Annotated in this window: 57 protein-coding genes and 1 riboswitch (2 of these 58 only partly in view); of the genes, 15 read left to right on the top strand and 42 right to left on the bottom strand. The window is 64.5% G+C overall.

Annotation, left to right across the window (positions count from 1 at the left end; genetic code table 11):
• Positions 1 to 647, top strand: partial view of a DUF6498-containing protein gene (locus RHO23_RS08675; RefSeq protein WP_070941166.1) — the 3' portion only. 100 nt of this gene lie to the left of the window's left edge; the window shows 647 of its 747 coding nt (coding positions 101-747); the start codon falls outside the window, past its left edge; it ends in the stop codon at positions 645 to 647.
• Positions 648 to 654: 7 nt separating this feature from the next.
• Here the strand turns inward: RHO23_RS08675 and RHO23_RS08680 are convergent, their stop codons facing one another.
• Positions 655 to 1071, bottom strand: coding sequence for a DUF5313 domain-containing protein (locus RHO23_RS08680; protein ID WP_030093419.1), 417 nt, complete (start codon positions 1069 to 1071; stop codon positions 655 to 657).
• Between the two features lie 171 nt (positions 1072 to 1242).
• Between RHO23_RS08680 and RHO23_RS08685 the strand changes: the two genes are divergently transcribed.
• The gene (locus RHO23_RS08685) at positions 1243 to 1620 is read left to right on the top strand and encodes an ArsR/SmtB family transcription factor (RefSeq protein WP_057965887.1); all 378 of its coding nucleotides are present in this window, start codon (positions 1243 to 1245) and stop codon (positions 1618 to 1620) included.
• On the opposite strand, the gene dnaE is transcribed toward RHO23_RS08685, so the two are convergent.
• The 4 genes from dnaE to lspA form a co-directional block, all read right to left on the bottom strand.
• Positions 1617 to 5174: a DNA polymerase III subunit alpha gene (gene dnaE / locus RHO23_RS08690; protein ID WP_030093421.1), complete on the bottom strand. Its 3558-nt coding sequence runs from the start codon at positions 5172 to 5174 to the stop codon at positions 1617 to 1619. The two genes, RHO23_RS08685 and dnaE, sit on opposite strands and share 4 nt — an antisense overlap.
• A 387-nt stretch (positions 5175 to 5561) precedes the next feature.
• Positions 5562 to 6476, bottom strand: coding sequence for an EamA family transporter RarD (gene rarD, locus RHO23_RS08695; protein WP_423488939.1), 915 nt, complete (start codon positions 6474 to 6476; stop codon positions 5562 to 5564).
• The gene (locus tag RHO23_RS08700) at positions 6473 to 7390 is read right to left on the bottom strand and encodes an RluA family pseudouridine synthase (protein WP_046253815.1); all 918 of its coding nucleotides are present in this window, start codon (positions 7388 to 7390) and stop codon (positions 6473 to 6475) included. Before RHO23_RS08700 ends, rarD begins: the two co-directional genes overlap by 4 nt.
• Positions 7387 to 7989, bottom strand: a complete 603-nt coding sequence (gene lspA / locus RHO23_RS08705; RefSeq protein ID WP_423488940.1) for a signal peptidase II — start codon at positions 7987 to 7989, stop codon at positions 7387 to 7389. Before lspA ends, RHO23_RS08700 begins: the two co-directional genes overlap by 4 nt.
• A 98-nt stretch (positions 7990 to 8087) precedes the next feature.
• Between lspA and RHO23_RS08710 the strand changes: the two genes are divergently transcribed.
• Positions 8088 to 9005, top strand: a complete 918-nt coding sequence (locus RHO23_RS08710; RefSeq protein WP_070941167.1) for an asparaginase — start codon at positions 8088 to 8090, stop codon at positions 9003 to 9005.
• Here RHO23_RS08710 and RHO23_RS08715 read toward each other — a convergent pair.
• Positions 8970 to 10340, bottom strand: a complete 1371-nt coding sequence (locus RHO23_RS08715) for a DNA polymerase IV (protein ID WP_081349341.1) — start codon at positions 10338 to 10340, stop codon at positions 8970 to 8972. The genes RHO23_RS08710 and RHO23_RS08715 overlap by 36 nt on opposite strands.
• Positions 10341 to 10487: 147 nt before the next feature.
• Here RHO23_RS08715 and RHO23_RS08720 point away from each other — a divergent pair, with 147 nt between their 5' ends.
• Positions 10488 to 11057, top strand: coding sequence for a class I SAM-dependent methyltransferase (locus RHO23_RS08720; RefSeq protein WP_206193546.1), 570 nt, complete (start codon positions 10488 to 10490; stop codon positions 11055 to 11057).
• Between the two features lie 10 nt (positions 11058 to 11067).
• Here the strand turns inward: RHO23_RS08720 and ileS are convergent, their stop codons facing one another.
• Entirely contained in the window at positions 11068 to 14277 is a 3210-nt protein-coding gene (ileS, locus tag RHO23_RS08725; protein WP_070941052.1) for an isoleucine--tRNA ligase, read from the bottom strand.
• A gap of 250 nt (positions 14278 to 14527) precedes the next feature.
• Between ileS and RHO23_RS08730 the strand changes: the two genes are divergently transcribed.
• Both RHO23_RS08730 and RHO23_RS08735 read left to right on the top strand, forming a co-directional pair.
• On the top strand, positions 14528 to 14668 hold the full coding sequence (locus RHO23_RS08730; RefSeq protein ID WP_423488941.1) for a hypothetical protein: 141 nt from the start codon (positions 14528 to 14530) through the stop codon (positions 14666 to 14668).
• A gap of 22 nt (positions 14669 to 14690) precedes the next feature.
• Positions 14691 to 15452, top strand: a complete 762-nt coding sequence (locus tag RHO23_RS08735; RefSeq protein WP_423488942.1) for a tyrosine-protein phosphatase — start codon at positions 14691 to 14693, stop codon at positions 15450 to 15452.
• A gap of 87 nt (positions 15453 to 15539) precedes the next feature.
• Here RHO23_RS08735 and RHO23_RS08740 read toward each other — a convergent pair whose 3' ends face one another.
• On the bottom strand, positions 15540 to 16778 hold the full coding sequence (locus tag RHO23_RS08740; RefSeq protein ID WP_423488943.1) for an MFS transporter: 1239 nt from the start codon (positions 16776 to 16778) through the stop codon (positions 15540 to 15542).
• A 91-nt stretch (positions 16779 to 16869) separates the two neighbouring features.
• Here RHO23_RS08740 and RHO23_RS08745 point away from each other — a divergent pair, with 91 nt between their 5' ends.
• Both RHO23_RS08745 and RHO23_RS08750 read left to right on the top strand, forming a co-directional pair.
• Positions 16870 to 17742 (top strand): LysR family transcriptional regulator, encoded by an 873-nt coding sequence (locus RHO23_RS08745; RefSeq protein WP_070920008.1) that lies wholly within the window; start codon positions 16870 to 16872, stop codon positions 17740 to 17742.
• 15 nt (positions 17743 to 17757) lie between these two features.
• Positions 17758 to 18810, top strand: a complete 1053-nt coding sequence (locus RHO23_RS08750; RefSeq protein ID WP_064408932.1) for a putative nucleotidyltransferase substrate binding domain-containing protein — start codon at positions 17758 to 17760, stop codon at positions 18808 to 18810.
• On the opposite strand, the gene RHO23_RS08755 is transcribed toward RHO23_RS08750, so the two are convergent.
• The 4 genes from RHO23_RS08755 to mutA are packed head-to-tail and all read right to left on the bottom strand — an operon-like array spanning position 18799 to position 24436.
• Positions 18799 to 19347: an exonuclease domain-containing protein gene (locus RHO23_RS08755; RefSeq protein ID WP_070920010.1), complete on the bottom strand. Its 549-nt coding sequence runs from the start codon at positions 19345 to 19347 to the stop codon at positions 18799 to 18801. The genes RHO23_RS08750 and RHO23_RS08755 overlap by 12 nt on opposite strands.
• Before the next feature lie 21 nt (positions 19348 to 19368).
• Positions 19369 to 20328, bottom strand: a complete 960-nt coding sequence (gene meaB / locus RHO23_RS08760; protein ID WP_064408934.1) for a methylmalonyl Co-A mutase-associated GTPase MeaB — start codon at positions 20326 to 20328, stop codon at positions 19369 to 19371.
• A complete protein-coding gene (scpA, locus tag RHO23_RS08765) occupies positions 20329 to 22608 on the bottom strand; it encodes a methylmalonyl-CoA mutase (protein ID WP_057965895.1) in 2280 nt (759 codons plus the stop codon).
• A gap of 1 nt (position 22609) precedes the next feature.
• Entirely contained in the window at positions 22610 to 24436 is a 1827-nt protein-coding gene (gene mutA / locus RHO23_RS08770; protein WP_070941054.1) for a methylmalonyl-CoA mutase small subunit, read from the bottom strand.
• A 180-nt stretch (positions 24437 to 24616) separates the two neighbouring features.
• Here mutA and RHO23_RS08775 point away from each other — a divergent pair, with 180 nt between their 5' ends.
• Positions 24617 to 25348 carry a TVP38/TMEM64 family protein gene (locus RHO23_RS08775; RefSeq protein ID WP_070941055.1) on the top strand — a complete coding sequence of 244 codons (732 nt, stop codon included), beginning with the start codon at positions 24617 to 24619 and terminating at the stop codon, positions 25346 to 25348.
• On the opposite strand, the gene RHO23_RS08780 is transcribed toward RHO23_RS08775, so the two are convergent.
• From RHO23_RS08780 to RHO23_RS08815, 8 genes are all read right to left on the bottom strand, one after another.
• Positions 25345 to 25719: a DoxX family protein gene (locus tag RHO23_RS08780; protein WP_070941056.1), complete on the bottom strand. Its 375-nt coding sequence runs from the start codon at positions 25717 to 25719 to the stop codon at positions 25345 to 25347. The genes RHO23_RS08775 and RHO23_RS08780 overlap by 4 nt on opposite strands.
• Positions 25716 to 26084, bottom strand: coding sequence for a DoxX family protein (locus tag RHO23_RS08785; RefSeq protein ID WP_070917581.1), 369 nt, complete (start codon positions 26082 to 26084; stop codon positions 25716 to 25718). The genes RHO23_RS08780 and RHO23_RS08785 overlap by 4 nt, the downstream gene beginning before the upstream one ends.
• 52 nt (positions 26085 to 26136) lie before the next feature.
• Complete coding sequence (locus RHO23_RS08790; RefSeq protein ID WP_256364546.1) at positions 26137 to 26268, bottom strand: hypothetical protein; 132 nt, start codon at positions 26266 to 26268, stop codon at positions 26137 to 26139.
• A gap of 86 nt (positions 26269 to 26354) precedes the next feature.
• A complete protein-coding gene (locus RHO23_RS08795; RefSeq protein WP_070941057.1) occupies positions 26355 to 28076 on the bottom strand; it encodes an Nramp family divalent metal transporter in 1722 nt (573 codons plus the stop codon).
• Complete coding sequence (locus RHO23_RS08800; protein WP_030093440.1) at positions 28073 to 29377, bottom strand: magnesium transporter MgtE N-terminal domain-containing protein; 1305 nt, start codon at positions 29375 to 29377, stop codon at positions 28073 to 28075. The genes RHO23_RS08795 and RHO23_RS08800 overlap by 4 nt, the downstream gene beginning before the upstream one ends.
• 137 nt (positions 29378 to 29514) lie before the next feature.
• A complete protein-coding gene (locus RHO23_RS08805; RefSeq protein WP_164687555.1) occupies positions 29515 to 29652 on the bottom strand; it encodes a hypothetical protein in 138 nt (45 codons plus the stop codon).
• A gap of 232 nt (positions 29653 to 29884) precedes the next feature.
• Positions 29885 to 30053, bottom strand: a riboswitch (M-box (ykoK) riboswitch).
• A 61-nt stretch (positions 30054 to 30114) separates the two neighbouring features.
• Positions 30115 to 31269 (bottom strand): SPFH domain-containing protein, encoded by a 1155-nt coding sequence (locus RHO23_RS08810; protein ID WP_030093441.1) that lies wholly within the window; start codon positions 31267 to 31269, stop codon positions 30115 to 30117.
• A 30-nt stretch (positions 31270 to 31299) separates the two neighbouring features.
• Positions 31300 to 31725 (bottom strand): NfeD family protein, encoded by a 426-nt coding sequence (locus RHO23_RS08815; RefSeq protein WP_030093442.1) that lies wholly within the window; start codon positions 31723 to 31725, stop codon positions 31300 to 31302.
• A gap of 65 nt (positions 31726 to 31790) precedes the next feature.
• Here RHO23_RS08815 and RHO23_RS08820 point away from each other — a divergent pair, with 65 nt between their 5' ends.
• Positions 31791 to 32618: a hypothetical protein gene (locus RHO23_RS08820; RefSeq protein ID WP_057965901.1), complete on the top strand. Its 828-nt coding sequence runs from the start codon at positions 31791 to 31793 to the stop codon at positions 32616 to 32618.
• Here RHO23_RS08820 and RHO23_RS08825 read toward each other — a convergent pair.
• The 9 genes from RHO23_RS08825 to RHO23_RS08865 all read right to left on the bottom strand — a co-directional run bounded on the left by RHO23_RS08825 (position 32615) and on the right by RHO23_RS08865 (position 41734).
• A complete protein-coding gene (locus tag RHO23_RS08825) occupies positions 32615 to 33637 on the bottom strand; it encodes a ferrochelatase (protein WP_064408942.1) in 1023 nt (340 codons plus the stop codon). The genes RHO23_RS08820 and RHO23_RS08825 overlap by 4 nt on opposite strands.
• A gap of 8 nt (positions 33638 to 33645) precedes the next feature.
• Positions 33646 to 34455: an NADH-dependent enoyl-ACP reductase InhA gene (gene inhA / locus RHO23_RS08830; RefSeq protein ID WP_423488944.1), complete on the bottom strand. Its 810-nt coding sequence runs from the start codon at positions 34453 to 34455 to the stop codon at positions 33646 to 33648.
• Between the two features lie 71 nt (positions 34456 to 34526).
• A complete protein-coding gene (gene fabG1, locus RHO23_RS08835; RefSeq protein WP_057965903.1) occupies positions 34527 to 35273 on the bottom strand; it encodes a 3-oxoacyl-ACP reductase FabG1 in 747 nt (248 codons plus the stop codon).
• Between the two features lie 75 nt (positions 35274 to 35348).
• Positions 35349 to 36359, bottom strand: coding sequence for a VWA domain-containing protein (locus tag RHO23_RS08840; RefSeq protein WP_030093447.1), 1011 nt, complete (start codon positions 36357 to 36359; stop codon positions 35349 to 35351).
• On the bottom strand, positions 36356 to 37327 hold the full coding sequence (locus RHO23_RS08845) for a DUF58 domain-containing protein (RefSeq protein WP_030093448.1): 972 nt from the start codon (positions 37325 to 37327) through the stop codon (positions 36356 to 36358). The genes RHO23_RS08840 and RHO23_RS08845 overlap by 4 nt, the downstream gene beginning before the upstream one ends.
• Positions 37324 to 38469 (bottom strand): AAA family ATPase, encoded by a 1146-nt coding sequence (locus RHO23_RS08850; RefSeq protein WP_078284582.1) that lies wholly within the window; start codon positions 38467 to 38469, stop codon positions 37324 to 37326. The genes RHO23_RS08845 and RHO23_RS08850 overlap by 4 nt, the downstream gene beginning before the upstream one ends.
• Positions 38470 to 38653: 184 nt before the next feature.
• Positions 38654 to 39376: an NlpC/P60 family protein gene (locus RHO23_RS08855; RefSeq protein ID WP_057966028.1), complete on the bottom strand. Its 723-nt coding sequence runs from the start codon at positions 39374 to 39376 to the stop codon at positions 38654 to 38656.
• 38 nt (positions 39377 to 39414) lie between these two features.
• Entirely contained in the window at positions 39415 to 40860 is a 1446-nt protein-coding gene (locus tag RHO23_RS08860) for an NlpC/P60 family protein (protein ID WP_070941168.1), read from the bottom strand.
• 316 nt (positions 40861 to 41176) lie between these two features.
• The gene (locus tag RHO23_RS08865) at positions 41177 to 41734 is read right to left on the bottom strand and encodes a DUF6676 family protein (protein WP_064408943.1); all 558 of its coding nucleotides are present in this window, start codon (positions 41732 to 41734) and stop codon (positions 41177 to 41179) included.
• Positions 41735 to 42003: 269 nt separating this feature from the next.
• Between RHO23_RS08865 and acnA the strand changes: the two genes are divergently transcribed.
• Genes acnA through RHO23_RS08880 form a run of 3 tightly spaced genes read left to right on the top strand, consistent with a single transcriptional unit; the run spans position 42004 to position 45896 of the window.
• Entirely contained in the window at positions 42004 to 44793 is a 2790-nt protein-coding gene (gene acnA / locus RHO23_RS08870; RefSeq protein WP_064410324.1) for an aconitate hydratase AcnA, read from the top strand.
• 16 nt (positions 44794 to 44809) lie between these two features.
• Entirely contained in the window at positions 44810 to 45382 is a 573-nt protein-coding gene (locus tag RHO23_RS08875) for a TetR/AcrR family transcriptional regulator (protein ID WP_070941058.1), read from the top strand.
• Positions 45366 to 45896, top strand: a complete 531-nt coding sequence (locus RHO23_RS08880) for a DinB family protein (RefSeq protein WP_070941059.1) — start codon at positions 45366 to 45368, stop codon at positions 45894 to 45896. Before RHO23_RS08875 ends, RHO23_RS08880 begins: the two co-directional genes overlap by 17 nt.
• Here the strand turns inward: RHO23_RS08880 and RHO23_RS08885 are convergent.
• From RHO23_RS08885 to RHO23_RS08915, 7 genes are all read right to left on the bottom strand, one after another.
• Positions 45893 to 46462: a hypothetical protein gene (locus RHO23_RS08885; protein ID WP_064408945.1), complete on the bottom strand. Its 570-nt coding sequence runs from the start codon at positions 46460 to 46462 to the stop codon at positions 45893 to 45895. The two genes, RHO23_RS08880 and RHO23_RS08885, sit on opposite strands and share 4 nt — an antisense overlap.
• Positions 46463 to 46540: 78 nt before the next feature.
• Entirely contained in the window at positions 46541 to 47173 is a 633-nt protein-coding gene (locus tag RHO23_RS08890) for an AMIN-like domain-containing (lipo)protein (RefSeq protein ID WP_064408946.1), read from the bottom strand.
• 64 nt (positions 47174 to 47237) lie between these two features.
• Positions 47238 to 47420 (bottom strand): helix-turn-helix domain-containing protein, encoded by a 183-nt coding sequence (locus tag RHO23_RS08895; protein WP_423488945.1) that lies wholly within the window; start codon positions 47418 to 47420, stop codon positions 47238 to 47240.
• A gap of 118 nt (positions 47421 to 47538) precedes the next feature.
• Positions 47539 to 49167 (bottom strand): ABC-F family ATP-binding cassette domain-containing protein, encoded by a 1629-nt coding sequence (locus tag RHO23_RS08900; RefSeq protein ID WP_030093459.1) that lies wholly within the window; start codon positions 49165 to 49167, stop codon positions 47539 to 47541.
• Between the two features lie 37 nt (positions 49168 to 49204).
• Positions 49205 to 50014 carry an enoyl-CoA hydratase gene (locus RHO23_RS08905; protein ID WP_064408947.1) on the bottom strand — a complete coding sequence of 270 codons (810 nt, stop codon included), beginning with the start codon at positions 50012 to 50014 and terminating at the stop codon, positions 49205 to 49207.
• 66 nt (positions 50015 to 50080) lie between these two features.
• Entirely contained in the window at positions 50081 to 50434 is a 354-nt protein-coding gene (gene trxA / locus RHO23_RS08910; RefSeq protein WP_030093461.1) for a thioredoxin, read from the bottom strand.
• A 43-nt stretch (positions 50435 to 50477) separates the two neighbouring features.
• On the bottom strand, positions 50478 to 51605 hold the full coding sequence (locus tag RHO23_RS08915) for an NADH:flavin oxidoreductase (protein WP_064408948.1): 1128 nt from the start codon (positions 51603 to 51605) through the stop codon (positions 50478 to 50480).
• A gap of 52 nt (positions 51606 to 51657) precedes the next feature.
• Between RHO23_RS08915 and RHO23_RS08920 the strand changes: the two genes are divergently transcribed.
• Together RHO23_RS08920 and RHO23_RS08925 are read left to right on the top strand one after the other, a co-directional pair.
• Positions 51658 to 52419, top strand: coding sequence for a DUF5666 domain-containing protein (locus RHO23_RS08920; RefSeq protein ID WP_227457764.1), 762 nt, complete (start codon positions 51658 to 51660; stop codon positions 52417 to 52419).
• A gap of 110 nt (positions 52420 to 52529) precedes the next feature.
• Positions 52530 to 53297, top strand: coding sequence for a DUF5666 domain-containing protein (locus tag RHO23_RS08925; RefSeq protein WP_064408949.1), 768 nt, complete (start codon positions 52530 to 52532; stop codon positions 53295 to 53297).
• Here RHO23_RS08925 and RHO23_RS08930 read toward each other — a convergent pair.
• The 6 genes in view from RHO23_RS08930 to sufB are tightly spaced (at most 15 nt apart) and all read right to left on the bottom strand, a layout consistent with a single transcriptional unit that may run on beyond the window.
• The gene (locus tag RHO23_RS08930; RefSeq protein WP_030093465.1) at positions 53294 to 53638 is read right to left on the bottom strand and encodes a metal-sulfur cluster assembly factor; all 345 of its coding nucleotides are present in this window, start codon (positions 53636 to 53638) and stop codon (positions 53294 to 53296) included. The two genes, RHO23_RS08925 and RHO23_RS08930, sit on opposite strands and share 4 nt — an antisense overlap.
• Positions 53635 to 54102: a Fe-S cluster assembly sulfur transfer protein SufU gene (gene sufU / locus RHO23_RS08935; protein WP_044103925.1), complete on the bottom strand. Its 468-nt coding sequence runs from the start codon at positions 54100 to 54102 to the stop codon at positions 53635 to 53637. The genes RHO23_RS08930 and sufU overlap by 4 nt, the downstream gene beginning before the upstream one ends.
• Positions 54099 to 55382: a cysteine desulfurase gene (locus RHO23_RS08940; protein WP_064408950.1), complete on the bottom strand. Its 1284-nt coding sequence runs from the start codon at positions 55380 to 55382 to the stop codon at positions 54099 to 54101. Before RHO23_RS08940 ends, sufU begins: the two co-directional genes overlap by 4 nt.
• 2 nt (positions 55383 to 55384) lie before the next feature.
• Complete coding sequence (sufC, locus tag RHO23_RS08945; protein WP_030093468.1) at positions 55385 to 56173, bottom strand: Fe-S cluster assembly ATPase SufC; 789 nt, start codon at positions 56171 to 56173, stop codon at positions 55385 to 55387.
• A gap of 15 nt (positions 56174 to 56188) precedes the next feature.
• Positions 56189 to 57355, bottom strand: a complete 1167-nt coding sequence (sufD, locus tag RHO23_RS08950) for a Fe-S cluster assembly protein SufD (protein WP_057969089.1) — start codon at positions 57353 to 57355, stop codon at positions 56189 to 56191.
• A gap of 3 nt (positions 57356 to 57358) precedes the next feature.
• On the bottom strand, positions 57359 to 57671 hold the final stretch of the coding sequence (sufB, locus tag RHO23_RS08955; RefSeq protein WP_030093470.1) for a Fe-S cluster assembly protein SufB. The gene runs 1115 nt beyond the window's last position; the window shows 313 of its 1428 coding nt (coding positions 1116-1428); the start codon falls outside the window, past its right edge — the gene reads right to left on this strand; the stop codon is at positions 57359 to 57361.

Below are 57671 nucleotides of genomic sequence, written 5' to 3' on the forward strand. Positions count from 1 at the left end.
CCCTGTTCGTCGCACTCCGGGCACTTCTTCACAAGCGGTGGAGTCCGCGCCACGGGCACTTCCGGTACGAGGCACCGGGACCGGATCAGCGCTACTCCCGAACTTCCTTCATCAAGGGATTCCTCTTCACGACTCTCATCTTTTCGGCGGCGCACGGGTTCTTCCTGGCCGTCATCGTGTTGCTACTCACCCACAACGGCAAGGCCGCACTGATTGGCATCGATTGGCACACTGTCGTATTCGGATGCTTGCAGGTTCTTGTCGCGCTGGCCGTCGACTTTCTGATCGATCTTCCATCACTGCGCCGCTGGTCTTTCTGGCAGCTGGAGGTGATGGCAAGCCGCGGCTTCATGCGCGTTGCCGTCGTGCACCTCACCTTGATTTTCGGGATGTTCGCGGTCGCGGTCACCGACGCGCCCTCCGCGCTGTTCGGCGTGTTCGTCGTTCTGAAGACCATGTATTCGCTCAGTGTCACGTTCCCGCAATGGGAGCCGGCCACCCCGCCGCGCTGGCTCAGCCGGGCGATGAACCGGATCCCCAGCGCACGGCCCGGACTGACCTTCGAGCAGCAATGGGCCAAGGACCGGAACGCCGAGGCGGCACGGCGGAAGAAGAATGAAGAGCCCTGGGCAGGGACGCGGCGTTGAACGCTTCTCAGATGGGGTCGCTGCTGGAGTAGGTGTCGGTCGACTCCGGGCGCGCGCCGTAGCGCTGGGCATAGGTCTGGTGCTTGCGCGCATGCTTTTCGCGGTTACCGATATCGGCGAGTTTCGGGTCCAGATCGTGCTGGGCCAACCGGTAGCGGCGCCAGATCTTGTTGAGAGCGTGGGTCATCAGGATCGCCCAGACGTAGATGGGCAGGGTGATCGCCACATGCAACAGCAGTCCACCCGGTAGGAGCCAGAACGGCGCCAGGATGAAATGCGGCGGAATCACGTACCGGATCATGTGCCGCCGCACCGCTCCGGGGCCGGACAGATCGTTGGTCACCCAATCCCGCATCGAGTCGGGCAAGCGCTTTCCGTAGGCGTAGGTGATGTACTGCCCCGCGGTGGGCCGATCCGTTGTCATACACACTCCTGGCGTCTTATGCGGCTCTCGCCGGAGTGAGCAGCAGACAGCCCTGCTGAGTACAGGTAAGGCCCCGACGAGAGCCGTCAGGAACTATAGACGGGCCCCTGTCCTGCGGTGTTGCCGGGTTGCTAATCTTTGCAAGTTGTTGTGTGGTGAGGTGGACTGGATATGGATGCGCGTCAACCGCTGTACCGAATGAAGGCGGACTTCTTCAAGACATTGGGCCATCCGGTGCGGATTCGGGTGCTGGAGCTGCTCAGCGAGCGCGATCAAGCCGTGTCGGAAATGCTGCCCGAAGTGGGTATCGAGGCGGCCAACCTGTCGCAGCAGCTGGCCGTATTAAGGCGTGCCGGCCTGGTGACCGCCCGCCGCGAAGGACTGTCCGTGCTGTACACACTGACCTCACCGCGCGTAGCCGAGTTACTGGCGACCGCACGCAAAATCTTGACCGGTGTAGTGGCCGATCAGGCCGAATGGCTCGACTCCGCCGATCCCGTCGTGCCCGAGCTCGCCGATGCCGCAGCGACCCGACACGCGCAGACTTAGCCGCCCAGGCAGCCCGGCCCGAGTAGCGCCTTGAGGTCACCCATCAGCGCCGATGATGGCGTCACCCGAAGCGACTGATCGAGTTCGAGGGTGGTGACACGCTCTCCGCTGATCAAACGCAGATGGACCTGGTTGGTCCCGGGATGCCGCGCCAACACCTGCTTGAGTGCGGTCACCTTGTCGATGGTGCACTGCCGCGTCGGCAGCGTGACCGCAACCGGACGATCGTCGGAAGCCTGCGAGAAGTCGGGCACCACAAGGTCATTGGCAATCAGTGAAATCCGGTCATCGCGGATCGCCACCTTCGCGTTCACCAGAACGACCGCGTCATCGGCGATCTCGGCACCGTACACCGAATACGCCTGCGGGAAGAAGAGCACCTCGATGCCACCGGTTAGGTCCTCGAGTTGTGCGGAAGCCCAGGGCATTCCGTTCTTGTTGACCCGACGGTTGACCGAGGCGAGGATTCCGCCCACCCGCACCTGAGTGTCATTGGCGATGTCGCCTTCGAGGATCGTGGGAATCTGAGTGTCGGTCTGACGGCCCAGCAGGTGCGCCACCCCGTTGAGTGGGTGCCCGGATACATACAGCCCCAGCATCTCTCGCTCGAGCGCGAGCTTGTGCTTCTCTTCCCATTCCTCGTCGGGCACCTTGATGGCGAACACGCTGGATGCGTCGGCATCGTCATCTCCCGCACCGCCGAAGAGGTCGAACTGCCCCATCGCTTCGGCCTTCTTGGTGCCCAGCACCGAGTCGACGGCATCGGACTGGACGAGAAAAAGGCCCTTGCGGGAATGCCCCAGCGAGTCAAAGGCCCCGGCCTTCACCAGCGATTCCGTAACCTTCTTGTTGCAGGCCGCGATGTCGATCTTGTGCAGATAGTCCGAGAAATCGGTGAAGGCGCCCTTTGACTCCCGGGTGGCGATCAGGGACTGCACCACGTTGGCACCGACATTTCGCACGCCGCCGAGCCCGTAACGGATGTCCTCCCCCACCGAGGCGAAGTTGTGGACCGACTCATTGACGTCCGGCGGCAGCACCGTGATGCCCAGACGACGGCAATCGGCGAGATAGACGGCCGCCTTGTCCTTGTCGTCACCCACGGAGGTGAGCAGCCCGGCCATGTACTCGCCGGGGTAGTTGGCTTTGAGGTAGGCGGTCCAGAACGACACCAATCCGTAGCCGGCGGCGTGCGACTTGTTGAACGCGTATCCGGCGAACGGAAGAATCGTGTCCCACAACGCCTTGACGGCCTTCTCGGAGAAGCCGTTATTGGTCATGCCCTCGTAGAAGCCCTTGTATTCGGCTTCCAGCACTTCAAGCTTCTTCTTGCCCATGGCCTTGCGGAGCGCATCGGCCTTACCCATGGAATACGAGGCGACCTTCTGGGCGATGAACATGATCTGCTCTTGGTAGACGATCAGACCGTAGGTCTCCGAGAGGATGTCCCTGAGGGGCTCCTCCAGCTCGGGGTGAATCGGCTTGATCGGCTGGCGACCGTTCTTGCGGTCGGCGTAGTCGTTGTGGGCGTTCATGCCCATCGGGCCGGGGCGGTACAGCGCCAGCACGGCCACGATGTCGTTGAATCCGGTGGGCTGCATGCGGCGCAGCAGATCCCGCATGGGCCCGCCGTCGAGCTGGAACACGCCGAGAGTGTCACCGCGGGAGAGCAATTCGTAGGTGGCCGGATCTTCCAGCGGCAGATGATCCAGGTCCAGATCGATGCCCCTGTTGGCCTTGATGTTGTCCAGCGCATCACCGATGACGGTCAGGTTGCGCAACCCCAGAAAGTCCATCTTCAGCAGGCCGATGGCCTCACACGACGGATAGTCCCAGCCGGTGATGATGGCGCCGTCCTGCGCGCGCCGCCACAGCGGGATGGCGTCGGTGAGTGGCTCCGAGCTCATGATGACGGCACAGGCGTGCACACCCGCGTTGCGGATCAGGCCTTCCAGCCCGCGGGCGGTCTGATAGATGGTCCGCACATCGGGATCGGTGTCGATCAGGGTGCGAACCTCGGCGGCCTCTTTGTACCGCTCGTGTTCGGGGTCGGTGATACCCGAAAGCGGAATGTCCTTGGCCATGATGGGCGGTGGCAGCGCCTTGGTGATCCGGTCGGCGATAGCGAATCCGGGCTGGCCGTAGTGGATACGCGCCGAGTCCTTCAGCGCCGCCTTGGTCTTAATGGTGCCGAAGGTGATGACCTGCGCGACCCGGTCGCTGCCCCACTTATCGGTGGCGTACCGAACCATCTCACCGCGGCGACGGTCGTCAAAGTCGATATCGATATCGGGTGCCGACGGTCGTTCCGGATTCAGGAAGCGCTCGAACAGCAGCCCGTGCGGGATGGGATCGATGTTGGTGATCCCGAGCGCGTAGGCGACGAGCGATCCGGCCGCCGATCCACGGCCCGGGCCCACCCTGATTCCGACTTCCTTGGCATGGGTGACCAAGTCCCCGACGACCAGGAAGTATGCGGGGAAACCCTTCTGCTTGATGACGTCCAGCTCGTAGTGCGCACGGGTGAAGTACTCCTCGGGTACACCGCCGGGGACGCCGTCGAAGCGACGCTCCAGTCCACGGTCCACCTCCTTGCGCAGCCAGGAGTCCTGGTCTTCACCCTCGGGCACCGGGAACACCGGCATGCGGTCCTTGAAGCTCCAGACGTCTTCGTACGACTGCACCCGCTCGGCGATGAGCAGGGTGTTGTCACACGCGCCGGGCACGGCGTCATCCCAGAGGTCGCGCATCTCGGACGCCGGCTTCAGGAAGTAGCCGTCACCGTCGAACTTGAAGCGCGTGGGGTCCGACATGGTCTTGCCGGTCTGCACACACAGCAGTGCTTCGTGGTTGTGCGAGTGGTCCTTAGTGACGTAGTGGCAGTCGTTGGTGGCCAGCGGAGGTATGCCGAGCTTCTTGCCCAACTCCAGCAGTCCCTCGCGCACCCGGCGTTCGATGGACAGCCCGTGGTCCATCAGCTCCAGGAAGAAGTTCTCTTTGCCGAAGATCTGCTGCCATTTGGCGGCGGCTTCGAGTGCCTCGGCCTCCTGACCGAGACGGAGCCGGGTCTGCACTTCGCCGGAAGGACATCCGGTGGTGGCGATGATGCCGCTGGCGTGCTCGGCGATGAGCTCGGCGTCCATGCGCGCCCATTTACCCAGCTGGCCCTCGAATGAGGCCAGTGAGGACAACTTGAACAGGTTGCGCAGTCCTGTCGCGTTCTCGGCGACCATCGTCATGTGGGTGTAGGAACCCGAACCGGACACGTCATCGGACTTCTGCCCCGGATCGCCCCAGAAGACACGCTTGGTGTCGAACCGAGAGGCCGGCGCGATGTAGGCCTCGATGCCGATGATGGGCTTGACCCCGGTCGCACTGGCGACGTTGTAAAACTCGCTGGCGCCGTACATGTTGCCGTGGTCGGTCATGCCGACCGCCGTCATGCCGAGGCGCTCAACCTCGGCAAGCATCGGCTTGATCTTCGCCGCACCATCGAGCATCGAGTACTCGGTGTGGTTGTGCAGGTGCACGAACGAAGAATTCGAGGAGCTCACACGTGCCTTTCGTACCGACCCACGATGGGGGCGTCAATCGCTAGAGGGGTCAGTTTATGGCGAGGGTCCGACAGTCCCGGGCGTGTCGGGGGTGTGTCGCCCCGCTCATCCAGCTACCCGAATCACAGCGGTCACAAAAGCCCCGTCAGCAACGATCAGGGCCCGTTTTCCCGACGAATCCTCGCACGGGTGGCGGCTGCCATTGCAGCACCCGATCCATCTGCCGTAGGGACATACCCCGTGTGGCCCGCAGCGCCGCATCGCGCAACAGCGTCAACCACGGGTTCGAGACGAGTCCCAGCGCACCCAGTCGGCGGGAATCGCGTGCGATCCGCTGTGTCCGGCGTCGGCGCAACGCAATGGCGCGGCGGCGGCGATGACTGTGTGTCAGGTCGTGGCGGGCCGCACCCGGCGCGCACTGAGCACCGCGTCGACCGTGAAGACGACCAGCGCCGCCCAGATCAGCGCAAAGCCGGCCCACCGCTCCGGGGGCATCGCCTCATGCTTGACCAGCACACCCCAGAGCATCTGCAGCGATGGTGTCAGGTACTGCAGCAACCCAAGGGTAACCAGTGGAATGCGTTGTGCCGCAATTCCGAACATCAGCAGCGGCAGCGCTGTCACCACACCGCTGAACACGATCAGCGCGGTGTGACCGTGGGTATAGCCAAGGAAGTGCTGCTGCCCGGCGAGACTGAGAAACGCCACATAGGCCAGCGCGAACGGTGCCGCGACGATTCCCTCGGCCGTCAGGCTCACCCGCGGATCGACAGTCACCGTCTTCTTGATGGCTCCGTACCCGGCGAACGAGACGGCCAGGACCAAGGTGATGACCGGCAGCTGCCCGTAGTTGATCGTGAGCACGATGACTGCCGTGACTGCCAGTACCAGGGCCAGCAACTGCCATCGGCTGAGCGGCTCCCGGAAGATCAGCACACCCAACAACACCGTCACCAACGGGTTGACGAAGTATCCGAGCGCGGCGTCCAGGACATGCCCCGAGTTGACGGCATAGATGTAGACACCCCAGTTGAGGGCGATGAGAGCCGAGGCACCCGCGAGGAGGAACCAGTTGCGCGGCCCCATCGCGATGAGATCGCGCAATCGCCCGGAAACGGCGACGACGATCACCATCAGCAGCAGCGTCCAGATCATCCGGTGCGCCAGGATCTCCAGCGCACTGGCCGGCTTCAGCAGCGGGAAGAACGCGGGAAACAATCCCCACATGAAATAGGCGGCCGCACCGAACAGGTATCCGGACTTCAGACGATTCTCTTCGGGAGCGGCGACGATCCCACTCATCGCAGGACGTCGAGCGCGTGCGCCAGATCGTCCGGATACTCGCTGGTGATTTCCATCCAGCGACCATCGCCCGGATGTGTGAAGGCCAGCGACTTGGCGTGCAGCCATTGCCGTTCCAGCCCGAGCTTGGCAGCCAGCGTCGGATCCGCGCCATAGGTCAGATCACCGCAGCAGGGATGTTTGATGGCCGAGAAATGCACCCGGATCTGGTGGGTGCGACCGGTTTCCAGATGTATGTCCAGCAGGCTGGCCGCCACGAACGCCTCAAGGGTGTCGTAGTGGGTGATCGAATGACGCCCGTCCTCGACCACGGCGAACTTCCAGTCGTGTCCCCGGTGCCGCCCGATGGGGGCATCGATGGTGCCACTGGACGGGTCCGGATGTCCTTGTACGAGAGCGTGATAGCGCTTCTCGACGCGCCGGTACTTGAAGGCGCGTTTGAGCTCGGTGTAAGCCTTCTCCGACAACGCGACAACCATGACGCCCGAGGTTCCGACGTCCAGGCGGTGCACGATTCCCTTGCGTTCGGGCACACCGGAGGTAGTCATCCGGAACCCGGCTGCGGCGAGCCCGCCGAGCACGGTGGGACCGCTCCAGCCGACAGAGGCATGGGCCGCGACGCCCGCTGGTTTGTCGACGGCGACCAGATCGTCATCGGCGTAGAGAATCTTCATGCCCTCGATGGCCTCGACCCGATTCTCCGGCGGGGCCTTGGGTTCGGGGAGGGTGACCTCTAGCCAGGTACCCGCGGTGAGTTTCTCGGACTTGGTGACCGCAACCCCATCGAGAAGCACCGCGCCCTCTTCGGCGAGAGTTGCCGCGGCCGTGCGCGATAGCCCGAGCAGGCGTGCCAGCCCGGCGTCGACCCGCATGCCGGACAGGCCGTCGGGCACCGGCAGGGAACGCGAGGTCATGTCGGCTTGATCTGGGAAGCCTGCGCGTCGGCGTCGTCCGGCGTCGTCTCGTCGTCTGTGCTCGATGCTCCTCGCGTCGAGCGCTCGTCGGAGTCGTAGTCGTAGCCGAACAGTGACAGCGCCACCAGCAGGATCGCCCCACCTACCACCGCCGGATCGGCCACATTGAAGACCGGCCACCACCCCACCGAGAGGAAGTCGACCACGTGACCGCGCAGTGGCCCGGGTCCCCGAAAGAACCTGTCGACAAGATTGCCCAGCGCACCGCCGAGAATCATGCCCAAACCGATCGCCCACCACGTGGAGACCAACCGGCGGCCGATGAGCAGGATTCCCACCACAACCGAGATGGCGATGAGGGTCAGCACCCAGGTGTATCCGGTGGCGAAGGAGAACGCGGCGCCCGAGTTACGCACCAGCGTCCAGCTGACGGTGTCGCCGATGATGGGCACCGGCTTACCGGGCTGCAGCAGTTTGACGGCGAGAACCTTGCTGACGACATCCACCGCGAGTACCACCGCCGCCACGATGAGCAGCAGTTTTATCCGCCGCTTGGGCTTCGGGGCGGTCTCGGGCTCGTCACTCACGCCACCCATCATCCCTTACTCGGTGAGGCGCTTTGCGCAGCGTGTCTGCGATGATCGCCGCTGTGCCCGATGCTCTTCGCCCCAAAGGCCCGTCACCGACCCTTGTGCTGCTGACCACCGGCGGAACCATCGCGACCGAGGTGGGCAGCGACGGCATCGCCCGGCACCGCAGTTCAGGTGATGACCTGCTCGCGGCGTCAGGGTACGGCGAGGTCGTGGTCGACGACCTGATGACGATCGACAGCTCGGAAATGACCCCGCAGCGCTGGCAGCAGATCGCCGCGTCCATCCGCGCCCATATCGCCGGCGGCGCCTCCGGAGTCGTCATCGCGCATGGCACGGACACCTTGGAGGAAACCGCGCTCTGGCTCGCACTGACCTGCGCGGTGCAGGTACCCGTCGTCCTCACCGGGGCGCAGCGCAGTGGCGACCACCCCGAATCCGACGGCCCGGGAAATCTTCGCGATGCGTTGACGGTGGCCGCAAGCGGCGAGACTCTGGGCGTGGTGGTGTGCTTCGCCGGGCAGGTGTATGCGGCGCCAGGCCTGCGCAAGATCGATCTGGCCGATCCCGCCGGATTCGCCGGTGCCACCACCGTCGGGCATGTGCGCGACGGCGTGTTCGTTCGCAGCGGCGATGCCCCCGCCCCATTCCTTGGCACCGTGACCCGCGCCGCGTTACCCCGCGTCGACATCGTGAGCCTGTACCCGGGCGCCGACGCGGTGGCGCTCGACTCCTACGTGCGAGCCGGCGCCCAGGGACTGGTGCTGGAATCGATGGGCGCAGGTAACGCCAATGACGTTGTCATCGAGACAGTTTCGCGTCTCGTCGAGAACGGGATACGCGTGCTGGTGACCACCCGGGTGCCGGGCGGGGCGCTGACGGCCGGATATGCGCCGGGCCAGAGATTGATCGACGCCGGTGCGGTGGTGGTGCCCCGGCTACGTTCCGCACAGGCGCGGGTGCTGTTGATGGCGGCACTGGCCACCGGATCAGATCTGCGCGCCGTCGTCGGTCGGCTCGGCTGACTCCTGCGGCCAGTCCAGACTGGCCACCGGATCAGCACGGGTGACATCCCGGTCATCGACGCCGAAGGTGCGCGCGATGCCGGGCCCGCTGCCACGTGTCTCGAATCTCACGGTCATGACGCCGTGCCCGGTGCCCTGGATCCAACCGTGCCCGAACTCGGGATGGCTGACGTCGTCGCCGACGCCCCAGCTCACCGCGTGTGGTTCCGGCGTGGCGACAGCCGATGCAGCCTCATCGGTCTCGGCAATCGATTCGGTCTGGTCCAGGTCGGGAAAAAGAGAGGCCTGCTGGGTGTCGGAAAATCCCGAGAATCCCACGCCAACAAGGCGAATGGGGCCGATCTCAACAGGGTCGAGTAGCAGCCGGCGCGCAGCCGACATCAGTACCGCGCGTTCAGTGGTGGCGTAGGGCAGAGTCGCCGATCTGGTCAGGATGCTCATGTCTGAGCGGCGAAGTTTGACGGTGACGGTACGCACCCCGCGACCATGCTTGATCAATCGCCGGTGGGCGTGGGCGCCGATGGGTTCGATGGCCTCGCGCAATTGATCGAGAGTCGTCAGATCATCGGCGAAGGTGGATTCGGCGCTGATCTGTTTGGTTTCGGCTCGTTCGGCGACCGGACGCTCATCGATCCCCCGTGCGAGTTGATGCAGCGCGGGGCCGATCGTGCCGCCCAGCACCGAGGCCACCTCACCGGTCTGCAGCGCCGCGAACTGGCCAATAGTGTTGATTCCCAGGCGGTTCAGCCGCTCTTCGGCAACGGGTCCGATTCCCCACAATTTGCGCACCGGCAGATCCTCGAGCAGTGCGCGTTCCTCCGCCGGAGCGATGATCCGCACCCCGTCGGGTTTGGCCAATCCCGATGCGATCTTGGCGAGCTGCTTCCCCGACCCCGCCCCGACCGATGCGGTGAGCCCGGTCTCGACCAGCACCCGGGAACGAAGTTCCTCGATGTACTGGCCTACCGTTTCGGTTGTGGCCCCGGCCAGTTCGGCGGGCTCTCCGAAAGCCTCGTCGAAGGAGAGCTGTTCCAGCACCGGAATCATCGATCGCACCGTCGCGAACACCCTTCGGCTCGCGACGCCGTACACCGCCCCGCGAGGCGGCAGCACAACGGCGGAGATGCCCACGAGGCGCCGCGCCTGGTGCATGGGCATAGCCGAGCGGGCACCGAAAACCCGGGCCTCATAGCTCGCGCCGGCCACCACGCCCCGACCTCCCGTGCCGCCGACAAGGACCGGTCGCTCACGCAGGGTTGGCCGGGTCAGCTGCTCGACCGAGGCGAAGAAGGCGTCCATGTCGAGGTGCAGAACCCATCGACCGGCAGCACACACGCGATCATCGTATTGCGCAGGTCGGACGTGCCCTGTCCGGCGATCCCGCGACGCTGAGCACCACAGTTGCCACCCGATGGCCGAACTCCGATAGGAAATGGCTGAATCACGCTACTCGGACAGCCGATACGTCCCTAGCCTGATGTCATGGCAATGAACTTGGTGCACCGGTGGTGTTGTAGCTCGGAGATGTGGGCACGTAAGACCGAGTCGCAGCTCCTGCCGTGGGCGCTGCAGGGCGTTGAGCTCGGTGCGGACACCTTGGAGATCGGGCCCGGTTATGGCGCGAATCTGCGCGTGCTGACCAAACGCACCCCGCAGCTGACCGCCGTCGAGATCGACGACACCATGGCCTCCCGGCTACAGCGGCTCTATAGCGATCAGGCGACCGTGATGCAGGGCGACGGCACCAAGCTCGGTTTCGACGACGACCGCTTCAGCTCCGTGGTGTGCTTCACCATGCTGCACCATGTCCCGACAGCTGATCTGCAGGACCAGCTGTTCGCACAGGCGCACAGGGTGCTGGCCCCCGGCGGTGTCTTCGCCGGCAGCGACGGAGTGCATTCCACCTTCTTCCGGCTGCTGCACATCGGTGACACCTACAACCCGGTGCCGACGACATCGCTGCCGGGTCGCTTGCGGGCTGCGGGTTTCACCGATATCGAGCATCACCTCGACGGCGGCAATCAGCGCTGGCGCGCGGTGAAGGCCGCCTAGAACCGGCGTACTAGCCCGCCGTCTTCTTCAGGGACACCCGGACCCCGTCACCGAGATCGGTGGCGGGTGTCCGCATATTCTGGCCGGCTTCGCCGATTTCCAGTGTCGTGGCCAGGATTTCACCGGCGATCAGATCGCGGTGACGTTCGGCCCAGGCACTGCGCTCGGCGGGAACCTCGAGGGTGACCTCGATACGGTCGGACACCTCCAGACCCGACGACTTGCGAAGGTCCTGAAGCTCCCGGATGAGATCGCGCGCCCACCCCTCGGCCTCCAGCTCCTCGGTGACGGTGTCATCGAGGATGACCAATCCCCCGCCCTCGGGAAGGGCCGCCGTGGAATCGGGCTCCGCGGCCACCAGCCGTGAGTCGAACTCACCCTCCTGCAGGGTGATTCCGGCCGCGACGACGGTTCCGTCGGCCTGCTGCGCCCAATCGCCGGCCTTGACCGCACGGATGACGGTTTGCACCTCTTTACCCAGCCGCGGGCCCGCGGCGCGCGCATTGACGGTCAACTCGAACTTGCCGTAGCCGGCGATATCGTCGGTGAGTTCGACGGATTTCACGTTGAGCTCATCGGCGATCAGTGCCCGGTAGGGCTCCAATCGCTCGGGGTTCGGCACCGCGACAGTCAATTTCAGCAGCGGCAGGCGCACCCGCAGCTTCTTGGCCTTGCGCAGTGAAGACCCAGTGGAAGCCACCTTTCGCACCTCGTCCATGGCGGCGACCAGATCGGGATCGGCGGGCAGTGCCGATTCGGGCACCCAGTCGGCCAGGTGCACGGAGCGCTCCCCCGTCAACCCCTTCCAGATCACCTCGGTGGTCAGGGGCAGCAGCGGTGCGGCCAGACGGCAGGTCGTCTCCAGGACGGTGTGCAGGGTGTCGATCGCATCCGCATCTTCGTCCCAGAACCGCGAACGTGACCGTCGGACATACCAATTGGTCAGCGCGTCGGTGAACTGCCGCAGGTGTTCACACGCCCCGGAGACATCGCAGGTATCCATGGCTGCCGTGAGGTCGTCACGCAGCTGCGCCAGTTTGGCCAGGATGTACCTGTCCAGTACCTGCGTCGAATCGGTGCGCCATGTGCCCGGCTTGGGCGCGTACAGCTGTAGGAAGCTCCACGCGTTCCACAGCGGCAGGAGCACCTGCCGCACACCCTCGCGGATGCCCTGCTCGGTGACGATCAGGTTGCCGCCGCGCAGGATCGGCGATGCCATCAGGAACCACCGCATCGCGTCGGATCCGTCGCGATCGAAGACCTCGTTGACATCGGGATAATTGCGCAGCGACTTACTCATCTTCTGGCCGTCGTTGCCCAGCACGATGCCATGCGACACACAGGTTCTGAACGCGGGCCGATCGAAGATCGCGGTCGCCAGCACATGCATGACGTAAAACCAGCCGCGCGTCTGGCCGATGTATTCGACAATGAAGTCGGCCGGGAAGTGATTGTCGAACCACTCGGCGTTCTCGAACGGATAGTGCACCTGCGCGTAAGGCATTGAGCCCGAATCGAACCAGACATCGAAGATGTCCGGGATGCGGCGCATGGTGGACTTGCCGGTCGGATCGTCCGGGTTGGGGCGGGTCAGCTCGTCGATGTACGGCCGATGCAGATTCGTCGGACGAACCCCGAAGTCGCGCTCCAGCTCATCGAGACTTCCGTACACATCGATGCGCGGATACGCCGGATCGTCCGACTTCCAGACCGGAATGGGACTGCCCCAGTATCGATTCCGGGAAACAGACCAGTCCCGCGCACCCTCCAGCCACTTGCCGAACTGGCCGTGCTTGACGTGTTCGGGATACCAGGTGATCTGTTCGTTGAGCTCCACCATTCGATCGCGGAACTCGGTCACCTTGATGAACCACGACGACACCGCGCGATAGATCAACGGGTTTCGGCAGCGCCAGCAATGCGGGTACGAGTGGTCGTAGGTCTCGTGACGCAGCAGGACGGCGTCGTTGATACCCGCGGAACCGGTGCCGTTCTTGAGGTCTTTGATGATCTGCGCGTTGGCATCGAAAACCTGCTGGCCCTGGTAATCGGGCACGGTGGCGTCGAATCGGCCCTTTGAATCGACCGGGGTGACGGGGGTAATCCCGGCCTTGTCGGTCACGTTCTTGTCTTCTTCACCGTAGGCGGGGGCCATATGCACGATGCCGGTGCCGTCGTCGGTGGTGACGTAATCAGCCGAGAGCACCGTGAAGGCATTCGGCGACGCATCCTGCTGGAAGTACGGGAACGGCGGAAGGTACCGCAGGCCCAGCAGTTCGGCCCCGGTGTACGTGTCCAGCACGGTCGGCTCTTCACCCAGCTCGCGCGCATAGGCTCCGATTCGCGCCTGCGCCAACAGGTAACGCTCCTCCGAGCCCTCGGGTTTCACCACCGCGTAGGTCACCTCTGGATTGACCGCGACGGCCAGATTCGAGGGCAGAGTCCAGGGGGTGGTGGTCCAGATCAGCAGGCGTGCACCGTCGAGCACCGCCCACCGGCTGTCCGCGTTGCCCGCGATGCGGTACCCCACGGTGACCGCGGGATCCTGGCGACTCTGGTAGACGTCGTCGTCCATCCGCAGCTCATGGTTGGACAACGGTGTCTCGTCACGCCAGCAGTACGGCAGTACCCGGTATCCCTCGTACGCCAGTCCCTTGTCCCACAATTGCTTGAACGCCCAGATGACCGACTCCATGAAGGTCGGGTCGAGCGTCTTGTAGTCGTTGTCGAAGTCCACCCAGCGCGCCTGCCGGGTGACGTAGTCCTGCCACTCTTTGGTGTAGCGCAGCACCGATTCGCGGCAGGCGTCGTTGAACTCGGCGATACCCATGTCGTCGATCTGCGATTTGTCGGTGATGCCGAGCTGGCGTTCGGCTTCCAGCTCAGCGGGCAAACCATGTGTATCCCAACCAAATCGGCGGTACACCTGATGTCCGCGCATGGTCTGATAACGCGGCACGATGTCCTTGACGTACCCGGTGAGTAGATGTCCGTAGTGAGGCAGCCCGTTGGCGAACGGCGGACCATCGTAGAAGACGTATTCCGGCGAGCCGTCCCGATTGGCGATGCTGGCGCGGAACGTGTCGTCCGCGTCCCAGTAGCGCAGCACCTGCTCCTCCAACGCGGGAAGATTCGGTGATCCGCTGCGCTGATCGGCGCCAAGATCGGTGCGTGGGTACGCGTCTGTGGATGAGCCGCTTGCGCGAAGACCATCAGGCATAGTCGGTACATCTCCCTGTGCTCGCCGGCACGGGGACGATGGGACGCCGTCGGCGTACCTCCGCGGTACCACCCCGCTTGCCCCTACTTACCCGGGGCCTCTCACACAGGCTGTGACGGGCCTACCCGTCCGGTTCTACTCGGTGATCCGTGCTGCGCACGGATCCTTTCTTCCGGAGACTCCCCGGTGATGGCCGGATCGATGTCTGTGGCGACAATTCTATTCGGCTGTGTTGATATGGCCAAACTGTTTGCCAGAGTGGCATAACAACACGGGGAGCCCACACGATGTCAGCGCGATGTTCATCGCCGACGTCACGTACTGCACGACCGTCACTAACGACGACTTGTCGGATAGCGGTCTGGAGCGCGCCGCGTCGTGGCTGACCTAGGCACGTTGGGGTATCAATAATCATGCGCCGATTCGTCCTGTTGTCTTTTGTTGTGCCGTTCCTGGCGCTGGCCGTCGTGCCAAGTTCGCTTGCTTGGGCCGAACCTGCAGGTGGAGCATCGTTGGGTCTGGCCGGTGCGCCGAACGCGCGCGATATCGGGGGGTACGCGACCGCCGACGGCCACCGCGTCAAAACAGGTGCGGTGTACCGAAGCAATGCCCTCAACGCGCTCACGCCAGAGGACATTCAGGCGCTTCAAGGCCGGAAACTTGCGCAGGTTGTGGACTTTCGCAGCGCAGCAGAGCGGGCCGCGGCACCAGATGTGATCATCCCCGGCGCTGCAGAAGTCTGGGCCCCGCTCATCGCGAATGTTCCAGCGGACTCGCCAGGGCCGACGACCCGCGAGGAAGGCGAAACCCTCTATAAGCAGCTGAGCTCAACGTCCGAGGCACGCCAGGAACTCGCAACGTTCTTGCGGGACATTCTTTGGGGCACAGGGCCGACGTTGTACCACTGCACGTCCGGCAAGGACCGAACCGGCTGGGCAACAGCCGTTCTCCTCACAATTCTAGGAGTTCCTCGCAACGTGATCGCAAGCGACTATCTCCTCAGCAATGCTCACATCAGCGGCGATGACGCTAACCACGTCGACATTAGATGGCTGGACGCAGCATTCGGGGAGGCAACAGCGGAGTACGGCAGCATGACTGACTATGTACAGCGGGGGCTCGGGCTGACAGTAGAAGAACTGGATGGACTGCGACACAATCTGCTTCAACGATGAGCACTACCGTCACATCACACCGAGCTGTGGAGCGGGACCGATCAGCTCGCTCTGGGTTGACGGACAACGGAATCCGACCGCAGGTCCTTAGCGGATACGGTTTCGGAGCATCATCACGGAGGCCAGGACCAGGGCAATCGCCAGGAGGGCGCTCACGAAGAGCACCGTCAGCGCCCACCCGCCGGCCTGATACGCCAATCCGCCCGCTGCGCCTGCCACCGAGCTGCCCAGGTAGTAACTGAACAGGTACAGCGCGGACGCCTCGGCCCGGTCACGCTGCGCTACGGCGCCAACCCAGCCGCTCGCGACGGTATGCGCGGCGAAGAATCCGGCGGTGAACACCCCCACGCCGATGATCACCGTGATGAGCGAGTCCGGGATGGTCAGTGCGAGCCCCACCGCCGTGATGGCCACCGCCGAGATCAGCACCAGGCCGCGGCCGCGACGGTCTGCCAGCCGCCCGGCCATCGCCGAGGACACCGTTCCCGCCAGGTACAGCAGAAACAACAGACCGGCAATGGCCGTCGGTAAACCGAACGGCGGGGCGACCAGCCGATAGCCCAGGTAGTTGTACACGGTGACGAACCCGCCCATCAGCACAAAAGCCAACCCGAACATGATGAGCAGGACCGGGTTTCGCAGGTGCACGCCCAGGACCCGCATCGTGGTGCCGACCCGCACCCGCTTGGGCACAAAGAACTGGGACTTCGGCAGCAGCACCGCGAACAACACTGTGCATACCAAAGTCATTGCGCCACTGCCCAGTAAGGCGATCCGCCAATTACTCACATCGAGCACCGAGGAGGCCACGAGCCGTCCGGAAAGTCCGCCGACCGTCGTGCCGGCAATGTATCTGCCCATCGCCGAACCCAGTGAGCCCGGATGTACCTCTTCGGCGAGGAACGCCATCGCGACAGCCGGAATCCCCGCCAGTGCTGCACCTTCGGCGGCGCGGCCGATCAACAGCACCGCGAAGGTGGGACTGGCCGGGAGCAGTAGCCCGATGATCGTCGTCGCGATTGCCGAGACCAGCATCACCCGGGTACGCCCGTACCGCTCCGAGAGCGCGCTTGCCGGAATGATCGACAGCGCGAGCATTCCGGTGGTCACCGAGACCGTCAGCGCGGCGGCGGCGGGACTGACACCGAAATCCGCGGAGAGCGCCGGGAGTACCGCCTGCGTGCCGTACAGAGCGGCGAACGTGGCAAGCCCGGCAGCGAAGAGGGCGCCCGTCAGACGCCGATATCCGGCGGTGCCCGTCTCGTGGGGTATGGGATCGGCGGCGCTGATCGCCGGGGTGTGCTCGGTACTTGGAGCCATCGCCATGACAGGAGATGCTCCTCCCGACCAGGCATATCACGGAAATGAGTGATGTGACGATCTATAATTCAATTTGCGCATATAAGGAGGTGGCAGCGTGGCCGACGGCGACTACGAGTGGTACATCACACTCGCCGAACGACAAAACGTGACCGCCGCCGCCGAGCAACTGCAGCTCGCCCAGCCCACGCTCACCCGGATGCTGGCCAGATTGGAGCGACGGCTTGGCGCTCAACTGTTCGACCGGCACGGCAAGCGGCTCACGCTGAACCCGTCGGGACGGATCTTCTATCAGCACGCCAGGCGCGCCCAGATGGAACTGGACTCCGCCCGCCGAACCATCAACGACCTCGCCAACCCCGCCGAAGGTGAGATCCGGCTCGGATTCCTGCACACCTTTGGCCCCACCCTCGTCGCCCGGCTGATTGCCGGCTTCGCCGCGACGTCGCCACACGTGCGGTTCGTGCTGGAGCAGGGCGCCGCAGGCAGCCTTGATGACCTTGTCGCGAACGGCGATCTCGACGTCGCGATCGTTTCGCCGCGTCCTCGCCGTGCAAATCTTGCATGGCGCAACCTCTTCCGGCAGCGCCTGGGAGTGGCCGTACCGACGGATCACCGGCTGGCACAAGCCGAAGACGTATCGATGATCGATCTGGCCGACGAGCCTTTCATTGGGATGCATCCCGGGTACGGCATGCGCCGTCTTCTCGAAGAGCTCTGTGCTGCCGCACAATTCCAGCCACGCATAGTGCTCGAATCGAGCAATCTCACCACCGTCGCGGGCCTGGTGGCGGCGGGCCTGGGCGTCACGGTGCTCCCCGTCGATGCCACCACCTACCCACCCGATCTCAGGATGTTGCGCCTCGTGGATGCCGACGCACACCGGGACGTCGGCATCATCTGGAGCTCCGGGCAGCCTCTTTCGCGCCCGGTACGAGATTTCATATCCCACGCCATCGCCTCGACCTAGGTAACAATCATCCCCATGTCTGCCGACGTGCCGCCCGAGAACGGGATCGCCCTGGCTATAACGCAGATCGATATCGCCGCCGACGAGGCACAGTTCTATGCGGCCGTGGCCGCGGTCCGGGCGGCGATGGCACGCGAAGTGCGTGCGCGTACACCGGAAGCGGCGCTGGCTGCAGCCTGGTCGGAAGCGTTGCGGCATAGCATCCACGCGTCGGCGCGTCTCGTCACCAACGGTGTGAATCCGGGCTGGGCATGGTTCGTCTCGGGAAGCGTGGCCCGGGGCGAGGCGGCACCCGGTTCCGATGTAGAGACGCTGCTTGTCGTCGATGACGAGGTTGACGCTGACGGCAAGACGTACCTCATGGAGACGGCCGCTCAGGTCCACGCCATGCTCGAACGTGCAGACATCGGCAGCGATGCCAACGGAGTCCTGGCAAGCCGCGGCCGATTCTGCCGCCGCAAGGCCAACTGGTTCGAGGGAATCGAACGTTGGTGCGCCAACCCGCCCGAGGACCGGGGTGTCGTGATGGCGGGGCTGATGGCCGACTCTCGCGGGGTTGACTCGGGATCATTGTTGTCCGACAACGCACTTCGCAGTGAGAACGTCCGCTGTGCACAGCGGCACTACGCCATCCGGCTTGCCATGCTTCAGGACGCGGTGGCCGTGCGCGCCGGGTTCCCCTCGCGATTGCGGATATTCGCCACGCAGTCCGATGCTGTCGACCTCAAGGTCGCGGCGATCGATCCCGTGGTGAAGATCGCCCGCTGGGCGGCGTTGTCCGCCGGATCGGACGCCCTCGCGACACCGGAACGCCTCGACGCCGCCTCGGCCGCCAAGGTCTTGGACGCCGACGATGCCTCGACGCTGCGGGATTGCTTCGCGTGGCTGCTGCGATTTCGGTGGCGGTCCCGGGCCGCAGCCTGGCAGGACGGACGGCAGCTGTCCGACACCGTGTCACTGGCCGCCCTTGCCCCACAGGAACGAGCGGTGCTGCGCTCCGTGGCGCGCGAGATCGCCGGCATCCGGCGCAAGCTCATCTACCTATCCTCGACGTCCTCATTCCGATAACCGGTCGTACCAACGCATGGCCCAGCGTGCATCTCCCAGGGCCGTGTGCCGCTGACCGGCACTCGGCGTTCTGACCCCGAATTGCAGCGACAGGTTCGAATAGTCGGCGTCCGGTATCAATCCGCGTTCACGGATCCGGGCCGCCGTCACTGCGACAACATCGACAAGATCCGGATTCCACGCCGGGCTAACCCCGTGCGCCAAGAACATTCGCGTCAGGCACTCGGCATCGAATTGAGGTATGACCCCGACGATGGTGGCTCCCGCAGTCCATTCCCCGACGAGCGACACCGCCTCGGCGGCACGGAACACGCGGGGGAACTGCAGCGGCCGCATACGCACCTGCGGATGACGTTTGTGGAATCCGCTGATCTCAAGGCCGGCGGGATCCGCCGATTCCAGATCCAAGTCCTGAACGTCCACGCACAGGTGCAGCTGCCGCTGCCCGGCATCGGTACGGCGGATGATCGCTATTTCCCATGGCTCGCGCTCACGGTGCAGCCCGGTGGTCTCGGTATCGAGAAAGACCAGGGCCATGGAACATCCTCTCGCGCGCGACTACGAGCTGAGCTTGAGTAGTTGCTCGGCCGCCAGGGCCGGCGTCAGGGTTCCCTCGCGCACCTGCTGTTCGATATCCGCCCGCGCTGCCTTCACATCCGGCGCGTTGAGCACCCGATCCAGCACCGCATCACGCACCATCGCCCACATCCAGTCGACTTGCTGGCGACGGCGTTTGGCCCCGAACTCCCCCGCCTCCGTCAACACTTCGCGGTGCCGCAAGACGGTGTCCCACATCTCGGACACCCCGCTGTTCTCCAATGCGCTCATGGTGAGAACCGGTGGGCGCCAGAGGGTGTCATGCGGATAGATCAGGCGTAAGGCACCCGACAATTCCCGTGCGGCCTTCTGGGCCTCGATGGCATGGGCGCCATCGGCCTTATTCACCACCACGATATCGGCGAGCTCCAGGACACCCTTTTTGATGCCCTGCAGCTGATCTCCGGTGCGTGCCAACGTCAGGAACACAAAGGTGTCAACCATGTTCGCGACGGTGACCTCAGACTGTCCGACACCGACGGTCTCAATGAGAATGACGTCGAACCCCGCCACCTCCAGCAGCACCACCGTCTCACGGGTCGCCTTGGCGACCCCGCCCAGCGTTCCTGAGGTCGGCGAGGGACGGATGTACGCATCGGGATGTACGGAGAGCCGCCCCATCCGGGTCTTGTCACCGAGGATCGATCCTCCGGTGCGAGTGGATGACGGATCGACCGCCAGCACCGCCACCCGGTGCCCCTGCTCGATGAGATACATGCCGAGGGCCTCGATGGTGGTCGACTTGCCCACCCCGGGCACACCGGTGATACCGACCCGTAGTGCTTCTCCCGCATCGGGCGAGATGTCCAGCAGTAACTGCTGAGCCTGCGCTCGGTGATCCGGGCGCGTCGACTCCACCAGCGTGATGGCTTTCGCGAGCGCGGAACGATCACCCGAACGGATCGCGTTGCTCAGGTCCATTTACGCGAGCTTGTATCCGAGTCGTTCAGCCAGCTTGTGCAACAACCCAATCGCGGCCTCAGCGATGACGGTCCCTGGAGGGAAGATGGCCGCGGCACCCGCCGCGTACAGCTCATCGAAATCACCGGGCGGGATGACACCGCCGACGACGATCATGATGTCGGGGCGGCCCACCTCTGCCAAGGCCTCGCGCAGCGCCGGCACCAGAGTCAAGTGTCCCGCGGCCAGCGAGGACACCCCGACCACGTGCACGTCGTTGTCGGCGGCCTGGCGTGCGACTTCCTCCGGCGTCTGGAACAGCGGGCCCACGTCCACGTCGAAACCGATATCGGCGAAGGCCGTTGCGATCACCTTCTGCCCACGGTCGTGCCCATCCTGGCCCATCTTCGCGACCAGCACACGCGGCCGGCGACCATCGGCGTCGGCGAACTTTTGCACGAGCTCGGTCGCTTGCGTCACGCTGTTGACGGCGCCATCCCTTCCCACCTCGTCGCGGTATACGCCGCTGATGGTACGGATTTCGGCTTGATGGCGCCCGTAGACCTTCTCCAGCGCGTCGGAGATCTCCCCGACCGTCGCCTTGTGGCGAGCGGCGTCGATGGCCAGCGCCATCAAGTTGTTGCCCAATCCGTCTTCCCCGGCACGGCTGGAATCAGCCGCGGCCCTGGTCAGTTCATCAAGTGCACGCTGCACCGCGTCGTTATCACGCTCGGCACGCAACTGCTGCAATTTGGCCAGCTGTTCGGCGCGCACCCGTGAGTTCTCGACCTTCAGCACCTCGATCTGCTGATCCTCGACCACCTGGTACTTGTTGACGCCGATCACCGGCTGACGGCCCGAGTCAATGCGTGCCTGAGTACGTGCGGCGGCCTCCTCGATGCGCAGCTTCGGGATGCCCTGATCGATGGCCTGCGCCATCCCACCGGCTTCGGTGACCTCCCGGATGTGCTCGCGCGCACGGGAAGCGAGCTGATGGGTCAGCCACTCCACGTAGTACGAGCCACCCCATGGGTCGATCGGACGACACGTGCCCGACTCCTGCTGGATGAGCAGCTGGGTGTTACGCGCGATACGTGCCGAGAAGTCGGTGGGCAGCGCCAACGCCTCGTCCAGGGCGTTGGTGTGCAGCGACTGGGTGTGCCCCTGGGTGGCGGCCATCGCCTCGATGCAGGTGCGGGCGACATTGTTGAACACATCCTGCGCGGTCAGCGACCAGCCGGAAGTCTGCGAATGCGTACGCAGAGACTGCGATTTGGCGCTCTTCGGATCGAACTGCGCCACCAGCTCGCTCCACAGCAGACGCCCGGCCCGCAGCTTGGCCACCTCCATGAAGAAGTTCATGCCAATGGCCCAGAAGAAGGACAGACGCGGTGCGAACACATCGATGTCCAGGCCGCCCTCCAGCCCCGCCTTGATGTACTCGACGCCGTCGGCCAGGGTATATGCCAGTTCGAGATCGGCTGTGGCACCGGCCTCTTGAATGTGATAGCCGGAAATGGAGATCGAGTTGAACTTCGGCATCTTGGCGCTGGTGTAGGAGAAGATGTCCGAGATGATCCGCATCGACGGCTTCGGCGGATAAATGTAGGTGTTGCGGACCATGAACTCTTTGAGGATGTCGTTCTGGATGGTCCCGGCCAGCTGCTGGGGACTGACACCCTGTTCCTCAGCGGCCACCACGTACAGCGCCAGAATCGGAAGCACCGCGCCATTCATGGTCATCGACACCGATACCGACCCCAGGTCGATCCCGTCGAACAACTGACGCATATCCAGGATGGAATCGATGGCCACACCGGCCATGCCGACGTCGCCCTGTACTCGCGGATGATCCGAGTCGTATCCGCGGTGGGTCGCCAGGTCGAAGGCCACCGACAGGCCCTTCTGGCCCGCGGCCAGGTTGCGGCGGTAGAAGGCGTTGGATTCGGCGGCCGTGGAGAAGCCCGCGTACTGGCGGATGGTCCACGGCTGATTGACGTACATCGTCGGGTACGGCCCGCGCAGAAACGGCACCTGCCCCGGGAAGGTATCCAGTGGGTACCCCTGCTCCCGCACGGCATCTCGGTCTGCGGCGGTATAGATGGGCTTGACGGTGATGGCCTCAGGCGTCTCCCAGTCGAGTTGCTCGGGCGTGTACCCGTGAGCGCCGGCGGCGGTACTCACCGCGGCCGCGACGGCGGCAGCATCCGGCGCGACCGGCGCGCGGTCACCGTGCAGCGGTACATCAGCGAAACTGCCCAGGGTGGTATCGGATACCGAAAGATCGGTGAGGTCAGTCATGTCACGCCCCCAACTTGGTCAATATGGCTGAAAGCGCTTCGACAGCATTGATTTTCATGGTCAGAAAGCCATCGGGTCGTGACGTCTGCGCGACCTCCGCGACGGACTTCTCGGGTCCCGCAAGGTAGACGTCGGCGATCCCCGCCGCCCTGGCCGCATCGACAACCGCACCCGCCTCAGCGGCGTAGCGGGCATCGGTCCCACAGATCACCGCGATGCGCGCTCCCGCATCCGCCACGGCACCCGCGACGGATCCGGCGTCGAGTACACCGGGATTGACGACCTCGATACCGCCTGAGGCCAACAGGTTCGAGGCGAAGGTGGTGCGCACGTTGTGCTCTGCCAGCGGACCCAGCGGAATCAGCAGCGCGGCCGGACGGGCGCCCGACGCGGCCAGGGCTGCGTCGGATCGATCACGTAGTGCCTCGAATTCGGCGGCGTACCGGTAACCCACCGCGGCATGTGGTGGCAGCGGCGCTTCCGACAGGTTCGGGAATTCGTTCACTCCGGTCACCGAGGTACGCCGATGAGCGATGTCGTCGGCACGCTGGGCGCGCGTAGCGGCGATGCGTTCCCGAATCAGTTCGGCGGCCGCCTGGAATCCCCCGGCGCCCTCGATCTCGGTGAACAGCGACCATGCCTGCTGCGCAAGGGTTTCCGTGAGGTCCTCGATGTACCAGGAGCCGCCACCGGGGTCGAGCACCCGGCCAACATGGGACTCCTCGATGAGCAGGAGCTGCGTGTTTCGGGCGATTCGCGCGGAGAACGCCGGGGATACCGAATCCAGTCCACCGGCGATCGCGTCGTCGAATTGGCGTACCCGCACGCTGTCCGCGCCACCTACTCCGGCGCCGAAAGCGGCCAAGGTGGTGCGCAGCATGTTCACCCACGGATCACGCTGGGCCATCATCGGCTCTGAAGTCACCGCGTGCATGAGGGCTCCGCCGGCCTCGGGCGCGCCGGCCACCTCAGCCACCCGCGCCCAGAGCACTCTGGCGGCACGGAATTTTGCGATCGACAGGAACTGATCATCGGTCGCAGCGAAGCGGAAACTGATCTGCCGCAATGCTTCCGCGATTCCCAGGCCCGCGTTCTGCAATAGCCGCAGGTAGGCAACCCCGGCGGCTATCGCGACCGCGAGTTCCTGGCTGTCGCTGGCGCCGAGTTCGTGGGCGATCGTGCCGTCTGCGGTGATGGCGTGGATCTGCCCGGTCCGAGCGGCCGCGCGCCTGGCCAACTCCACCGCGTCGTCGATCGCGACGCCCGAACGGCCGGTGAACGTATCCCCGAGCGGATCGGCGCCAAGGTCCACCACAACACCGTCGGCATTTCCCTCGTAGGCATCCAGCACCGCGAAGATCGCCTCGGCCACCCCGATCAGCTCGGCACCGGCCTCCACCTGGATCGGAGCCAGATCGAGGTACACGTCCTGCAACGCGCGCCCCACCGCCTCGGGTGCAAGACCGGCCAGGACGACGGCACTGGTGCCTTGCCCCAGGGCGTCGAGAATGGCCTCATTCAGGAGCGCCGCATCGGCAGCGGCACCGTCGAAACGCTCGGCGACCTTCCATCCACTGTTCACATCGCGTTGCGGATCACCACCCCGGGCAAATGGCCATTGTCCGGGCAAGGACGACTCGGGAAGCTCATCGAGCGCCGTGTACAACGGACGGATCGCAATCCCGTCGTACGTTGGCGAGTCGAGCAGTCGCTCGGGGTCGGCGGGCAGATCCTCGACAGCCTTGCGCGTCGACTTGGCCAATACCCCGGCGACGTTCTTCTGCCACCGTGCGAAGTCATGCCTGATCTCGGGTACCTCAACAGTCACGAAACTGCTCCCTGCTGCTCGTCGTCGAGCGACATATATGGCACTCCATGCCGAAATGCCTATCACACTTAGTCATCAGGCTAAATGACGCCATCGACTACTGCCCAGTACGGGGGCACGGCCATCGCGACACCCGTGTCCTGTCCCGTTCGTTCATCCGGCCTCCGTAGGCTGACGACCATGGGATTCCGGCAGGTCTGGGGCGCGTCCGTCGCGGCAGCGCGACGGATTCCGCCGCGGCAGCTGCTATGGACCGGTGTGGCCGTTCTCATCGTGGCCGCGGCCGTGCTGTTTCTTCCGCTGCCGACCGCCCTGCAGATGCGGGACTGGGCCCGTGAGCTCGGCCCCTGGTTCCCACTGGCCTTCCTCGCCGCACACACGATCGTGACAGTGCTGCCGTTCCCACGCACTGCCTTCACCCTGGCCGCCGGCTTGCTTTTCGGCACGCAGCTCGGCGTACTCCTGGCCGTCGTCGCGAGCACCGCGAGCGCGGTGCTCGCCTTGTGGGGTGTGCGGGCGCTGGGGTGGAAGCTCAGCACGCTGCATCACCGTCCCGGCGTGAAGAACGTCGACGATCAACTACGCCGTCGCGGGTGGATCGCCGTGATGTCCATGCGGCTCATCCCGGCCGTGCCGTTCTCGGTGCTCAACTACGCGGCCGGCGCCTCCGCGGTGCGGGTATTGCCGTACACGCTGGCCACGTTCATCGGCCTGCTTCCGGGCACCCTTGCCGTCGTCGTACTCGGTGATGCACTTACGGGGCACATCAGCGGCACGCTCTTCATGGTTTCTTTGGCCACGTCGGTGATCGGCGTGCTGGGCATCTTGTACGAGATCCGGCGTTACAAGCGCACGCACACCGAAATCGCCACGCCCGAGGCATCGGATAAACCCGAACGGGTCGGCGGCTAAACCGCGGACTCGCGGTCCTGGAACCCTTTGCCCGCGAGAACCGCGAACCACACCAGCAGGCTTGCCGCAGGCAATGCGCGGAATGCCTGGTCGTGCGCACGGATATGTGCGCCGACCGCCAGCGTGAAGTAGGCGGTGAGCATGAACGCGGTCAGCCGGCCCAATGCCGTCCACCGGATACCGCCGAGAAGCCCCACGGCCGAAGCCAACTTGACGACCGGCAGAACCCACCAGATCCGTTGTGGCAAACCCACTTTCTCCAGGGCATCCTTGATCGGTTTGATCGGACGGACGCATGCCGCGGCATCGGCAGCCTGCATGACCGCCAACGCGGTCAGTACCGTCGGTGTCGCCAAACGCCGCTCTGTCATGACGATTTCGCCGCCAATCCCCTGGCTGCCAGCACACCGTAGGTGGCCAGCAAGGTCGACGCTGATAGCGCATTGACACCGATATCGCGCACCCGCAGATGCGCGCCCACTGCCAGACTGAAGTAGATGGTGAGCAGCACCAGCGTCAGCTTGGCAAGCCCCGGGAAACGGACTCCGCCCAACAGGCCTACCGCGGACGCGGCCTTGATCGGCGCGAAGATCCAACGGTTTTGCTGTGGATAATGCACGTCATCAAGGCATTTGGCTACATAGGGAACAGGCTGGACGCACAGCGCGGCGTCGATCGCCTGAAAGGAACCTAGCAAAGCCAAGACTCGGGGAGATACGAAAGCGTCGTTGCTCATTGCTCCAGTCAACCACCACAACATCGGGTAGTCGATGGCCGGCCGATTTCGGTTAGTGCGGTGCGTGCGCTCCGAGGGACGCCGAGATAACCGCCAGCGGCGAATGGGCCAGCTGCATGTTGGCGCGCTCCTGCGGGGTCAACCGATGGCGCTCCAGGAAAAGTCGCAACGCGCGAATACTCATGTCTTCATTGGACGCGGTCGCGCCGACAGAATCCAGCGCGACCGCGTCTTCCCAACGATTTCATTACGCGTTACCCCGGCAGACACTCAACTTCCGTGCGCAAGTTGAATTGCCTTCACCACCAACAGGATGGCACCGACAACCAGGTATCCCCGAAGGGCGAGCATGCCCAGCTTCGTCGCCGGACTCCACGTGACCGGTTCCAGTAGGGCCAGCGGAGGCATACGCCAGGTCCGGGCGTCCACGCCTTCGAGGGCCTTGTTCATCGCTACCACCGCCGGATCGACGCCGTGCCTGCCCGAGGCCCACCACAGCCCAATCCCTATCAGCACCCCGAGGACCGCGACTCCTACCCCGAGGTCACCGGCAACCTGCACGACGTCCAGGTCCGGGAAAAGGGTGGTGGCCATCAAGATGCCGGAAAGGAACAGCAGCACAGCGACGATGAGCCCAGCCACGATGTTGAGCCACGCCTTGTTGACCCACGGACCCAGCACCGCCTTGTCATTGCACAACAACAACAGGAACACGCTCGCGCTGGGCAGCAGCAGGCCGGCCAGGGCTTGCACCGCGGTGGTCATCAGCCCGAGCGGGGCGTGCGGGATCAGCACGATGGCGGCCCCCACGCCGACCATCACGGTGTAGGACAAGTAGAACGGCTTGGCGTCCTTGAAGCTCCGGTGCAGCGAGTGCTTGAGCCCGAAGGTGTCGCCGAACGCGTAACTGGTCGCCAGGGTGACCGCCGCCGCGCCGATGATCGACGCATCCAGCAGGACGATGGCAAAGATCTTGCCCAGCAATGGCTGAGCCTGTCCCAACCAGCCGGCGATCAGTCCCGCGTCGCCACCGTCGCCCCATTTGTCCGGGCCAGAGTTCCCGGTGACGCGGGCTGCGTAGTCGGCCGTCATCAGCAACGCGGCCGCACCTATCACCACCACGAGCGAGCCGATAACGGTGTCAGCACGTTCATATCCGATGAACCGCGGAGTGATGCGCTTGTCCACGATGTTCGACTGCTGGAAGAACAGCTGCCATGGCGCCACGGTGGTGCCTACCATGGCGATGATCAGCAGTACCGCACCCGAACTGATTCCGCCTTCGATTCCTGGCACGACGAAACCGTGTGCTGCCCTTCCCCACTGCGGATCCGACATCAAGAACATGGGGATCTGCAGCAGCGTGATCACAATGAACACGAACATGGCGCGCTCCCAACGGCGGAAGCTCCCGGTGGCCATGATGAGAATCAGCGCGATCGCGGCAACGGGCACTGTGTAGTACTTGGACACTCCCAGGTACTCGGAAGCCAGTGCCACACCGATGAATTCAGTAACGAGGGTCAGAAAGTTCAGGATGAACAAGTCCCCCACGGAGAACCAGCCCCAACCCCGGCCGAACCGTTCGTTGATCAACCTCGCGTGTCCGACTCCGGTCACCGCGCCGAGCCGAACCACCATCTCCTGGTTGACGATCAGAACCGGGATGAGCAGCAGAAGCACCCACAACAAGCTGTATCCATAACTCTGACCGGCCTGGGCGTACGTCGCCACACCGCCGGCGTCGTTGTCGCCGACCATGACGATGATGCCCGGCCCCAGGATCGCGGCCATGGTGGCCATCCGGGTCTTGAAGGTCCGCGCCTGGCCCGGATCACTCACACTGATCTTGCCGAAAGCGCCCTCGATATCGCCCAGATGCGCTGAGTCAAGCACCGCGCTCTTCGGCTGTACCGTCGCGACTCCGGGTCTCCCCGCCACGAAGTTCTCCGAGTTTCCCAACGGCGCGTCGACCATTCCCTTGTCGCTCATGGGCTGACTCCGTCTGGGCTCGAAGCGATCTGGCGCACCGGACGCGGGGCCGGTTCACGACGACGCCAATCCTCGGGGATCAACGCGGCCAGCACATCGTCATAGGTGACCACGCCAAGCACCGTGTCTGCCTCATCGACAACGGGAATCAAAGCCAGGTTGTAGTCGGCCATCAACAGCGCGACATCGGTGAGGTCGGCCTCCGGGGAGACCCGCACCGGATCATCGTCCATGATCGATTCCACGGGGGCGTCACGATCGGCCTGCAGCAGCCGGATCACCGACACGACACCCACCAATTCACCGTTATCGGCGATCACGTGCACTTTCAGAAGCGCCTCGGGCTGTAGGGATTTCGCCTCAGAGATCGCAGTAAGCGCATCAACGGCGCTGCTGCCGAGCACACACGAAACAATGTCGACGTTCATCAGACCACCGGCCGACTCGGGGCTGAAGCCCATCAACGTGACCACCTTGGTGCGTTGCGGACCCGGCATCAGCTCCAAAACAGCCCGGCGACGCGACTGGCGCAGATCAAAGATCGCATCCGCCGCGTCATCGGCACGCATCCTGCCAAGGAGAGCGGCGACCTCGGCATCGGGCATGTCCTGGAACAGCTTGCTGGCCTTATCGGAGTCGAGTTCCTCGAATACATCGGCTTCGAGTTCGGGGTTGTCGCGGACCCGGTCGAGGATCTCGCCGCCCTCTTCCTTGGTGGCATCCTCGAGTAGGTCGGCGATTTCGGCGGGTTTGAGGGTGTTCACTCTCCCGCCGACGCGGCGTGCCAGCAGGGAACCGCCGTGACCGATCATCGGCTCAAAGGCCTTCCAGTCCCTACCGGCCTGGCCGGCCCCGGCCTTGATCAGGCCGAAAAACCTTGCCGGACGCCGTGTATCGAGTCGAGCAAGAATCCACCCTTCCGGCGATTCCACCAGCTCGATATCGTAGGCATGCACCAGTTCGGCATTCTCCACATCGATAAACCGGTGATCGAGTACGTCCTCGTCGAGCAGGTATTCTCCGCCACGACGCTCAAAGCCGCGTAGATCAACTTTGTTCTTACTCAATTCAATTCGAGCAGGCGCCACGGCGGAAACCGCGTCTGAGGAGACGAAGACCCTGCGTCCACCCATGTCGACGACGTAGCCGGTGACGATCGGGTACTCATCTGCCCCACGAAACCGAACGATGACGTCTTCCAATCGGCCTACTGTGTCACCGGAACGTGCGACTACCGGGGCCTTCAATAGGTCCGAAAATTGGATCACCCGCGGCACAGCCGCATTACTCGAAGTAGACATGCCGACTCCTCAGCGATTGGACCAATACGCTTCGTCCGCCCAGCGGGCGGCCGAAGCGTATTGGCCTCGAATGAATTCCGAATGTCCACGCACTGTGAATCGGCTGTGCGTGGACCCAATGGCGATGCCCCTCGGGGTTACCGCGGTGGGTGCGCCCCAAGAGACGCCGAGACAACCGCCAGCGGTGAGTACGCCAGTTGGAGGTTGGCGCGCTCTTGCGGGGTCAGCCGGTTACGTGTCCACAGCCGGCGTACTGCGTTGAATGTGGTGTGCATGATCGGACTCCTTTTGGGAAGCCGCATACCTGAACGCGAACGTCAAACACGTTGGCTAGAGCGAGGATTCAGCCTCGAATGAGCAGCAAGGTATGCGGCAGCTGTTGTCTATGCGGACTGTCACCGGATATCACGGTTGTGCCTCACCTCCTTGCCGTCGGGGCGCACGCGGGCGCCTGCTGTGTGGAACAGCGACCACAAGAGGAAATCACCGAACACTCAGGGCGTCCGGTATGCACCCCTCTCGTCAGGGCTTCGGCACTACGTGACGTGTCCGCTCGCGGAAGCCACTTCGGGTCATCCCTTAGTCCGGGAAGACCTGTCCTAACCTTGGGCGTCTCTCGACGTCGTCAGATCAGTGGCCTGTATTCACGTAGGAGCCTCACCTAGCAAGGTGCTGAACCGCTACCCATGATGGGCCGGAGGAATCACCTTGTCAAGCAGACTGCGCCCGCGTCGTTCTCACGCCCCCGGCAGTCCGTGACGGTTGGCGGGATCGATCGCGGGGTCCGCTGCCCCGATTTCCTGGGCAGCGGATTGCGCCGCGGCAACTGCCGCAGCGACTTCCGGAGTGGTCTTTGTCTCGAACCATCCGGCGACCTCGGTGGCGTCATCCTCGGGGCGCTCGGTCGACTCATCGGCCGGGGAAGGCTCGTAGCGGAACACTCCGTCGCTGCCGGGAGCACCCAGCAGTTTCGTGAATCCCTGTAATGCCGAACCGAAGTCACTGGGAATGAGCCACACCTTGTTGGCTTCACCCTGAGCCATCTTCGGCAATGTCTGTAAGTACTGATATGCCAACAACTCCGGAGTGGGCTTACCGGATTTCACTGCGGCAAAAACCTTTTCGATGGCCTTGGCCTGGCCCTGGGCTTGCAGATACTGAGCGGCACGCTCGCCCTCGGCACGCAGGATGCGGGATTGGCGTTCACCCTCAGCGGCCAGGATCGCCGACTGGCGCGAGCCTTCGGCGGCAAGGATCTGGGCCTGCTTCTGCCCCTCCGCCGACAGAATCGCGGCTTGCCTGGCACCTTCGGCCGACAGGATCATGGCGCGCTTCTCGCGGTCGGCCTTCATCTGCTTTTCCATCGACTCCTGCACCGAAGGCGGCGGGTCGATGGATCGCAACTCGACGCGTGCGACGCGCAGGCCCCAGCGTCCAGTGGCCTCGTCGAGCACGCCACGCAGCTGGCCGTTGATCTGATCGCGTGAGGTCAGCGTCTGCTCCAGCGTCATGCCACCGACCACATTGCGCAGCGTGGTGGTGGTGAGCTGTTCCACACCGACGATGTAGTTGCTGATCTCGTACACCGCGGCCTGCGGGTTGGTGACCTGGAAGTAGACAACGGTGTCGATGTTCACCGTCAGGTTGTCCTCGGTGATCACCGGTTGGGGCGGGAAGGACACCACCCGCTCACGCAGATCAACCTTGGCGCGGATGCGGTCGACGAACGGCACCAGAATGGTCAACTGCCCGCTCACGGTCTTCGAATACCGCCCCAGACGCTCGATCACCGCAGCTTCCGCCTGCGGGACGAGTGCCACGGACTTCAGCACGATGGTGACGCCCAGGATGATCAAGACGATGAGCACAAAGGCTCCGGCAGCTACTCCCATACCCGTACTCCTGTCACTGGAATTCTTGCGCTAGATCTTCTCGACAACCGCCGTCGCGCCGTCGATTTGAACAACCGTCACCGTCTCACCCTGCTCGAATCGGCCAGACTTCTCCAGGCTGCGCGCGGACCACATCTCGCCGCCGAGCCGAACCAGCCCATGGACGTCATCGACCGGTTCAATCACAATGGCGCTCTTACCCTCCAACGCCTTGGCGTTGGTGTGCAGAATCGGGCCTGCCGTCAGCCGCTTACGCAGAGCAGGCCGCACGCCGACCAGCAGAATGATCGCGCTGATGACGAAGACCAGCCCCTCTGCCCACAACGGCATGTCAAACACCCAGCCGGCACCGGCCGTGACCAGGGCCGAACCGCCGAGCATCAACAGGAACATGTCACCTGTCATCAGCTCGGCGGCCGCAAGCAGGATGCCTGCGACAAGCCACACAATCGGCATGGCTCCACATTAGACCGCGTGGGCAACTGGTGGGGGCGGATACGGGGCCTTAGACTGCGAGCACTATGGCGAATCCGAGTGTGTCCCTGGCGGTGTGGGCAAGCGCGTGGCTGGCTGGCCGCGCGGCTCCCGACGACGTCATCGATGCCCTTATCGCCTGGGCGCCAAGACATTTGGTCACCGCATACGACGCTGTCGCCGCCGGTCACACGGGACTTTCGTGGCCCGATATGGACGACAACGGCCCTATCGGCCTACTCCAGACGGTCCGTACCGCCACCGGCCAGCCACACGGTGTCCCCGATATCCATGTGATCCTGCCCGCTCCCGGCGACCCGCGCGGCCTGCCTGCCAATACCCAGTTCCAACGTGACGCGATGGAGGCCAGCGAGGCGATTGTGCTCAGCGACCGCCAAAACAACTCCACGGCAATAGGATTGGTTCCCGCTGTGGAGTATGACGAGGATCGCGATGAGACCGTTGGCCTATCCTGGACCGTGTATTCGCTCCCCGCGCGAATCCCAGCGCAAGCCGGACCAGATCTTGGGGAAGCCGAATATCAACTACGCCAGGCAGTCCGGACCGCCACAGCAACACTCAACCGCCTCGACAGGGTCGTGGACACGGCAGATGCAGACCCCCGCGCCCTGGTCGAAGAGGTGCTTTCCACGCTACGCGGGCATCGCCTGCCCGACTACGCGCCACACCGGGCGGTGCGCGTCCTGGATTCGGCCAACCAGGTCGAGGCCATAGCTACCGCGGCGGCCGAGGTCATGGAGTTGCCCGGCGCCCTCGATGACGGCGCGGTCGCCGATGTGCTGCGCCCCCTCGTCATCCTGGTGCGTGAGGCGCGGATGGCAGCCGCGGCGGCCATCATCGACGCCGCGCGTTAGACCTCCTGGCGACCGCAGCACAGCGGCGAACACAGGGCGCCGTTCACGCTGAACCCGTATCCGGGGACCGGGTTCGCTCCGGCCGCTCGCCGTGGCGGCGTGCCGTCCGCAACCTCTGCGATCAAGTCGACCGCCACCCGTGCGAATCGCTCGTCCGCACCCGGTGTCGCCGCACGCGCGAATTCGATGTCGTGTTCATCCGCATACTCACGCGCCTCGTTGTCCAAGTCCCACACCACCTCCAGATGGTCCGAGACGAACCCGATGGGCGATACCACGACGGAGCGAATGCCCCGATCCTTCAGGGCCGCAAGATGATCGACGATGTCCGGTTCGAGCCACGGGACCTGCGGCGGACCCGAACGGGACTGCCACACCACGTCGTAATCCTGGTAGCCAGCCGCGTCGGCAACCAGCTCGGCAAGGTAGCGCACCTGTCGGCTGTACAAGTCGGGGCCGTGCCGCTGGTCGGCGGCGATGGGGATGGAATGCGCGGTGAACACCAGCCGGGGCGTCTCCCGCATCCCCGACACCGCGGCGGTCACCGCTTCTGCGTACAGCTGCACCAAGGCGGGGTGATCGAAGTACTGACGAAGCTTGACCAGCTCGGGTGCTCCGTCACCCACCGCCGCCCGGGCCCGCGCAATGTCTTCCACGTATTGGGTGCATCCCGAATAACCGCCCCAGGCAGAGGTCGTGAAGACCGCTGCCCGCCGAACCCCTTTGTCGCGCATGTCGGCAACGGTTTCTTCCACCATGGGGTGCCAGTTGCGGTTGCCGAAGAAAACCGGCAGCGGGCGGCCGCTCAGCTCCAGCTGGCGCGAGATCTCAGCGATCAGGGCGCGATTGATGCCATTGATCGGTGAGACACCGCCGAAATGGAAGTAGTGCTCGGCCACCTCGTCGAGACGTTCCGGCGGAACCCCGCGACCGCGGGTGACGTTCTCCAGGAACGGCCGAACCTCCAGCGGCCCCTCGGGTCCGCCGAAGGACAGCAGAAGCACCGCGTCAAAGAGCATGGGTGCCCCTAGAGCAGCTGCGTGTGTGCGCCGCCGTCAGCGAAGATGATGTCGCCGGTGGTGGCGGGCAGCCAGTCCGAGAGCAGGGCACACACGGTCTTGGCGACGGGTGTCGGGTCCTTCATGTCCCAGCCGATCGGGGCACGCTGGTCCCAGCCATCTTCGAGCACGCTCATCTGCTGGCCGGCCTCCTCTCCCAGCGCGCCGCCGACGATCGCGCTCATGGCCAGCGTCCGGATGGGACCGGCGGCAACCAGATTCGAGCGAATACCGGCCGCACCGGCCTCGCGCGCGACGAACCGGTTTACCGATTCCAGTGCGCTCTTGGCCACGGTCATCCAGTTGTAGAACGGCATCGCGCGGGTCGGGTCGAAATCCATACCTACGATGCTGCCGCCCGGGTTCATGATGGGCAGCACAGCCTTGGCCAGCGAGGCGTACGAGAACGCCGAGATGTGAAACCCCTTGGCCACATCCTCGAACGGAGCCTCGAAGAACGGGTTCAGCCCCATGCCGGTCTGCGGCATGAAACCGATGGAGTGCACCACGCCGTCCAGCTTGTTGCCCTCTCCGATCACCTCGGTGACACGCTCGGCAAGGCTGTCCAGGTGCTTCTCATCCTGCACGTTGAGCTCCAGCAGCGGCGCGGACTCGGGCAGGCGCTGGGTGATGCGCTCGATGAGACGCAACCGGTCGAATCCGGTGAGCACCAGCTGTGCGCCCTGCTCCTGCGCGACCTTCGCGATGTGGAACGCGATCGACGAATCGGTGATGATGCCCGTCACCAGGATCCGCTTGCCCTCAAGTAGTCCTGCCACGATTCTCCTTAGGTAATTGCGATGCCCACGCTCGTCGCGCGGCCACACTGATCGATGTCCGAAACGTCCTTCTAATGGCCCATGCCCATGCCGCCATCAACCGGGATGACTGCACCGGAGATGTAACTGGCGTCCTCGGACGCCAGGAAGCTGACCACCCCGGCGACCTCAGCGGCAGTGCCCACTCGCTTCGCCGGGATGAATTCCAGTGCGCCCTCCTGGACCCTTTCGTCGAGCGCGCGCGTCATCTCGGTGTCGATGAAACCGGGGGCGACCACGTTGGCGGTGACGCCCGCCTTGGAGAGCTCCCGAGCGATCGAGCGCGCCAAGCCGATGACACCGGCCTTGGAGGCCGCATAGTTGGCCTGGTTACCGATTCCCCACGTGCCGGAAACCGAACCGATGAAGATCATCCGGCCGAAGCGCTTGCGCTGCATCGTGCGCGACGCCCGCTGGGCCACCCGGAACGCTCCGGTCAGGTTGGCGTTGATGACCTTCTCGAACTTCTCCTCGGTCATGCGCATCAAAAATGCGTCCTGCGCAATGCCCGCGTTGGATACCAGCACCTCGACAGGCCCCTGGTGCTCCTCGACCTCTTTGAAAGCCCGGTCGACGGCGTCGTTGTCGGTGACATCGCACTCCACCCCGAACAAGCCCTCCGGCACCCCTGATCCACGATGGGTCACCGCCACCTTGTGCCCGTCAGCGGCAAGACGTTGCGCGATCGCAAGTCCGATACCCCGGTTACCACCGGTAACCAGCACAGAACGAGAAACAAAGTCGGGACGGGCGACGCTAGCGTCGAGAGCATCAGACATGGGACCCAACTTATCGTCTTCTTAGACTTCTTCCTAAACGACTGGCCCAAACGAGCCGCCGCGCGGACGGCCGACTCAGTTGGGCAGACGCCGGTTGATCACCAGGCCGACGAAGGCCGCCGCGAGCACCAGCAGAGCACCCAGACGCAACCATCCGACACTGGCGTCGCCGCGGATGGTCTCGTACCCGATCTGCTGCTGCAGGTTGGCGTACACCTCCTTGAGCTGACCGAGCGTGGAGGCCGTATAGGTCTCTCCACCCGACAACTTGGCCACCTTCTCCATCATGTCGGGGGCATACGGCACGTTCTGGCGCTGCCCGTTGATCTCGACGTACCCGTCCTTGGTGCCGAACGCGATCGTCGAAATCGGTACCTGCTGATCCTTGGCGGTGCGGGCCGCCGTGTAGGCACCCTTGGGGTTATCCGGGTTCGACGGCACCGTTTCCTTACCGTCGGACATCAACACGATGCGCGCGGGCGGTGGCTTGTCACCGCCGCCGATGACCGCGCCCACTGTCGCGATGGCCTGCAGCGCCGTGAAGATGCCCTCACCCGTGGCGGTCCGATCCGCGAGCTGCAGGTTGTCCAAGGCGTTTACGGTCGCGTCGCGGTTCGTGGTCGGCGAGACCAGCACCGTCGCGGTGCCCGCGTACGCGATCAGACCCAGGTTGATACCCGGAGTCAGGTTGCGGGCGAACTCCTTACCGGCTTCCTTCGCGGCACCCAGACGGTTGGGGGCGACGTCGGTCGACTCCATGGACCGCGAGACATCGATGACGAGCATCACCACGGCGCGGTTCCGGGGAATCCGCACGTCATGGCTGGGGCCGGCGAGCGCGATGGTCAGCACCATCAGGCCCACCACCAGCAGCGCGGTGGCCGCGTGCCGCCAGGCGCGCGGACGTTTCGGGGCGACCGAATCCAGCAGCTCGGTGTTCGCGAATCGCAGCACCCGCTTCTCGCGCAGGTACTGCGCAAACACATACAAACCGACCAGCGCGGCCACCAGCAGCAGGACCAGGAAGAACCACGGGTGGGTAAAGCCCGTGAGAGTCATCGGCCCGAAGAACGGCAGATCACTCATCGAGCCCCCGCTCCTGTCCCGGCGACCGCACCGCGGCGCTGTTGAGAGACGAATCTCACGATGTCGTTAATCCAGTCACGGTCGGTCCGCAGACTCAAAAGCGGTGCACCGCAACGACGCAATGTGCGTGCCACCTCTTCATGATGCCTTGCCGCCGCCTGAGCGAAATCCCGGCGCAGGTTCTCGTCGATCCGATACTCCTTGGTGATGCCGGTCTCGGCGTCCTGCAGGAGCACCTCACCGACATCCGGAAGTTCCATATCGCGCGGGTCCAGCACCTCGATGCCCAACACCTCGTGCCGGGCCCCGATGGCGCGCAGCGGCCGCATCCAGTTGATGGGCCCCAGGAAGTCGCTGATGACGACCGCCATGCCGCGTCGGCGCTCCGGGCGCCGCAGTGCGTCGATCGCCAGTGACAGATCGCCGCGGACACCCTGTGGCGCCTTCGGCATGGTGGCGATGCTGCGCAGGATGTCCTGCTCGTGGGCACGTCCGGACCGCGCCGGTAGCCGAACGATCTTGTCCCCGTTGGCGATCAGCGCGCCCAGCCGATTTCCGCCACCGCTGTTCAGGAAGATGATGGCGGCCGCTGCCGCGACCGCGAGATCGCGCTTCTCACAGTTGGTCGTCCCGAAATCCAGGCTTGCCGACATGTCGACCACCAGCCAGGTCTCCAGCTCGCGGTCCGCGATCATCTGGCGTACGTGCGGGCTCGTGGTTCGCGCGGTCACCGACCAATCCATCCGGCGCACGTCATCACCGGGCTGATAGAGCCTGGACTCCCCCGGCTCCGAACCGGGACCGGGAATCAGCCCGAGGTGGTTGCCGTGCAGCACCCCGTCAAGCTTGCGGCGGATCTTCAGTTCCAATGTCCGCAGCGCTGCCGAGAGCTGCGGATCACGGATCTCACCCCGACGCAGGGACGGGATGTCTACCGGCCGGGCGCTGCCCGGACTGGGTGTGCTCACCTGGGCGCGGCGTTATGGGCTGCCGGGGCCGGACCGTTCGTCCCGACCATCGCCGGCGGCACCGAATGCCCTTGCTGCGGCACGGCATTCACCTGCGGCAGGCCCACCGTCTGCAGAATCCGGTTGATGGCGGTGTCGGCGGAAACCTCGTCGGCGAGTGCGTCGTAGCTCATCACCAGGCGGTGACGCAGCACATCCGGGATGACCTCGATGACGTCCTGCGGGATCACGTAATCGCGCCCACGAACCAGTGCCAGCGCACGCGCCGACGCGATGATGCCCAGCGACGCACGCGGGCTGGCGCCGTAGGAGATCCAGTTGGCGACATCGCCCAGCCCGAACTGCGCCGGGTTGCGGGTGGCCGAGATAACCCGAACCACGTAGTCGACCAGGGCGTGGTGCACGAAGTTGTTGGCGGCCAAATCCTGAAGGCGCAGCAGTGCCTCGGCGGACAGGATCTGCTTGGGCTCCGGCGGCGTGACACCCATCCGGTAGATGATCTCGCGTTCTTCTTCGACAGTCGGGTAGTCGACGTTGATCTTGAAGAGGAAGCGGTCGCGCTGCGCTTCCGGAAGCGGATACACGCCCTCGTTCTCGATCGGGTTCTGTGTGGCCATCACCAGGAACGGCTTGGGCATCGGGTAGGTCTTGCCACCGATGGAGACGTGCCGCTCCGCCATGACCTCAAGCAAGGCCGACTGCACCTTGGCGGGCGCGCGGTTGATCTCGTCGGCCAGCAGGAAGTTGGCCACCACCGGGCCGAGCTCGGTGTCGAACTCTTCCTTGCCCTGGCGGTAGATGCGGGTACCGATGATGTCGGTAGGCACCAGGTCGGGGGTGAACTGGACACGGGAGAACGACCCGCCCACCACCTTGGCGAAAGTCTCGACCGCCAGCGTCTTGGCAACACCGGGCACACCTTCGAGCAACACGTGCCCCTTGGCGAGCAGACCGACCAGAATTCGCTCGACGAGCCTGTCCTGACCCACGATGACGCGCTTGACCTCAAAGATGGCGCGCTCGAGGTTCTGCACCTCGGCGGCCAGGGCCGGTGATGTCGCACCCTGCGGGGCGTGCGGCGCGAGGCCGGCGCTTCCGCCGGAGTAACCGGCACCTCCCCCTGGTGACCCTGGTGATGACATCAACTTCCCTCCGGCTCTGCCTGACGATTCCGTGCTACTTCGGTGGCTTCTTGGTAGCCATGTCCCTGCGGGCGGCACCCAACCCTGGGCGGCGCCTCCGGTCCACTATTCCAGCATCCCGGGATTTGGTCCACGTACCCGTTCGCTGGCGCGCCGTTCTAGCTCACCTGAGAGATCAGAAGAGCTACCAGGCGATGATACGAACGGCGTAGGGAGTCATCCCGCCCGTGCGGACCGGCGACACCGTCACCTTTTCGGCGCTGCCGCTGGCTTCCAGCATCTGACCGTTACCCAGGTAGATCACCACGTGCTGGGAGCCACCCGGTCCGTAGAAGAGCAGATCCCCACGCTTGGCCTGCGATACGGGAATCTTCTGGCCCGCGTTGTACTGGTCACCGGAGTACTTGGGAAGCTTCACGCCGGCTGCCGCGTAGGAAAACATGGTGAAGCCCGAGCAGTCGAAGCCCACCTTGCCCGCGTCGTAATCGACGCCGCCGCTGGGGCCGCGGACGGTGCCGCCACCCCACGAGTACGGAACACCCAGCTGGGTGCCGCCGCGCTGGATCACTGCTTCCACCGCCTGCCGGCCGTACACGAGCGGACGTCCTGCGCCCGCCGATGCGCGATTGCCACCGATGCCCAATGCGCCCAATGCGGTCTGTCCGACCCCCATGACCCCGTTCATGATCTTCGCCGGGTCCGCACCCTGGCTCGGCCCGGCAAAGGGCAGGGTGTTGTCCCAGTCGCCGCCCGACGGGTTCAGCCCCAGAGCGTTGAGGAAGGCGGTACCGACATTCGGCCCAAGTGGATTGTCATCGGCGGTGGCCCGCGGCACACCCATGAACAGCACCAGTGCGATAGCGATCCCGACAGCGAGGGCGGCACGTAATACAAAGAGGCCCTGCACCTTGAGCAATTTCGTCGTTCTCGCTGCGTTCACCGATTTCACCACTCAATCAGTCGGGTTACAAAGGGCGTCATGCCACTGGTCCGCACCGGCGACACCTTGACCACGTCGCCGGTATTCGGCGCCTCGAGCATCTGACCGTTGCCGAGGTAGAGGGCCACGTGCTGACTTGCGTTGGGGCCGTAGAAAATCATGTCGCCGCGCTTCATCTGCGCACTGGGCACCTTGCGTCCGGAGTTGTACTGATACCCGGTGTAGTGCCTGAGTCTGATGCCGACCGCGGCGAAGCCGTACATCATCAGTCCGGAGCAGTCGTAACCGACAGTTCCTGCGCCCGAATCGATTCCGCGGGTTGGGCCGTTGTACGAACCACCGCCCCATGAGTACGGCGTGCCCATCGCGCTGCCCGCACGGGCAATCACCCGCTCCACGTTTTCCCGGCCGTAGACCTTGGGGATGTACTCGCCGCCCTCGCTGGAGGCGGCGGCCGCCGGGGCGGCCTTGGGGCAGAACATGCCGATCACACCGCATACCGCGGACTGGCCGACGTTGGCCGCGGTGTTGCCGATGCCCAGCACCATGTTGATGGTCTGCGTCGGATCGGTAGGCACGTTGGCGCTGGCGATCATCGGGAGCGTGGTATCCCATTCGCCACCACCCGCGGCAGCGGGAGCCGGCCCCTCGGTCCATTCGTTCCCGTTTCCGGCGATGGCAGCGCTCGGATTGATCACCCGCGCACTTGCGGCCGATGCGGAAAACTCCGGCCCACGGGCGGCGGCCAGCTGCGCCTCGGCGCTCTTCTTCTTTGCCGCCAGTTCCGAGGCTATGCCGCGCTGGGATTCCAGCTTCTTCTGTACGTCGTGCATCGCAGCCACCAGATCGTCCTGCTGCTTCTGCGCATCCGCCGTCGCCTGGTCGGCCCTCTCCTGAATGGCCCGTGCCTGTGACTGCTTGTTCACCTGCTCGGTACGTGCCCGGCGCAGGTTGTCCATGACGGTTTGCGAGCTCGATTCCACGCTCTTGGTCACCGAAGCAAGGCGCACCACATCGTCGGGATTGGTCGCCGTCAGGTATGAGCCAGACGGCCCTGCCATATAGGTGGCCACGGCCATCCGGTCGAACTTGCCCTGCGCCTCGGCGATGGCGCCATTGGCGGCGTCGACCGCGCGCTGGCCTTCTTCAACCGCCTGACCGGCCGCGGCGGCGTTATCGCGCGCGTCCTGCAGATCAACCAGACCCTTGTTGATGGATTCCTGCTGGGTCTGCACGTCGGCGGTCAGCTGTTCGATCTGCTGATTGGTATCGGCCAACTGGGTGATCAGCGAGGCCATGTCGTTCGGCTCGGCGGAGGTTACGGGCAGCGTGGTGGGCCACATCATCAGACTGGCGGTCATCAGCGGCGGCACCATCAGCGCGGTCACTACGGTTCGTTTGCCACGGACCGCGAAACGGTCCGCGAAATGCTGCGGGACTGTCCGTTTCATACGGTCTGCCGTCTCCTCGATCTTCGACGTGCGGCGAGCCTTCTCGGTCATAGCGGCCCTTCCCCGACACGCTCCCAGTTGTCACATAAGACGCACTAACCACTTTGGCGCCACTTGCACCGTACGTCACTTTTGCAACTAATGAAACTTTAGTCACAAATTACAAAGTTGTAATTAATTGGGCCCTGACAGGGAATTGGCGACACGTCTTCTGACGGTTAATTGCCCCGAATTGAATACCGGCAGATCATCCCGGTTCCATACTGCGCGCGGCTATTTCATGAAAAAACAGGCTGCGCGAATGGTTTGCAAATCGTTACTTAACCGAGTCGTTCGCGAATCGGCCGCGCATGAGCGTAATTCCGGCGCACACCGCCGCGACGAGCAGGACAAGCGCAATGGTCAGCGCCGTCCATGAGAAGTGCTCTCGCCCGATCTCGTTCACGAAGTTGTTCGCAGAGAGCACGGGGTTGCCCGTCTTGGCGACGTCCTGCCCGGCCTCCAGCGTCACCCTGTCGAACGTGGCGCTGTAGGTACCGGCGTAGGACGGACTGATCACCAGGACCGTCGAGTCCGGGTGGTCCTTGCCGATCTCGGTGGCGATATCGCGCAGCGGCGTATCGATCCAGGGATTGTTGGGAAGCGCCACGACCTTCAGGTCGATGTTCTTGGCGTGCGCCTTCGCGATGACATCCTTCAATCCGGCGACATCCGCCGACGGGGCGGCGACTCCGTCCTCGTTGACATCCGCACGCGCCATCTCCAGGCACTTGACCGACCAGCCGAGCGGATCGGTGCCCGCGGTCTGGACCGAGACGCCCACCGCCTGGCACAGCTCGGCGGGGATGAAGGTGGGCAAGTGCTGCGGCGTCACGCGATCAATCTAACCCGCACCGGGCGCGGCGTTGCGCAGGTAGACCCGCAGCATTTCGCGTGCATAACGACACCCTGGCCGACAGTGACCGATGCCACGACGGGAATGGCGGGTGAAATTTGGGCATCCCCCTTATTACGGGACAAGCGTACTGTTAGACTAGCGATGGAAGGCAGCCATCTGCGGTGGCGCCTCCGGAACCCCGCCTGGCACAGCCCGCCGGCGGGTGACCTTCGAGCTCTGGAGCTGATGTGACTAGCAATGAATCGGTGAATTCCTTCGGCGCGCGCGGCACTCTGCAGGTTGGCGATGAGTCGTACGAGATCTTCCGCCTCAATGCCGTGCCCGGTACCGAGAAACTGCCTTACAGCCTGAAGGTGTTGGCGGAGAACCTGTTACGCACCGAAGACGGCGCGAACATCACCAAGGAACACGTGCTGGCGCTGGCCAACTGGGATCCCTCGGCCGAGCCGAGCGTCGAGATCCAGTTCACCCCGGCACGCGTGGTCATGCAGGACTTCACCGGTGTGCCCTGTGTGGTCGACCTGGCCACCATGCGTGAAGCGGTGGCGGCACTGGGCGGCGATCCCGACAAGGTGAACCCGCTCTCCCCCGCCGAGATGGTCATCGACCACTCCGTGATCCTGGACGTCTTCGGCACCGCCGACGCCTTCGAGCGCAACGTCGAACTCGAGTACGAGCGCAATGCCGAGCGTTACCAGTTCTTGCGTTGGGGCCAAGGCGCTTTCGATGATTTCAAGGTTGTCCCCCCGGGCACCGGCATCGTGCACCAGGTCAACATCGAGTACCTGGCCCGCACCATCTTCACCCGTAACGGCCAGGCCTACCCGGACACCTGTGTGGGTACCGACTCGCACACCACCATGGTCAACGGCCTCGGCGTCCTCGGCTGGGGTGTCGGTGGTATCGAGGCCGAAGCCGCGATGCTCGGCCAGCCGGTCTCGATGCTCATCCCCCGGGTCGTCGGATTCAAGCTCACCGGTGAGATCCAGCCGGGCGTCACCGCCACCGACGTGGTGCTGACCGTCACCGACATGCTGCGCAAGCACGGTGTGGTGGGCAAGTTCGTCGAGTTCTACGGCAAGGGCGTAGCCGAGGTGCCGCTGGCCAACCGCGCCACCCTGGGCAACATGAGCCCCGAATTCGGTTCTACCGCAGCGATCTTCCCGATCGATGAGGAGACCATCAACTACCTGCGCCTGACCGGCCGCGATGACCAGCAGCTCGCGCTGGTCGAGGCGTACGCCAAGGAACAGGGCATGTGGCACGACGCCGACCACGAGCCGGCCTTCTCGGAGTACCTCGAACTCGACCTCGCCACCGTGGTGCCCTCCATCTCCGGGCCCAAGCGCCCGCAGGACCGCATCGAACTGTCCGACGCAAAGAACGCATTCCGCAAGGACATCCACAACTACGTGGAAGAGAACCACCCCGCTCCTCACACAAACCTCGATGAGGCCGTTGAAGAGTCGTTCCCGGCAAGTGATGCCGCAGTGCTGTCCTTCGCCGAAGACGATGCCGTCGTGCCGTCGGCCGCGAACGGCGCCGAGGGCCGGCCCACCAAGCCGGTCACCGTGAAGTCCGCCGAGCGCGGCAACTTCGTCCTGGATCACGGCGCGGTTGTGGTCGCGGGCATCACCTCGTGCACCAACACCTCCAACCCCTCGGTCATGCTGGGCGCTGCGCTGCTGGCCAAGAAGGCCGTCGAGAAGGGCCTGACCACCAAGCCGTGGGTCAAGACCAACATGGCACCGGGTTCGCAGGTCGTCACCGATTACTACAACAAGGCGGGCGTGTGGCCCTACCTGGAGAAGCTCGGTTACTACCTGGGCGGCTACGGCTGCACCACGTGCATCGGTAACACCGGCCCGCTGCCCGACGAGATTTCCAAGGCCATCAACGACAACGACCTGTCGGTCACCGCCGTCCTCTCGGGTAACCGCAACTTCGAAGGCCGCATCTCCCCCGACGTCAAGATGAACTACCTGGCCTCCCCGCCACTGGTCATCGCCTACGGCATCGCGGGCACCATGGACTTCGACTTCGACACCGACCCGCTGGGACAGGACCACGACGGCAACGACGTCTACCTGAAGGACATCTGGCCCAGCGCCTCGGAGATCGAAGAGACCATCGCCTCGTCGATCAACCGCGAGATGTTCACCAACTCCTACGCCGATGTCTTCAAGGGTGACGAGCGCTGGCGCGGTCTGCCCACCCCTGAGGGCAACACCTTCGAGTGGGTCGACACATCCACCTATGTGCGCAAGGCGCCCTACTTCGACGGGATGCCGCTGGAGCCCACGCCGGTCACCGATATCAAGGGTGCGCGCGTGCTGGCCCTGCTCGGCGACTCGGTGACCACCGACCACATCTCACCGGCCGGTTCGATCAAGTCGGGCACGCCGGCCGCGCAGTACCTCGACGAGCACGGTGTAGACCGCAAGGACTACAACTCGCTGGGTTCGCGACGCGGTAACCACGAGGTGATGGTGCGCGGCACGTTCGCGAATATCCGCCTGCGTAACCAGCTCCTGGACGACGTGTCCGGCGGCTACACCCGCGACTTCACCCAGGACGGTGGTCCGCAGTCGTTCATCTATGACGCCTCGGTGAACTACCAGAAGGCGGGCATCCCGCTGGTGGTGCTGGGCGGCAAGGAATATGGCTCCGGTTCCTCACGCGACTGGGCCGCCAAGGGCACCCGTCTGCTGGGCGTCAAGGCCGTGATCACCGAGTCGTTCGAGCGCATCCACCGGTCGAATCTGATTGGTATGGGCGTGATTCCGCTGCAGTTCCCGGCCGGGGAATCGGCGGCCTCGCTCAAGCTCGACGGCACCGAGACCTACGACATCAGCGGTATCGAGAAGCTCAACGAGGGCTCGACACCGAAGACCGTGCACGTGACCGCGACCAAGGGCGATGGCTCCAAGGTCGAGTTTGATGCGGTTGTCCGGATCGACACCCCCGGTGAGGCCGACTACTACCGCAACGGTGGCATCCTGCAGTACGTGCTGCGGAACATGCTGGCCGGCTAGAAACGGCTGAACAACAGTGCCGCGCGTTAGCGAGGATCACCTCGCGGCTCGTCGCCGCCAGATCCTTGATGGCGCGCGGCGCTGTTTTGCCGAGTACGGGTACGACGGTGCCACCGTGCGCCGCCTCGAACACACCATCGGCATGTCGCGGGGGGCGATTTTCCACCATTTCCGCGACAAGGACACGCTGTTCTTCGCGCTGGCCCGCGAAGACGCCGAACGGATGGCGAACGTCGCCAGCCGCGAGGGTCTGGTGCAGGTGATGCGCGACATGCTGGCCGACCCCAATCAGTTCGATTGGTTGGCCACGCGTTTGGAGATCGCCCGCAAGCTGCGCAACGACCCCGAATTCCGGCGGGGGTGGAACCAGCGATCCGAAGAGCTCAACACCGCCACGCTGGCACGTCTGCAACGCCAGAAGAAGGCCGGCCGACTGCGCGAGGACGTGCCCAGTGAGGTGATCCTGGGGTATCTGGATCTGGTGCTCGATGGCCTGGTGGCCCGTCTGGCCGCCGGCGAGTCCACCGAAAGCCTCAGCCGCGTCCTGGATCTCGTCGAGGACTCGGTGCGCCGTGCCGATCACTTCTGATACCAAGGACTGGACCTGGGTCCTGGAGAATCGCTGCGGGGAGTGTGGATTTGATCCCGCCACAACATCTTTCACCCAGATACCCGATATCGTGCGGGAAAACCTGGCGGCGTGGCAGCCGGTGTTGTCCCAGCCAGAGGTGCGCCGACGTCCCGATGAGCAGACCTGGTCGCCGCTGGAGTACGGCGCCCACGTCCGGGACGTGTTCCGCATCTTCCTGACCCGGTTGCAGCTGATGCTCGCCGAGGAGGATCCGCTGTTCGAGAACTGGGATCAGGACAAGACGGCCATCGAAGACAGGTATGCCGAACAGGACCCGCAGACGGTGGCCAAGGACCTTGCTACCGCAGGCGAGGCCATCGCCGCCGCCTTCGCCGGGGTGCCCTCGGGCTCGCTAATGCGCCGCGGAAGGCGAAGCAACGGTTCGGTTTTCACCGTTGAGACACTGGGTCTGTATTTCGTGCACGACCCGGTGCATCACCTGCACGACGTTTCCCGCCTGCCGGCGGACTAGTGCGGGAAGTCGATGACGGCCCGCGCGGGTGTGTCGGCGATGTACACCACCGGACATTTCGAAGCCTGCGCAGCGACCTTCCAGGCCATCACGCCGTTCTTGTCTTTGAAGATGTCCGGGTCCTGCAGCAGTCGAGCTGATCGAACCACCGGGGCGCCCGCGGGCGCGCCGAGATCCTTCGGCTGCGGAAAGGACTTCACCTGCTGGTTCTCGGGGCGGTCCCACGTTCCCAGCACGGTGTCGTGTGCCGCGGCGCCCCGAAATGCCACCGCGTATCCGCCGCTCACCGGGGTTACCGAGAACGGTGGTGCCTGCCAGTACGTAACGGGCCCGGTCGGCGGCGCCAGCTTGTCGGGCCCGAAGCTGAACGTCACCCTGTCGAGGTCGTCAAGGGTTTCGATGCGCACATCGTGCAGGACGTTGGCGTAGTTCTCGGCGCCACCATCGGTCAACGTCGGGCACTCCGGCGCGGCTGTCGCCTGCGGGACACCCACGAGCGAGCCGACTACTAGTACAACCGGTACCAGGTATCGATACATGGTTAGCGAATGTACGGCCTCACGCACCGAACCGCTGGCGTTCGGGCGGGGATTGTCCTGGGTTGCTAACCGTGGCGCAAGCGGTGGTGCCCGGTCACAACTGCGCTAGTGCGGCAGATCGACCACGAGACGAGGCGGATTCGTGAGCGTGCTCACCTGTGGGCAGCGCTGTTTGTTCAGGCCCAGCGCCCACCGGACCTTCCCCTCGAAGTCCTCGCCTTGCTCGGCTTCTGCCAGGATCGGGAAGTCCTTCGGCTTGATCTCACTCGGCCCCGGATAAGACCGGACGGGCTTATCGGTCTCGTGCGCGGACGCGCCGTCGAAGAGCACACCGAGCAGGGCGGATCCGGCGACGATGACGTTGTCTCCCTTGGGGCCGGCGGACACGCTGGTGGGACTGTCCACCGTGTACCTGGGAACCACCAGCTCATCCAGCGCCACCTTGCTCTTGGCGTCCGGCCCGAATTCGAAGGTGACCCTGTCGTAGTCGTCCTGCTTGCCCACCCGCACATCCCGCAGCTGGGTGGCGACGTTCTTGCCGCCGCCACCGCTGACTGTCTCGCACGCCGTGACACGGAAGGTTTCCGGGGCGGGTGTCGACGTTTGCGGCAACGCCGTCGTGGTGGCCACGGGTGAAACCGCCTCATCCACCTGGCGCACCTGACCGGCGCAACCGGATGCCGTCAGTGCCGCCAGCGCCAGCACGCCGATTTTCCGGATACCGCCATGTCCTCGCATCGCATAACGGTAGCAACAATTGTCGCCCGAAAGCTCAACGGGCACACTGCGTGTCGGACGCCAGTTAAACCTTGCGGCCGCGCCGATTCGGGCCGCCGCGCCCACGCAACGCCACACCCGATTCCACGAGGGCACGATGCACGTACCCATACGATCGGCCGGCATCCGCAGCAAGTGTGCGGATACTCGCACCCTGCTCGTATGCCGCCTTCATCTCGACGCGTTCCTCGTCGCGCGTTTTGGCCATCGCGACCTCTCTCCCGACTCCATGCCGCGGCCCCTGTGGACTGCTGCTCGACCCGGTTGCACCATAGCGCAAATGTGATCACGCGTGTGTATGAGACGCCTAGGGCGAATGAGGATGGTCAGGCCAGCTCGATGAGGTCCCGGTACTCGTCGGACCAGTAGTCTTCGGTGCCGTCCGGCAACAACACGACACGTTGCGGATTTAGCGCCTCGGCGGCCCCCGGGTCGTGGGTGACAAGAACGACCGCGCCGAGGTAACTGCGCAGCGCGTCTAGAACCTGTTCACGCGAGGCGGGATCCAGGTTGTTGGTCGGCTCATCGAGCAGCAACACATTCGCGGTCGACGCGACCAGACCGGCCAGGGCCAGGCGAGTCTTCTCACCGCCGGACAACGTCCCCGCCGGCTGCTCCAACTGTGGGCCGTTGAACATGAAGGCACCCAGGATCCCGCGCAGCTCCTGCTCCCCGGTATCCGGAGCGGCGTGGCGGATGTTCTCCCACACCGTCGCGTGATCGTCCAGGGTGTCGTGCTCCTGTGCGAAGTATCCGAGCTTGAGGCCGTGGCCGGGCTCCAGCGCGCCGGCGTCGGCGGTTTCGGCGCCCGCGAGCAACCGCAACAACGTCGTCTTCCCCGCACCGTTGAGTCCGAGAACCACGACCCGCGAGCCGCGATCGATGGCAAGGTCCACCCCGGTGAAGATCTCCAAAGATCCGTAGTTCTTGGTCAGTCCCTTGGCCACCAGCGGCACCCGGCCACATGCGGCGGGCGTCGGGAACTTGATGCGGGCCACCTTGTCGGCCACCCGCTCCTCGTCGAGCCCGGACAACATCTTCTCGGCTCGGCGCAACATGTTCTGTGCGGCAACGGCTTTGGTTGCCTTGGCGCCCATCTTGGCCGCCTGGGTGCGCAGAGCCGAGGCCTTCTTCTCGGCATTGGCCCGCTCGCGCCGGCGCCGTTGTTCATCCAGTGACCGTGCGTCCAGGTACTTCTGCCAACCCATGTTGTAGACGTCGACCTCGCCACGGACCGCGTCCAGGAACCACACCTTGTTCACCACATCGGCCAGCAGCTCGACGTTGTGACTGATGACCACGAGCCCGCCTTCGTGGTTTTGCAGGAAGCCGCGCAACCAGCCGATCGAGTCCGCATCGAGGTGGTTGGTCGGCTCGTCGAGCAGCAACGTCATGTTCGATCCAGCGCCACCCTCGGCCGCTCCGAACAGAATCCGGGCCAACTCCACACGGCGCCGCTGACCGCCCGAAAGGGTGCGCAGCGGCTGGATCAGCACCCGCTCAGGCAACCCGAGGCTCGAACAGATGCGCGCCGCCTCACTCTCGGCGACATACCCACCCAGCGAGGAGAAGCGCTCCTCCAGCTGCCCGTAGCGACGAACCGCCTTATCGCGCTGAGCCTCATCGGCCAGCTCGGCCATCAGCGTCTGCTGCTTCTCCATATCGCTGATGATGGTGTCCAGGCCACGCGCCGAAAGCACCCGATCACGTGCCAGCAGATCCAAGTTACCTTCCTTGGGATCCTGTGGCAGATAACCTATTTCACCGATACGCGATACCGAGCCGGCATACGGTTCACCCTCGCCGGCCAAAATTCTCATCGAGGTGGTCTTGCCCGCCCCGTTACGGCCCACCAGCCCGATGCGGTCGCCGGGCTGGATGCGTAACGCGGGGCCCGGCGCGTAGACGAGCGTGCGGGCGCCGGCGCGGACCTCGAGGTCCGTCGCGGTAATCACTACTTACTCCTTGAATGCTGTGTAGCGTCTCGCGCTGTCAGCGCTTGTCTCTAAAGGCCGCTTTACGCTGCTCCTTACGGGCGGCGGTGGCTTCTTCGAAGTTGTCGGTGAGCAGCCGGACGTACAGCTGGCCCAGACCCTCTTGGTGCATGTGACTTTCCAGGCTAGCGGCGTCCAGCCCACTCCAAATGGTGCGCTTGGTCAATTCGATCCCTGGACGGGAGAACCCGGCGATGCGCTCTCCAATCGCGTAACACTCTTCCAGCAGGGATTCCGAGGCCACCTTGCGGGATACCAAACCGATGCGTTCAGCCTCGTCGGCGTCGACGTCGCGGCCGGTCAACATGATGTCCGAAGCGCGGGAGGTGCCGATGGCACGCGGCAGCAGATAACTCAGGCCCAGCTCGCTGGCGGTCAGCCCGTTGTTGATACCGGCAGCCCGGAAGTAGGCAGCCTCCGATGCAACCCGGACATCACAAGCCAGCGCCAGGCACAGGCCACCGCCAATGGCGGCGCCGTTGATGGCCGCGATCACCGGCTGATGCATCCGGCGCAGCGTGAGGATGACCTCGTCAAGGAGCTCCATGGAGCGCAGCGCGATCGTCGGCTGGGTCAATCCCCCGATATGCGGGATGGGCCCAGCAGATTTCTGATCGGCACCCGAACAAAACCCCTTGCCGGCCCCGGTGATGATGACGGCCCGCACATCGTTGTCATGACTGATGTCGACGAGCGTCTGCTTGAAGGGCAGCATCACATCGAACGCCATCGCGTTCATCCGCTCCGGCCGGTTCAGGGTGACCAAGGCAATATCCGGACGCGGACGGTCGACCAGCACGAAACTCATGCGTCCATATAACCGACAGCGGCGGGTTGCACCAAATCGTTTCCGCGCGGTACCGCGCGGGCCGCGCTACGCCTCTTGTTCGCGCAGTGCGGCCTCAACGTCGAGATCGCGGACCTTCTGCACCAGGTCGGCCAACGATGCCGGGGGCAGCGCACCGGCCTGATTGAACACCAGCTGGCCCTGCTTGAACACCATCAGCGTGGGAATCGACCGGATGTTCGCCGCCGCGGCCAGCGCCTGCTCGGCCTCGGTGTCCACCTTCGCGTGGACGACGTCGGGGTTCTCCTCCGAAGACGCCTCGAACACCGGCCCGAACTGGCGGCACGGCCCGCACCAAGACGCCCAGAAATCCACGAGCACGATGTCATTGTCGTGGACCAAGTCGTTGAACGCGTCAGCGGTGATGTCACGTGTTGCCATGTTGTCCTCAACGTCGCCGGGGTGCGTGATGTTCCAGGGGCCCTCAGTACAGCGCGGCCAGGGCCTTGCCGATGTTGAATCCAACGAACTCGTCCTGCCGGCCGGTGCGCAGCTTGTTCACCCAGTCGGGATCCGACAACAGCGCGCGGCCCACCGCGATGACGTCGAACTCGTTGTCGGCAAACTGTCGCAACACCGCCTCAACGGGCGCGGGCTCGATATCCCGGACCTCGGTGGGTTTGAACTCCGTCTGCAATCCCACGGAGCCGACGGCAATGGCCGGCAAGCCCGTGACACGTTTGGTCCAGCCTGCAAGACTCAGCGCTCCATCGGCCCCTGCCAGATCCGCGAAGGCCGGTACGTAGTGGCGACGTGTGGACGGGTGGAAAACGTCCACACCTGCCTCGACAAGTGGCGCGAGCAGACGTTCCAGCTCTACGGGGCTATCGACCAGGGTGGCTGTGTAGTCGGCCTGCTTCCACTGTGAAAACCGGTACAGGATAGGGAAATCGGGCCCGACGGCCGCGCGTACGGCCCGCACCACCTCGACCGGGAATCGCACTCGATCGACGATCGATCCGCCATACCCGTCGGCCCGAATGTTGGTGCGCTCCCACAGGAACTGGTCGAGCAGGTAGCCATGCGCACCGTGTAGTTCGACGGCGTCGAATCCGGCTGCCTTGGCGTTGCGCGCCGCCGTCGCGTACTGCTCTGCGAGCGGAGCAAGTTCACCGGTCAGCAGCGCTCGGCCCAGCGGGGAAGCATCTCCGGCCAGGCCCGACGGGCTTACCGACTCCACCTGGGGATTGAACTCCGGATCGGCGCCGCGCTCGACACCCTGGTGCCACAGTTGGGCCGCGATCGCCGATCCCTCGTCGTGCACGGCGTCGGTGACCGCCGACCATCCCGCCAGTGCGTCGTCGCCGATCAGGCGTGGAACGCTGGCCTGACCGCCCGCGGCATCGTCGGGAATGAAGACGCCCTCGGTGATGATCAACCCAACACCTCCCGCGGCGCGGCGGCGGTAGTACGCAGCCACGTTCTCACCCGGGACACCACCGGGAGAAGCCGATCGTGTCATCGGCGCCATCGCGAACCGATTGGGCGCGGTCAGCGATTTCACGGTGAACGGTTCGAAAAGGGGCGCTACGTCTGGTCTCACGTCGGTCACGAGGTGTCAAACTACGCCGACACCTGATCCATTCCGGATAACGTGGTCAACCATGTCACCAAATCTCCGGCCACGGCCTACGTTGCTCGTGATCGCCGGAGTCGTCGCGTTCTCCAGCGCGGCGTGCGGTGGCTCCGCGGATAAGCCAGCCCAGCCGTCCGCGGGCCCTGCCTCGACCACCGTCATACGGCACGCGGGTGGGCACGACAGGGCCGGCGGATTGATCTCCTCGGTGTCGGGGCACACGGTCCAGGTGACCAACCCCGTGGGCAGCATAGATATCGACTTCAACACCATGACCAAGCTCACCGAGGTGCAACCCGCGGATCTGTCCGATGTGATCGTGGGCAGCTGTGTCAGCGTGCAGGCGACAGCCGGTGCAGATGAGTCGGAACAGGCCACGGCGCAACGGGTGCTGATCAGCGCGGCCGAGGACAACAAATGTGCGCTGGAGACACCACCCGGCGGCGCACCACCTCCCGGCATACCGCCGGGGCCACCACCGGGCGGCGCACCCGGGGGTTCACCTCCCCCGTTCGGCGGCCCCAGCGTCCAGGGTGCTGTCGCGTCGGTCAATGGCAGCACCATCGTGGTGTCAAATACCGATCCCAGTGGGGCGTCGGAGATTCAGACCAACGTCACGGTGACCGCCGACACCCGTTACGACCAACGGCAACCCACCGAGGCCACCGCGATCATCGCCGGCAAATGCGCGGACGCACACGGCACCAAAGATGCCGAGGGAGTGCTGCAGGCCACCAAGATCGACCTAGGCCCGGCGACCGACGGGCGATGTGGACCTGCCCCGCGATAGGTCCGATCTGGCATCCGCGATACACAGCAACTTCTCACGCATGCCGGAGCGCACCCTCAGCCCGCGCCAGCACGCTGAGGTGTCCCATTCATCGACCATGGAGAACACCGATGTCCCCACACCAGACACCCGCCCCACCACGGCTCGCCCGCGGCGCACTGTTCGCACTCGCCGGACTCACCGCGCTTTCGGTGGCCGCCTGCGGTACGCCTACAAACACCAACGGCGCGTCCACGAATTCATCGGCACCGGCTACGTCCTCGGCCGCACCCCACGGTGAACACAACGGGAAGGACCATGTAGCCGGACTCATCGCCTCGGTCTCGGGCAGCACCATCCAGGTGACCAAGAAGGACGGCACCGCGACCGTCGGATTCAGTCAATCCACGAAAGTCTCCGAGATCACTTCCGCGCAATTGACCGACGTCACCACCGGAAGCTGTATCGCCGCGATGGCACAACAAGACTCCAACCCGCCAACGGCCCGCCGGGTGATGATCTGGCCTGCCGAGGACGGCAACTGCGCACCAGCACACAAGAAGGGTTCGCCCGAGTCTTCCCCGGCCCCGACACCGGAGAAACGCCCCGAGCATCAGGCTGTTCGCGGGACAGTCTCCGCCGTCAGCGGAAACACCATCACCGTGTCCGCCACCGACCCGAACGGCGGAGCCGCCACCCCGGAGACGGTGACTGTCAACAACGACACCGCCTATGCCAAGCGTGCTCCGGCGGCCCAGAGCGCGATCGCCGCAGGCAAGTGTCTCGCCGCACACGGCGCCGATGACGCTTCGGGCAATCTTCAGGCCGCGACGATCACCCTTCGCGCCGCGAAGGACGGCTCATGCGAAGGCGGCCAGGAAGGCCACCACCAGCACTAGACGGTGAAGCCGAGGGCCCGGAGCTGCTCCCGACCATCGTCAGTGATCTTGTCCGGGCCCCACGGCGGCACCCAGACCCAGTTGATCTTGATCTCGTTGACCAGTCCGGCGCCCACAAGCGCATTACGCGACTGGTCCTCGATGACATCGGTCAGCGGGCATGCCGCCGAGGTGAGCGTCATGTCGATCATGGCGACTTTGCCGCTCTCGCCCTCTTCGACGTTAAGCCCGTACACAAGTCCCAGATCTACGACGTTGATTCCCAGCTCGGGGTCAACAACATCACGCATTGCCTCTTCGAGATCTTCGAGAAGCTTCACTTCCGCTGACACTTCGGTCATCGCTTCACCTTCTCAGTAGTGCCGCTGGTCGCGGCGTCTGCCTGCACGAGAGCGTCTTTGAATGCCATCCATCCTAGGAGCGCGCACTTCACACGGGCCGGGTACCGCGAAACTCCCGCGAACGCGACTCCGTCACCGATGACGTCCTCGTCCCCGTCGATGGTGCCGCGTGAGGAAATCATCTCGTTGAACGAGGCCACCGTCTTGAGTGCCTCATCCACGGTCAGCCCGATCACCTGATCCGTCAGGACCGAGGTCGCGGCCTGACTGATCGAGCAGCCCTGTCCGTCATAGGACACATCGGCGATTCTGTTGTCATCCAAGGTAACTCGCAGGGTCACCTCGTCGCCGCAGGTCGGGTTCACGTGGTGCACTTCGGCCGCGAACGGCTCACGCAGCCCGCGATGATGCGGATGCTTGTAGTGATCCAGGATGACTTCCTGGTACATCTGCTCAAGCCTCACAGGAACGATCCCCCATCGCTCCGCTCGCCCAGGAAGAACTCCTGCGCACGACGGACTCCTGCCACCAATCGGTCGACTTCGTCCAGGGTGTTATAGACCGCGAAGGAAGCCCGGGCGCTCGCCGCGATACCGAAACGTCGATGTAGCGGCCAGGCGCAGTGATGCCCGACCCGTATCGCCACACCCTCGTCGTCGAGCACCTGGCCCAAATCGTGCGCGTGGATTCCATCCACCACAAAGGAGACCGCGCCACCACGGTCGATGTTCTCCGTGGGACCGACGATGCGAACGCCCTCGACACTTCCGAGCCCGGCCAGCGCGGCCGATACCAGCTGATGTTCATGCGCGGCAACGGCTTCCATGCCAATGGCGTTGAGGTAGCCAACGGCAGCGCCAAGGCCGACCACCTGCGAGGTCATCGGCACACCGGCCTCGAATCGCTGCGGCGGCGGCGCGTAGGTGCTGACCTCCATGGTCACCGTCTCGATCATGGAGCCACCCGTGATGAACGGAGGCATGGCTTCCAACAGTTCGCGACGGCCGTACAGCACTCCGACACCCGAGGGGCCGAGCATCTTGTGGCCTGAGAATGCCGCGTAGTCGATACCCAGTTCACGGAAGTTCACCGGCATATGCGGGACGGACTGGCAGGCGTCCAACACGACAAGAGCACCAACGGATTTAGCGCGGCGCACCAACTCGGCAACGGGGGCCACCGCACCCGTCACGTTGGACTGGTGCGTGAAGGCGACAACCTTGACGGCGCCCGTGAGCTCGAGTGAATCCAGATCGATGCGACCGTCATCGGTGACGCCGTACCAGCGCAAGGTGGCCCCGGTGCGGCGGCAGAGCTCCTGCCAGGGAACCAGATTCGCGTGGTGCTCCAGCTCGCTGATGACGACCTCGTCGCCCGGGCCCACCGCACGGTCGAACCGGCTGTCACCGAGGGTGTACGCCACCAGGTTCAGCGATTCGGTGGCGTTCTTGGTGAAGACGATCTCACCGTCATCGACACCCACGAAACGAGCGATGGTGTTCCGCGCGCCCTCGTACGCATCGGTGGCTTCTTCGGCCAGCTGATGCGCGCCGCGATGAACCGCGGCGTTGCGCTCGGTGAGGAAGACACGTTCGGCATCGAGAACCTGGATGGGCCGCTGCGAGGTCGCACCGGAATCCAGGTACACCAACGGCTTACCGCCACGCACCGTCCGGCTCAGGATCGGGAAGTCTTCTCTGATCTCCGAGATCCGGGTGGTGTCCAGCGGCACCGTGGCCGTCACGGTCAGGCTCCCACCGCTTGGTGGGGGTCCCGCCCGCTTGCGGGGGCAAAGCGCACGTAGCCGTTCTCCTCCAGCTCGTCAGCCAGCTCAGGACCGCCCGACTCGACGATGCGCCCGCCGACGAAGACATGCACGAACTGTGGCTGGATGTAACGAAGAATCCGGGTGTAGTGGGTGATCAGCAGCACGCCACCGTGCTCACGCTCCGCGTAGCGATTCACGCCCTCGGACACAATCCGCAGGGCGTCGACATCAAGGCCGGAGTCCGTCTCATCCAGGATGGCGATCTTCGGCTTGAGCAGACCCAGCTGCAGGATTTCGTGGCGCTTCTTCTCGCCACCCGAGAAGCCCTCGTTCACACTGCGCTCGGCGAAGGCGGAGTCGATCTCCAACTCCCCCATCGCTTCCTTGACTTCCTTGATCCAGTGGCGCAGCTTCGGAGCCTCGCCACGCACGGCGGTGGCGGCGGTGCGCAGGAAGTTCGACATCGAGACGCCCGGCACCTCGACCGGGTACTGCATCGCCAGGAAGAGACCGGCACGCGCGCGCTCGTCGACGGACAACTCCAGTACGTCCTGCCCGTCGAGGGTGATGGACCCCGAGGTCACCTCGTACTTGGGGTGTCCGGCGATGGCATAGGACAGCGTGGACTTCCCGGAACCGTTGGGGCCCATGACCGCATGGGTCTCCCCCGAGTTCACCGTCAGGTTGACGCCCTTGAGGATCTCGATGGCCTCGCCCTCGTTGGGCGAGATGCTGACGTGCAGGTCCTTGATTTCCAGAGTGGTCATTGAGTTGCTTTCTATCTACGAGTTGGTCTGGGCGAGTTCGTTTTCGACGGCTGCGGTGAGGCGGTCGCGCACTGACTCGATCCCGATCCGGCCAATAATGTCCTGGAAGAAGCCGCGCACCACCAGTCGGCGCGCATCCTCCTCGGCGATACCACGCGAGCGCAGGTAGAACAGCTGCTCGTCATCGAATCGCCCGGTGGCACTGGCGTGCCCGGCCCCGGCGATCTCACCGGTCTCGATTTCGAGGTTGGGCACGGAGTCGGCCCGGGCGCCGTCGGTGAGGATCAGGTTGCGGTTCAGTTCGAAGGTGTCGGTTCCGGTGGCCTCGGCGCGGATGAGCACGTCACCGATCCAGACCGTGTGCGCGTCGGGCTTATCGGAAGCCGGATCACCCTGCAGCGCACCCTTGTACGTGACATGGGAACGGCAGTTGGGCTGAGCGTGATCCACCAGCAGCCGGTGCTCGAAGAACTGGCCGTCGTCGGCGTAGTAGAGACCGAGCAACTCGGCGTCACCTCCCGGCGCCCCGAACCGGACGGTGCCGGTGAGACGGACCAGATCGCCGCCCAGGGTGACCGCGATGTGGCGTAGTACCGCGTCCTTGCCGAGCTTGGCGTGATGTGCGCAGACATGCACCGCGTCATCGGCCCAGTCGGCGATCGAGACGACGGTAAGCCGGGAGGCATCGTCGAGCACGAATTCGACGTTCTCGGCGTACGTTCCGCTGCCCCGGTAGTCGATGACCACCACCGATTCCGAAAGCTCGCCGGCCTGAACCTGGGTGTGCCCGTACGCCACCTGCCCGGCACCGGGACCGGTCACCGTGATCTCAATCGGGTCCGCGGCCACCGCCTGCTTACCGACGGAAATGACGGTCGCCTTCGAAAACGACGAGTACGCCTGTGCGGCAACTCGATCCGACGGGACGCCGCCACGGCCGAGCCGCTCATCGGCGCGGTCCACGGTCTCGACCGTCACCCCATCAACAGCGGCGACGGCCACCGTGGGCTCGGCGGTCGCGGTGGCGCTGCCGTCGTGCAGACCACGCAACCGGCGCAACGGGGTGAAGCGCCAGAGCTCGTCACGGCCACCGGGCACTTCGAATGCGCTGACGTCGTAGGAGCTGAACAGCTCACCCTTGTTGACAGCCGTACCCTCTACGGCTTCAGTGAGATTCGACATGCCTTAACCGACCGCGCCTTCCATTTGCAGCTCGATGAGACGGTTGAGCTCAAGCGCGTACTCCATCGGCAGTTCCTTGGCGATGGGCTCCACGAATCCGCGCACCACCATGGCCATCGCCTCGTCCTCGGTCATGCCGCGGCTCATCAGATAGAACAGCTGATCGTCGCTGACCTTCGAGACGGTTGCCTCATGCCCCATCGTGACATCGTCTTCGCGGATGTCGACGTAGGGGTAGGTGTCGCTGCGGCTGACCGAGTCGACCAGCAGCGCATCGCATTTGACGGTTGAACGGGAGCCGTACGCCCCCTTGTTC

This window comes from Mycobacteroides sp. PCS013, assembly GCF_049532645.1.
GTDB classification, from domain to species: domain Bacteria; phylum Actinomycetota; class Actinomycetes; order Mycobacteriales; family Mycobacteriaceae; genus Mycobacterium; species Mycobacterium gwanakae.

Coding starts and splice junctions, on each gene's coding strand:
- RHO23_RS08680 (WP_030093419.1), bottom strand. CDS start 1,071: ATGACAACGGATCGGCCCACCGCGGGGCAGTACATCACCTACGCCTAC.
- RHO23_RS08685 (WP_057965887.1), top strand. CDS start 1,243: ATGGATGCGCGTCAACCGCTGTACCGAATGAAGGCGGACTTCTTCAAG.
- rarD (WP_423488939.1), bottom strand. CDS start 6,476: ATGAGTGGGATCGTCGCCGCTCCCGAAGAGAATCGTCTGAAGTCCGGA.
- RHO23_RS08700 (WP_046253815.1), bottom strand. CDS start 7,390: ATGACCTCGCGTTCCCTGCCGGTGCCCGACGGCCTGTCCGGCATGCGG.
- lspA (WP_423488940.1), bottom strand. CDS start 7,989: ATGATGGGTGGCGTGAGTGACGAGCCCGAGACCGCCCCGAAGCCCAAG.
- RHO23_RS08720 (WP_206193546.1), top strand. CDS start 10,488: ATGGCAATGAACTTGGTGCACCGGTGGTGTTGTAGCTCGGAGATGTGG.
- ileS (WP_070941052.1), bottom strand. CDS start 14,277: ATGCCTGATGGTCTTCGCGCAAGCGGCTCATCCACAGACGCGTACCCA.
- RHO23_RS08735 (WP_423488942.1), top strand. CDS start 14,691: ATGCGCCGATTCGTCCTGTTGTCTTTTGTTGTGCCGTTCCTGGCGCTG.
- RHO23_RS08740 (WP_423488943.1), bottom strand. CDS start 16,778: ATGGCGATGGCTCCAAGTACCGAGCACACCCCGGCGATCAGCGCCGCC.
- RHO23_RS08750 (WP_064408932.1), top strand. CDS start 17,758: ATGTCTGCCGACGTGCCGCCCGAGAACGGGATCGCCCTGGCTATAACG.
- RHO23_RS08755 (WP_070920010.1), bottom strand. CDS start 19,347: ATGGCCCTGGTCTTTCTCGATACCGAGACCACCGGGCTGCACCGTGAG.
- meaB (WP_064408934.1), bottom strand. CDS start 20,328: ATGGACCTGAGCAACGCGATCCGTTCGGGTGATCGTTCCGCGCTCGCG.
- scpA (WP_057965895.1), bottom strand. CDS start 22,608: ATGACTGACCTCACCGATCTTTCGGTATCCGATACCACCCTGGGCAGT.
- RHO23_RS08775 (WP_070941055.1), top strand. CDS start 24,617: ATGGGATTCCGGCAGGTCTGGGGCGCGTCCGTCGCGGCAGCGCGACGG.
- RHO23_RS08780 (WP_070941056.1), bottom strand. CDS start 25,719: ATGACAGAGCGGCGTTTGGCGACACCGACGGTACTGACCGCGTTGGCG.
- RHO23_RS08785 (WP_070917581.1), bottom strand. CDS start 26,084: ATGAGCAACGACGCTTTCGTATCTCCCCGAGTCTTGGCTTTGCTAGGT.
- RHO23_RS08790 (WP_256364546.1), bottom strand. CDS start 26,268: ATGAGTATTCGCGCGTTGCGACTTTTCCTGGAGCGCCATCGGTTGACC.
- RHO23_RS08795 (WP_070941057.1), bottom strand. CDS start 28,076: ATGAGCGACAAGGGAATGGTCGACGCGCCGTTGGGAAACTCGGAGAAC.
- RHO23_RS08800 (WP_030093440.1), bottom strand. CDS start 29,377: ATGTCTACTTCGAGTAATGCGGCTGTGCCGCGGGTGATCCAATTTTCG.
- RHO23_RS08805 (WP_164687555.1), bottom strand. CDS start 29,652: ATGCACACCACATTCAACGCAGTACGCCGGCTGTGGACACGTAACCGG.
- RHO23_RS08810 (WP_030093441.1), bottom strand. CDS start 31,269: ATGGGAGTAGCTGCCGGAGCCTTTGTGCTCATCGTCTTGATCATCCTG.
- RHO23_RS08815 (WP_030093442.1), bottom strand. CDS start 31,725: ATGCCGATTGTGTGGCTTGTCGCAGGCATCCTGCTTGCGGCCGCCGAG.
- RHO23_RS08820 (WP_057965901.1), top strand. CDS start 31,791: ATGGCGAATCCGAGTGTGTCCCTGGCGGTGTGGGCAAGCGCGTGGCTG.
- RHO23_RS08825 (WP_064408942.1), bottom strand. CDS start 33,637: ATGCTCTTTGACGCGGTGCTTCTGCTGTCCTTCGGCGGACCCGAGGGG.
- fabG1 (WP_057965903.1), bottom strand. CDS start 35,273: ATGTCTGATGCTCTCGACGCTAGCGTCGCCCGTCCCGACTTTGTTTCT.
- RHO23_RS08840 (WP_030093447.1), bottom strand. CDS start 36,359: ATGAGTGATCTGCCGTTCTTCGGGCCGATGACTCTCACGGGCTTTACC.
- RHO23_RS08850 (WP_078284582.1), bottom strand. CDS start 38,469: ATGTCATCACCAGGGTCACCAGGGGGAGGTGCCGGTTACTCCGGCGGA.
- RHO23_RS08860 (WP_070941168.1), bottom strand. CDS start 40,860: ATGAAACGGACAGTCCCGCAGCATTTCGCGGACCGTTTCGCGGTCCGT.
- RHO23_RS08890 (WP_064408946.1), bottom strand. CDS start 47,173: ATGCGAGGACATGGCGGTATCCGGAAAATCGGCGTGCTGGCGCTGGCG.
- RHO23_RS08895 (WP_423488945.1), bottom strand. CDS start 47,420: ATGGCCAAAACGCGCGACGAGGAACGCGTCGAGATGAAGGCGGCATAC.
- RHO23_RS08905 (WP_064408947.1), bottom strand. CDS start 50,014: ATGAGTTTCGTGCTGGTCGACCGTCCGCGTCCGGATATTGCCTTGGTC.
- trxA (WP_030093461.1), bottom strand. CDS start 50,434: ATGGCAACACGTGACATCACCGCTGACGCGTTCAACGACTTGGTCCAC.
- RHO23_RS08920 (WP_227457764.1), top strand. CDS start 51,658: ATGTCACCAAATCTCCGGCCACGGCCTACGTTGCTCGTGATCGCCGGA.
- RHO23_RS08925 (WP_064408949.1), top strand. CDS start 52,530: ATGTCCCCACACCAGACACCCGCCCCACCACGGCTCGCCCGCGGCGCA.
- RHO23_RS08930 (WP_030093465.1), bottom strand. CDS start 53,638: ATGACCGAAGTGTCAGCGGAAGTGAAGCTTCTCGAAGATCTCGAAGAG.
- sufC (WP_030093468.1), bottom strand. CDS start 56,173: ATGACCACTCTGGAAATCAAGGACCTGCACGTCAGCATCTCGCCCAAC.
- sufD (WP_057969089.1), bottom strand. CDS start 57,355: ATGTCGAATCTCACTGAAGCCGTAGAGGGTACGGCTGTCAACAAGGGT.